We start from the raw sequence: 56,476 nt of genomic DNA on the forward strand, positions 1-56,476 counted from the left end.
GCGCTTGGCGGCCGAACGCCCGACCAGATATACTTCGCACAGCCGCTTCTCGCAGCGGCATGATCAACCAGCGGCAATCCACTTATTCACGCCGCGAGCCTGTGCAGACAAACCGAGCCACCTCTATGCATCGCGCTTGATCGTCATCAGCTATTCGAGGCTGACGTCTGATCCAGCCGGTACGATGAAGGGGCTTTACGACGCGCTGGGCGAGATGCCATTCGCCCATGATTTCGACCACATCGCCTATGCGCAGGACGAGTATGACGTCTCGCTCGGAATGCCAGGACTTCATACCATCAGGCCGACGGTTTCTGCCAAATCATACGCGCCGACCCTGCCCCCAGATCTGATCGCGCGCTATGCTGAGGCGAACTTCTGGGATCGACATCGGACGACTGGCGTCGGTCCCGTTGTTATCTGATCGAAGGGCTTCACATGACCGATATGAATGCCTTCTCACGCCGTCCCGGCTGACCGCGCGGACGGTATGAATCAGTGTTGAAGAGGGGGCAGGCGAGAGCCATAAATGTCGCGATATGGGTCAGTGCAGCTTCGTTCCGCCGATCGCGGAAACCCCATCTTGATAGGATGACCGGGCCTTGACCGAAATTGTGCCATTGTCGGCATCATAGAGGACGTCATAGGCAAAATAGGTCAGCAGACCGGATCGAATTCGCGCGCCTTTGACCCTGGGATCGCTGACGACATTGAACCTCGAGGCTTGCGCTCTGCGACCTATGTCGAAACGAACTCCCATTGCTTCGGGGGCAGCGGCGCCTCCGAACGTCAGGCGCGCAACTGCTCCCTCGCTCCAGCCACCGTCGGCGTCATGATTGACCAGTTCGATCCCCGGCGCGCCGCTGTCGATCAGCGTCGTCGCACACATGGGTTCGCCACCTTCGCGCTGCAAACATGAAAGCACTGCGTCGTTCGATCGCGTTCGATGGGTGTCGGCCAGCGGCAGCGGCGTGAAACCCAGGACTTGCCGGTCGCTCGGATTGAGGATCAGGCGTCCGTCCGACATCTCGCCTGGTCTGGGAAGTTCGATAATCCAGCGATGTGCGCCAATTTCCTGAAACGGGTTGGGCAGGTTCGCGGTCGCCAGCCCTATGCCTAGAATCGCACGAAATCCCTGACCGGCCAAGCCGTTGCCCAAAATGCCAAACTCATGGCGATCGACATGCGTAACAGGGCAGTGCGGGCGAGCGGCACTGCATCCAATCGATCGAATGGCTTGCCAGCGCGCAGAGCTGTGGAGCGTGCCGACGGACACGTCCGAGCGTACGACAGGACCTTCGAGGGTGGTGCCAACAGCATAGCCGTATCTTTGTACCGGCCCGACTTCCTGCGTGACGGCAGGGTCTGTAACGCCTGGAAGCACCCTCAGTCCGACCGACCCAGTGTCCAGGCCGGCATCGATGGTGTGTCCGTTGACGCCGATGGCTATCGCATAGCGACGTGTCCCATCGGAAAGATCGACCTCGTGGATCGGAACCTCGACGGTTGCCGGTCTGGTCTGCGCTCTGGCGGGCAAAGTGGACAGTTGTGCACACGTCGCGAGGCATGTCGCTGCTATCAAGATGGTCTGTCGAACCAACGTCAATCCTTTCTGCTTTCCGTCGGTGAGGGGGGGGCGGGTCATTCTGCGCTGGCCCTGCGATCTGGCGGCGGATCGACCGAGTGAGCGCTCGCGGGTCGCGCATGCCAATGCCCTGACATCGACCGTGCAGCCGCCGTATCCTTCAGGTCAGCAGGATGCGGCGGGCGGCAAGCGTGTCCTGAATCTCGGCGACGCCTTCGTCGATATCCGCCGCCATGGCTAGCAGCGCATCGGCATCCTGACCGGCGACCATGGCTCGCAGCGTTTCGGCGCGACCGACGAGCAACTGGTCTTTCTCGACCAGCGTCGCCAATGTCTCGCGCTCGTCCCGATAGCGCTGCGTCATCCAGTCGTTTTCCGGCACCGGCGCGTGGCGGACCTGTCCCTCCAGCGCGGCGACGGTCTGCCCCATCGCCTCCAGTCGGCGCGCATCGGTGAGGATGCGCGGATCGGGGAATGGGCAGGCGCGCGTCGGCGGCGGTATCCTTTCCCGGCGGAACGTCCCTTCCGCCGCGACAATGGACTTGTGTGCCCCAGCCAGCAGTTCGCTGACCAACGTGCGGACTTTCTGGTCGTCCGCGCGTAGCTGCGTTTCCTCGCGGTAGAACGCATAGCCTGCCCCCATGAACAGGGTGAGGCCGATCTGCCCCAGCCGCCCGACATCGTAGAAGCTGCTCATCGCGGCGTGGTGCCCGCCACGTCGCCAAGCGGCAGCACCCCGGCCGCGGGTGCGCCGATGTTGAAGGGGAGGCCTGCCGCCGCATTGGGGGCCGATATCAGGCCGCGCTCCGCCATCTTGAGGGCGAGATAATAGCGTACGGCTTCGATGGGGGAGAGGCCGATCGCCTGTAGCGAGATCAGCTCGCGCATGCGGTCGTCCTTGGGCATGATGAGGACCTTGAGGTCGTTCAGCATGATGCCGTAGACGCGCAGGAAATCGCCGAGATGCTGTTTCACCAGTTCGCGAACCTCGGCTATATGCTCGTTGATATCCTCCATCCGCGTGACCTGGATCACCTGGTTGATCGCCTGTTCGATCGCGGGACCGGCATAGGCGGCGACTTCGTTGGTATCGATCTCCGTGCCCGCAAACGGCATATGGGTGATGAGGTCGAGCGCTTCTTCCTTGGAATCGATGTGGATGTAGTAATCGACGACATAGGCCATCTCGGCCATTTCGGCTGACATGGCGACGCCTTCGTTGCGCACCAGCAGCTTCGACCGGTTGATATAGATGACCTCATACTGCCATGGTGAATTTCCGCCGAAAAAGCCTTGGGCAATCGACCCCAGGATGGGCGCGTTGGGCGTTTCCAGGGCATATTGCCCGGTATCGTAGACGTTGAGCACGGCGCCCCGCGATTTCAGAACGCAGAAATGGTTGCTTTCCACGGTGAGCAACGATCCCGACACGATATTGGCGTCGGCGACTTTCATTGCGACGGTGCGGATTCCAAGGGCATCGGTGCCGTCGGTGTTGAGCGTGCTGATGACTTGACGGGTCAGGGCCATGTGGCATTCCTCGTGCGGGCGGTGGACGTCGAACTGGTGCGTGAAGGTTGCTCCGACACCGGCGTGCAGATGCCGGGCCCGGTCATCGTGGCGAGCATGGCAGCGCAGGCGTCGTCCGGCCGTGGCGGCAAGGGATCATCGGATGGATCGGGAGACTCTGCTGTCGCGTGCCTGCGCGTGACGGGCGGTGCGGGGCGGGGAGCGGGCCCGAAGGGTTTCGGGGATCGCGGAGCCGGTCGAGACGGACGGCCAGCCGCAGCCCGGCGATATGTTTGGACGATCGACCCGGCGATAGCGGCGATCAGGATCATATGGATTATGCCGTCCATAAGGATCTCCGCCGTTTCCGCGCTTCGGACCGGATCGCCGCGCTTGATGCTAACATGATGGCTCCCATCGACGTGACAAGCGACTGAAGACGGGATGAAAGATGCTTTAAAAGCTTATGGTTTTTGATTGGTTCATATTAGATTGAATAATTTCACCTGAAATGTCAGGTGAAATTTCGAGCATAACGGGAAAATTCTGCGTGTTATGAATATTTAATCATAGTGACGTGCTCGTATCACAATATGCATCTTATCCCCTTGATCGTAGATCGTCTGGGGGCGGATTGTGAAAATTCCATCATCTCTTTTTGCGGCCGTTTCGCTATTTGCCGTGTCGGGTGCTGCGCGGGCGCAAGATGTGCCGAGCTTTTCCATCGGTGGACCAGAGGCTTGGGTGAAATCGGTCCCTCTGCCGGTCGAGCCGGTGCGCCCCGGCTATGCGCCGCATCATATGCTGCTGCGCGATAATCAGGTCGCGTTCCTGCCGGATGGTACCGTGTCCTTATTCTGGACCGATACGAACCAGGTCGTGACGCCCGACGATCTGAGCAAGCTCGGCACGATTTCGATCACCTGGAACCCGGAAACCGACATGCTGCGCATTCACCATGTGCTGATCCACCGCGGTTCCCAGGTCATCGATCTCCTGAAGGATCAACATTTCACCGTTCTCCACCGCGAAACCAATCTCGAGCGCGCGGCGATCGATGGGCGGCTGACCGCCACCTTGCCGATCATTGGCCTCGCGGTCGGCGATATCGTCGATATCAGCGGCACGCGCACGCATCACGACCCCGCGCTTGGCCGTCACCATGAGGCGCGGTTGAATCTGTTGCCCGGGACGATGCAGACCGAGATCGATGCCACATGGAATAAATCTATCCCGATCCAGTGGCGGGTACTGCCGGGTGTTCCCGCCCCGGTCACCAGCACCAGTGGGAAGATCGATACGTTATCGGTCAGCGCCACGAATCTGGCCGACCCGCACCTGCCCAAATTCGCGCCCGAGCGGTTTCGTCAGGCGGATGCGATCCTGTTTTCCGACTGGCATGATTTCGCGGAAATCAGCGCCGTGATGGCGCCGCTATACGCAAAGGCGTCGACGCTAAAACCCGACGGCGCGGTCGCGGCGGAGGCGACACGTATCGCCCATGCCACGGCCGATCCGGTCGCGCAGGCCGAGGCGGCGCTGGCGCTGGTGCAGGAACAGGTGCGCTACCTTTTCGTCGGACTGAACGACGGCGGCTACGTGCCCGCGGCTGCTGACGACACATGGACGCGTCGCTACGGTGACTGCAAGGGCAAGACCGTGCTGCTGCTCGCGCTGCTGCACCAACTGCATATCGATGCGCAGCCCGTGCTCGTGGCGGCGGGCAGCTTCGGCGACGCGATCCCGAATTTCATGCCTGCCCCCGGTCTGTTCAACCATGTCCTCGTCCGCGCCACTATCGACGGTCGGACATATTGGCTGGACGGCACGCGGATGGACGATCGGCATCTTGCCGATATCCGCACCCCGTCATTCCATTGGGGCCTGCCGATCCAGCCGGAGGGCGGAGCGCTGGTCGCGATGATGCCGCCGCCTGCCGACAAGCCGATACGCGACACGTCGCTGCGGCTCGATGCCTCGGCCGGTCTCGACAAGCCCGTCGTCGCGCATGCGGAGGTGACCTTTCGCGGCGATGCCGCGCTGACGATCCGGCGGCAGCTCGCAAGCCTGTCCACCGAGCAGCGCGACCGGACGCTGCGTCAGGTGTTCGGCAAGCGGTTCGACTATATCACCCCGACCGACGTCCTGTCTCGCTTCGACGCATCGAAGGGGGAGGAGACGCTGGTGCTTAACGGGACCGCGGCGCTGGACTGGACGGACAACGCGCTTGAGCTCACGGGCGTGCAGATGGGCGAGTCGGTCGATCTGTCGCGCGAGCCGGGCGCCCAAGCCGACGCGCCCTATGCGTTGCCCTATCCAAACGCACAACGGTTCCGCGAGACAATCATCCTGCCGGACGGCGGTCGCGGCTACACGCTGGATCCCCTCGCCTTCAATCAAACGATTGCCGCTGTCGCGACGCATCGTGAGGGGCGCATCAATAACGGGGTCGTCGAGCTTGAGACCGACACCAACACCCTTGCCCCCGAATATCCCGCGTCCGAAGCCGCCGCAGCACAACAGTTGCTCCGCCACCAGCTGCGTGAGCACGTTTATTTACATCGCCCCGGGACAGGCGGTACGTCCTGACAAGGCGGCGGATTTAGGCTGGCAGCTTGCGGTGTGGGGTGATCGTTGACCCGCTTGCTGGCCGACACGCACCGCCACTTCGGCGGCCGCACGCATCGAGGTGAGGGTGAGCAGGCCAGCCGACCCGACTGTTCTCCGTGTTTAAAGGTCCGTATTGGACATCGGTGCCGCGTCACGGCGATCGCCTCGTCAGGGTCGTCGCGCGGGCGAATGAGCGCTCGTTCGGCCGGACGGCTATTTGGCGCCGGTGTTCTGCATGGACGAACTCCAGCAGGTCCTTGATCACTACGATGGCGTTTCACCACCTCGGCATTGAAATGTCGGGAACCATGCCCGTAGGGTGCGCCCGGGTCGTTCAGCGAGGCCAGACGTCGTGATGCGCGTCGATGGCGGTAGCGATCCTGTCGGCGATCACCACATCGTCGGCGGTCGACGGATGCGCGTGGCAGCCGGTGAAGGAAAGCCCGTTGACAGGCACATAGTCGACCCGCTTGTCGCCCAACGCGCGCAGGGTCGCGGCGACCTTGGCCGCTTCCGCCTCAATCTCGCCCTTGGCCATTTCGGTTGCCCAGAGCACGATCAGCGCATGCGGGTTGCGCGCGCAGGCCCTGCACGAAATGGACATAGGTCGTCTCGAAATCAGCGTGCAGCGCGTCGCGGGTCGCCCATGTCTCGCCGGAATGGAGCGGGGTGGTGAAGTCGTTCGTGCCCAGCGCGATGACTATGACCTGCGGCCGCCAGCCGGGCTCGTCCGCCCGCATGCGCTTGTCGAACAGCGTGAAGGGGTAGGCCTGCGGCAGTGTGTCCGCCGCGAAGCCGTTATAGTTGCGCACCACGCCGCGGCCGGAGATGGCGTTCACCTGATAGTCGGCCCCGTAACGATGCGCGAGCGTGGGGCCGAACGCCCGCGACGTGTCGGTGGTTGTCCAGACTTCGTCCTGCGTGCAGTCGGTTTTGGTCGCGGTGTTGCCGTAGCCGACCGTGTGCGAGTCGCCGATGAATTCGATGGTGCGGGTGCGGGGCGTGACAGACGCAGTCCTGGTGCCGGCGTCGGCAAAGAAGCCGCCGAATGTCGTTGGCTCCGCCCGACTTTCCGAGGCGACCTCTAGCCGCAAGGCATGCCGACCGGGTGTCAGGCCTGCGACGCGCTACAGACCGGGCCCAGGCTTTACAAGGGTGTCGGCCGGGGTGCCGTCGACCAGGATATGCAGCGCGACGTCGCCCGATCCGATGCGGAACAGTGCGGACCGGCCATCGAACGCCGTCTCGAAATAGGAACCGGGCCATTGCCGTGCGAGCGCTCCGGGCTCGGCGGGAGCGGTTCGGCCCCCGACATGCTCGACCAGCGGCCGGAGCGTGCCCGGTTCGGCCGCTGGCGCGACCGTGACACCCGGCACGGCCGAGGCGAGCAGCGAAGCAATCGCGGCGAGAGAGGATGCAGTCGGCATGGGGCGGCAGTCCGCGGGATCCGGGAAAAGATGGTGTTCGGTGCCCTGGCACCGAGCGCGTGAATATGAGCCTTGTTGCGGGTTATAGTATGCGGACGCCCGCCGCGCGGAACTGGGTTTCCGCCGCATCGACCGTGGTCCCGCCGCTTATCGGCATCGCGATCGCGCGCGTGAGGTCCTTCAGGATCATGGCCTCAAAGCCCTCGCGCCGGGCATCGAGAGCCGACCAGGCGACACAAAAGTCATAGGCCAGCCCTACGAACACGCACCGTCGCACCTGCTTGTCATGCAGATAGCTGGCTAGACCGGTCTTCGTCGTCCTGTCGTTCTCGAAAAAGGCGGAATAGGAGTCGATCGCCGGATTGCTCCCCTTGCGGATGACGATTTGGGCGTGGGCGATGGAACCCTGCACGTCGGGATGAAACCCCGCGCCAGCCGTTCCCTGAATGCAGTGATCGGGCCAGAGCACCTGTTCGCCATAGGGCAACGTGATAGTAGCGAATGGCTGCCGACCGGGGTGGCTGCTCGCAAAGGACAGGTGCCCGGCGGGATGCCAGTCCTGCGTCACGACCACATGCCGGAAACGCGGGGCGAGCGCGTCGATCCCGGCCATGATCCCGTCTCCTCCCGCCACAGCCAAGCGGCCGCCGGGGCAGAAGTCGATCTGCGGGTCGATGATGACCAGCGCATCCGAATGGGTGATGGACTCGTCCCCGGTGAACGGCTTGATATTCATGAATGCCCTTTGCCAAGCTGTCGGGCCGCGTTCATATCCGCTTGCCCGGTCATTGTCGCACCGGACGGTAACCCACCAGACCGGCATCCGCATCGTACAGATAGTCGAGCCGGTTCAGGATATGCGCCCCTGTATTGACGAAGGTCGGCCGACGACCGATCCCCGCCAGCGTGATGCGGGAGGGCGCGGCCGGATCGGCTGACGCGCCCGTGACAAACGCGAATTTGAGAGGGGCTGCCGAATTCCCCGGTGTCAGATCGATGCTGACCGGCGCGCCGGACGGGATCGTCGGTGTGCCATCGATGCCGGCCAGGCGATCGGGCGGCATCGTCAGGAACATGCCGGTGATCCCCGTATCGACAAGAACGGTGCCGCAGGCGGGCTGGCCCTCGCCCAGCGAGATGCAGGCGGGCGGCGCGCTCCAGTCGGTTCCGCTGGCATCGCGCACCAGCTTTACCATGATGAAGTCTGTGTCGGCGGTCCCCAAGCGAATGCCGTATCGGGTGACGACATAGCGATGCGGTAACCCCTTCGGCTGAGCGACGTTGAGCAGGGGATTGCGGTCGGACGTCGCGCCGGGCTGATGATCGTGTTGCCGCCCAAAGCCGATGCCGAGCATCGCGACATGATGGGGATGTCGTTCGGGCGTGCATCGGCGTGCGGCGGGCATGCACGCGATCTCATCCACCGCCAGAACCGGCATGGGGGCCGTCACGATGCGCCCCCGCTGGCCCGCAATCGTCAGCGAGGTAACAACCCATCGTCCGCGCATGATGCGCCCCGAACTGGAATAGGTCAGGTTGCCAGCACCGAGTGTGGGCAACCGGTCGACACCGGCAATGGCGGAGGCGGACAGCAAGACCCCGGTCGAGCCAGTATCGACGACAGCCGCGCGGAAATCGCCCCCATCGGTTTTGACGGACAGCCGCGGCACGTCGATCAGGGCGCCTCCACCAGTGGTATTCAGGAAGTCCAACTGGACGGCGGACTGTCCGGCGGCGTCCGTCGGTCCGCCAACGAAAGCAATCACGCCTGCGATCAGCAAGGGTAGGATTTTGCGCAAAGCGGTTCGCCTCCTGCCATGGGACCGACCTCAATTCCTGTCTGGGGTGATCGTATAACGGTCAACCGGATGGACCATCAATCGGTCGCCGGATTTCGTCATAGGCAAAGGCGTTCACCATGCCACTGGAAGCCTCACGCAGCCGCCTTTGGGGGGCTCTCCAAGGAAGAGCTTGGGTTGTACGACATTCTAACGAATCCAGAACCGAAGCTGACGGTCCAATCAGCGCCAGCCTCAGCATTACCAGAAGGGAGGAAATTTAGGCGCAACAACGCAAATCGGCGGCCGGGCCGCCAATTTGCCGGTGTGCGCGCTCGTTCAGGAGCGACCGAGCGCGGTGTCCTCCAGCCGCACGCGGCTTCCGGAAGGCGGGTGGGGGGTACTTGTCGGCACCGTGCCGATGCCGGACACTATGAGGCATGACCGGTCCTGGCCTGCCCGACGAACAGCCCGTCTTCGCGCATCATGTGCGCGCGCTCCTGGCGCGTCAAGCGCAGGCCGACCGGGATCTGGTGGGAGCGTCGTACCGGCGTGGAGGCAATCACCAGCCCGAGGCGGAGCCGGGACAATCGCCAGCCCGTCGCAACGCGGATGCGCTCGCCGCAGCGGTCGGCATCGACTTCCACCGACCCAGCCCGATCCGGCGGGGTAGCCGCCAGACCGGTGGCGGCCGGGTGCCGCACTTCGACATGAAGCCGATGGGCATGGCTCACGTGCCGACAAGCGGAGACGGAAAGGTTCACCACCGTTTCAAGGCCAAGGTCACGGAGGGCGAGCATTTCGACTATCTGCGGGACGGCGCGAAGGTCACGATCATCAGCCATCTCGACTATATCCGGCGCGATCAGGCGGTCGCCAATCTGGCGGAGGACCTCGTCATCGACATGATCGACGAGCAGGTGATCCGGGGCGGGATGAACGCCCGGGCCATCGTATCCAACATCGCCGGCAGCCCTGAGCGTCAGCGGTCGTTGTTCGTTGCCGCCGAGCAGAGCGAAAGCCAGCCCAGGGGCCACCAGCTCACCGCCTCGACCGCCGATGTCAAAACATATCATCGGGTGGCGGGATTCGCGACAAGTCCGCCCTGGCTGCGTGACATGAGCCGCAGACTGAAGGCTGCGCGCCGGGAAGCCGAAGCCGAGGCGGCGGCCAAGGGACGCCCCTTCAAGGACCGGCAGGTCGTCGTCGCGGATGTCACGCCCGAGCAGGCGTTCGACCGGCTGACCTGGTTCGATAAGCATCCCGGCTTCCCCGCGCCGCGATGGCGGCAGGGGCGCACGGGGCGCAGTCACTATCGCTTCGTGCAGGAACTGCCCGCCGACGCCAAGCCAGAGCAGCAAGGTCAGATCCTCCGCAACATCGTCGCCATGCTGGCGGCGGATGGCTGGATGGCGGTGGGGGTGATCCACCAGCCCGATCAGCACGGCGACAAGCGCAACTTTCACATCCATGTCGACGCCTATGACCGCCCGGCGAAGTGGATGGACAAGGAGGGCAAATGGGATTTCGAGGTGGTCAAGCGCAAGAACGGCAAGAACACCCGGCCCTACCGTCAGAACAAGGTCAGCTACCGCGCGGAGCCGGACGCCAACGGAAAGCGCGCCAAGGTCGATACCGCCGAGCTCATGCGCGGGCGTGTCATCGACATCGTCAACGCGGTGATGGGCGAAGAGCGCTACCTCCATGGCACCTATGAGGAAAACGGCATTGCCCTGACCCCGCTCGAGCACATGGGCAATCGCGCGACCGGCCACGAGCGGCGTGGGGTCGCGACGGAGGTCGGCACCCGCAACGCGCGGCGGATCGTGCACGATGAGCTTTCCGCTTGCGATAGGAAGGCGGCCGCTGCGACGGACGTGCTGGCAAGGGACATGGCGCTGATCCTGCCGTCGATCGGTGACCAGCCCGACGCGGTTGCCGCCGCCCGGCGGTATGAGCGATTGTCCCGCCGACTGATCCAGCGCCGCCATGACATGGACGTCGCCGATGTCGTGGTGGCGGCATCGCGATCGCGGGCGGAGGCGGTGATCGCAACGCTGGAGCCGGGGCCCGGCCGCCGGACCAAGCCGCGCGCTGGCGACGGTGCGCTGTTGGAGGCGGCGCATGCGCATCTCGACTGGGTGGCGCAGCATTCGCCCTCCGACAAAGAGCGTGCGGCGGAACGGCAGCGGCTCGCCCGGATCGAAGCGCAGGTTGGTGCCGCATGGGACGAGGTCGCGGCGGCGATTGCGACAAAGGGCCAACGCACTCCTGCGATCACCTATGTTTCCTCACGGACGGCGCCCGCCGCGACGAGGCATCATCCGGATTATGAAGAGCAGGTGCGTGGACGCTTTCGTAAATGGCTGACGCGGCATGGACGAGATGAGGGGCGGCTGGTCTTCGTTGGCGACACGGTGAGCTTGGCACCGGATCAGCCGAAGGCGATCGACCGGCTGATGCGGCTGTTCGCTGGCGAGGAGGAATTTCAAAATTGGCTTATCGGCGAACGGGAGCGGCGGGCCGATCAAGCCGCGGCTGATGCCAAGCGGCAGCGCGACAAGCAGGCAGCGCTGCAACGCGCCGAGGCGGCCCGTCGCAAGCAACAGGCCGCGAAGGCGGAAGCGGGCAAGGTTGTCAGAACGATAGCGCCGCCGGAGAACCGTGCGCGGCCAGCACCTGTCGTTGCCGACATGCCCGCTGCCCAGCCTCGGGGCAGGCCGCCCGTGCCGGAAAGGAAATCGCCGCCCAAACCTGTTTTCTCCGCTTCTGTCGATTACCCCGCTACCCAGCCCGTCAATCGACAACCGCCTGATCCGCCCGTTGTGACCAAGGCCGATCCACAGCAAGAGGAGGAACGCAAGCGGCAGGTGCCGCCCAGGCCCGCCCTGCGGGACAGGCCGAACGGCCCACCGCCAGGTATCCGGAGCAAGGGGCCGGACGACGTAGCGCCGCCCCAGCGCCCGATGGATCGCGGCTCAGAAAGATAATGACGGATTTCGGGCCGCCCCGATCGATGCGATCGGCCAGAAGGAAGGAGGGGGATAGCCTGGCGGCTGCACCATGATGGTGAAATGGACCTGAAGGCGACGCGAGCAGCCCCGCGCCGCCGGACTGGAAATGATATGAAGACCAAGACGAACGTGGTGCCCGGCTGGCTGAGCCCGAGCGCCGTGATGGACATGCTTTTCGATGTGCGCGAGCCCGGGTGCGAGGAGCTGGGCTATGCCCTGCTCCGCCCCCGCGCCAAGCAGAAGGCGAACAGCGCGGCCGCGCTGCTCCGCGCCAAGATGGCACCGGTCGAGCCGACCAGCGCCTCGCGCGCGACCGCCTGCGGCATCCCGGTGACCGCCCGCCAGCATCGGCTCGTGCTTGCCCGGGGTGTCGGGGACATGGCGTTGGCGCCGCTGCTCGACGATTATGATCGCGCCGTCCGCCCGCACCAGCGGCTGCTCGCCGGCGTGCTGACGATGCGCGGTGCCGTGACCCAGCCGATCCACGACCTGTTCGACATGGCGACCAGCTACGCCGCGATCCATCTCGCCTGCGGCCGCTCGCTGACCAGCGTGGTCGTGGCCCATGCCCCCGGCGATGAACTCAGCCGCGCGCTGCCGCACGTTCATATCTGCATGCTGGCGCGCCAGCACACGCCGAGCGGCTGGGCCGCGGAGCACCCCGATCTCGCCGACACGACGCACCGCATGTGGGCGGAAGAATGGGGCACTTTCCGTGCCGGATGGGAGCAAATGGTCGCCGCTTGAGCAGGTGGACGGGGCGGCGACGGCCGCCCCGTTTGATCGTCAGAACGCGGCCCGGTCGGTCTTGGGCGCCCGCGCCAGCACGGCGGCATCGAGCGCCTGCTTGAGGCGGCGATCGGCATCGGTGCCCGCTTCCAGGATGATGGAATTGGTGCCCATACCGATGCTCCCCCGTAGCGTCGGCCACGCCGTATCGAGCTCGCCGCCAGTATAGGTCATGCCGCAGATCTTCACCGCCTGCGGTGCGCACCAATGCCAGGTGAGCCCCTGGTCCTTGACCGCATCAGGCTTGCCGTATCGGGTGATCAGCTGTGCCTTCATCGCCGCTTCGCCCATCGCGGTACCTGGGATGGTGACCTCAACGCGCGATACGCTGTCGCCGCCGGCGATTTGGGCGAACTGGATGTCGGCGCGCTCCTGGTGTGGTCCCATGGCAATGATTTCGGCGATCCCGGCATAGGTTGGACTGGGTGCCGCCGCACCCTTGCGGTTCGCCACTTCCACCGCGACGCGCTGCGCGAAGGACGCAGTTTTGCGCGTTTCGGTCACCCTGTATCCGGCCTGTTGCAGGGCCGCCTTCACCTGCTGCGGCGTGTCGTCGAGCCGAATGCCGGCCACGTCCATGGTTGCCGGATCGGCGGCATAGGCGGGTGCGGCGAAGGTGAGCAGTCCGGCTGCAACCGCTGCGAATATTATTCGGTCAACCGGGGGCTGATCCTGCCGCAGGCTCATGTCCGCGGGCATTTCCGGCTCGCTCCGCGGGAGATCGTGCATATCGACGGCAAACCCGCAGACGATCTGAGTGAGGGCATCGAACGCGCCAGTACGTGGCTGACTCGGCAGGTCATGCGGCCGGGCGTCCAGTATGACGACGCGCAGTGCACGCTCTGGGCAAAGGCCGCCTGACGGACCCGCGTCGAGGTCTATCACCCTATACGGACGAGCCAGCCAATTCGGACACTTGCCAGTAAAATTGTTACCTTCGTGTCCGAATATCTCGCCTCGTCCGTATAGGGTATGTGGATGTGGCTATCACCATCGCGCCTGAAGGCGCCATTCCAGTGTATTAGCCGACACCGGCGGTCGCCCTTGGAACTTTGCTGCCGGTCGCCGCCCTCAGCGGGAGCGTCTGGTTACGCCGCTTACCGCCATTTGAGGTTGTTCAGGTGGCAGCATTTCATTCGAACCGCTTGACCCAGTCTATTTGGGCGCTCGCTTGAACCAGCGCTGCCCAGTCGAGGAACGACCAATCGACTTTATGAAGTTCGCGGTTCAGGATCGTCAGTCGAACACCCTGACCGTATTTGCCGCCGACCGTGGTCGCGGCATGGCCACAAATCTGGTCGACGATCCGCTCCAATACGTTGGCTTCCAGAGCAAGATCCTTGAAGCCGTGCCGGAAGCTGTGAAAGACCAACCGGGCATCGGTCGAAACGTAACGGTCGATGAGGCGGTTGGCGATGCGTGAGGCCTCCTTCGTCCGCTTGCCGAAACCGTTGGGAATCAGATCGGGGAATAACCGGGTGTGTCCGGCTTTCTTCACCGCGTCGACATAGTCGCGAAAGCCCAGCTCGATCAGTTTGGCATGGACCGGTACGAGTCGGCGTGAGGTGGCCGTCTTGATCGACTTGGCGTCATCGCTGGGGCCGGCGGCATAATCGTCGATGTCGATGTAGGTGATGGCACCGTCGGTCTTCACATCGGCGACCATGGCCTGGCCGACTTCTTCCAGCCGCGCGCCGGTCGTGAGGCCGAGGAGGAACAGCCAGTACAGCGTCATGTCGCTGACCAGCCGATCATGTTTCCATGTCGCGGGGGCGGTGAACAGCGGGCTGGCGAACAGCCGTTGCAGTTCCTGTTCCTGGAAGGTCTGGCGAGGAGCGGTGCCAGTCTTGGAATAGCCAAGGATGGGCACGTCGCGCCCCTCGTTGCGGCTGATCCACTTCTGGCCCTTGGCGAAGCTCAGCAATGCCTGGATCGCGCCGACGCGCTTCTTGAGCGTCGCCGGACTGATTCGAGGCGCATTGGAATGCCGATGGCGGCCAAGGCGCTCGGTGAAGGTCAGTTCGCGATCTGCGCGTGGCATGGAGGCGGGCAGATGGGCTGCCTCATCACGGTAATCGAGCAAATCGTTGTTGACGATTTCCTCGACGGTGATGTCCCCCAGAAAGTCGATGAAATCGCGGGTTGCGCCTTCATATTCATGCGCGCTCTGCAGTGACGGCTGCATCACGGCCTGCCAGTCGGCGAACAAATCCATCAGGCGAAGGTCGGGCCGCAGACGACCCGACGTCGGTCGACGCTTGCGGGCCTTCGGGGCTTCAACAGGGACCGCGTCGAGATAGGCATTGATCGCCGCATCGATGCCTCTGGGCAGCTCGGCGACACTCACATCATTGTGGCGGGCAATCTGGTCGACGACCCGACCGATCTGTTCGGCTCTGGCTTCGGGGCGGAAGTTTTCGTTGCCCCAGCGCCAGATCGTGCCAGGCGGGTGGCCTTGAACCGGTTTGCGTCCGGGATGATCGCGGAAAAGCGCGGCGTTGTTCGCCAGCGCCCACCATTGCTGATCGCTCAGAGGGCTGGGGGAGCTGCATCCGGTCGGCGTTGCGTTCCACAACCCACGATCCAGCTCCAGCCGGGCAAGCAGCAGACGTTCGATGCCATCGAGACCGCCGGCCTTCAACTCGGGGCCTTGAAAGTACGCCGCGACCAGTTCGTCGGCATGATCGCGTGCGGACGGGCAGGGGCTGCCCGTTGCCTTCAGCCGGGCTCGCGTCTCTTCGAACCGCTGTTCAAGTGCGGCGTTGGCCTGGAGGAAGAGCACCGTGGCCTCGCTGCCATTCTTGGTGCCCAGCGATACCTTCCACAACGCCTTGCCGTCGAATGCGGGGCGCAGCTTCTCGGGGATCTGTCGGCGCAGGTAATAAACGCCGGTCGAAGGATGTTTCCAGGGTGTCGCCATGAGGGCCATTTCAGTGCTCGCTGTACCTATGCGCTGTACCAGCGAGCGGCAAAGAATGGCTTAATCGCGCAATTCTGCGCTCTTGAGCGCAGATGGTGACCCCTACGGGAATCGAACCCGTGTTTTCGCCGTGAGAGGGCGACGTCCTAGACCGCTAGACGAAGGGGCCGTGTGCGATGGAGGGGCGCTGTTAGCGGGGGTGGAGGAGGGCGTCAAGCGCTCGGATGATGGAAAACGGCATAAATATGAAAAGGGCGGGGCGACATGGCGTCGCCCCGCCCCGATCGGTGCCGGTCAGGCCGCGGCCTTGCGGCGTTCGGCCATTTCCTCGTTGAGCATTTCCGCCAGCAAAAACGCCAGTTCCAGGCTCTGGCCCGCATTCAGGCGAGGGTCGCAATGCGTGTGGTAACGATCGGCCAGCGATTGTTCGGTCACGTCGATCGCGCCGCCGGTGCATTCTGTCACGTTCTGGCCGGTCATTTCGGCATGGATGCCGCCCGCATGGGTGCCCTCGGCGCGGTGGACGGCGAAGAAGCCGCGAACCTCGGCCAGGATACGGTCGAAGGGGCGCGTCTTGTAACCGGTCGCCGCCTTGATCGTGTTGCCGTGCATCGGGTCGCACGACCAGACGACCGGATGGCCCTCGCGCGTCACCGCACGGACCAGCTTGGGCAGATGCGCCTCGATCTTGTCATGGCCATAGCGGGTGATCAGCGTCATCCGTCCCGGCACCCGGCCCGGATTAAGCGTGTCGAGCATCCGCAGCAGCGCATCCGGCTCCAGGCTCGGCCCGCACTTCACGCCGATCGGGTTGCCGATGCCGCGCAGGAACTCGACATGCGCCGACCCTTCGAACCGCGTCCGGTCGCCGATCCACAGGAAATGCGCCGATGTGTCGTACCAGTCGCCGGTCAGCGAATCCTGGCGGGTCAGCGCCTGCTCATAGGGAAGCAGCAGCGCCTCATGGCTGGTGTAGAAGCTGGTCTGCGCCAGCTGCGGCACCGAGGCGGGGTCGATGCCGCACGCCGCCATGAAGTCCAGTGCCTCGCCGATGCGATCGGCGGTCTCGGCATATTTCTGCGCCCAGGGGCTGCGGCCCATGAAGTCGTGGGTCCAGCGATGCACCTGGTGAAGATTGGCATAGCCGCCCTGCGCAAAGGCGCGCAGCAGGTTCAGCGTCGCCGCCGACTGCGCGTAGGAGCGCAGCATCCGCTGGGGATCGGGCACGCGCGCTTCGGCGGTGAAGGCGATGTCGTTGACATTGTCGCCACGATAGCTGGGCAGCTCGACGCCACCGATCACCTCGGTATCGGCCGAGCGGGGCTTGGCGAACTGCCCCGCCATGCGGCCCAGCTTCACCACCGGCAGTTTCGAGGCGAAGGTGAGGACGACCGCCATCTGGAGGATGACGCGGAAGGTGTCGCGGATATTGTTGGCGCTATGCTCGGCAAAGCTCTCGGCGCAGTCGCCGCCCTGAAGCAGGAAACCGCGTCCCGCCGCCACCTCCGCCAGCTCCGCGGTCAGGTTGCGCGCCTCGCCTGCAAAGACCAGCGGGGGATAGGTCGCCAGCGTCTTGGTCGCGGCGTCCAGTGCATGGGGGTCGGGATAGTTGGGAAGCTGGCGGGCTTCGGCGCTTGTCCAGCTGTCGGGGGCCCATTTCGCGGCCATGATCGTCCTGCTCTTTCGTCTTCTTTATCGATTCGCTCGCCATGCGCCGAATCCGGGGGAGACGCAATGAAGTTGGCGTTTTACCCTGCCAAGTCGTACCTATTGTTGCGCATGATACGGTTTTGCGCCGAGCCGCTGCGGGTTGCGACAGGCGGTTAGGGCTGGGGGCTTTGCGGAGATCGACTCCAGCGGCTAGCAAGGCCGGGATGTCGCGTTTCTTCGTCCTGCCCCCGGCGCTGCTCGCCCTGTCCGCCCTCATGCTCGCGGTACCCGCCCCGCTTGCGGCGACGGAGCCCGCTCCCGTCACGGCGGGGGCCGATGACACGGCGTTGTTCGGTGCCATGCGCGAGGCCGACCAACGGCTGGCGACGATCGCCTGGCGGCTGGCGACCGCGAATGTCTCGCTCTGCCGCGACCGGGCGCCGACGCCGGGCATCGTCATCCATGCGATCGACCAATATGACCCGGCTTTGCGCTCGGAACTGCCCGCGACGTTCGGGTTCGAGGGGCCGGTGGCGGTGGAAGCCATCGTGCCGGGCAGCGCCGCGGCGAAGGCGGGAATTGCCGCCAATGACAGTATCACGGCGATCGACGGGCAACCTCTGGTCGTGTCGCTCGCTGCGCAGGCGAACACCGCCACCCGCGACGCCGTGCAGCGCCGAATCGCCGAGGAACCCGCCGACCAGCCACTGCGCCTGACCATCCTGCGTCATGGCCAGCGGCATGAGGTGACGGTTCCCGCGCAGCCCGGATGCCGGTCGCGGTTCGAGATGATGATCGGCCCGGACCTGACCGCCTCGGCCGATGGCGATATCGTTCAGGTCGGCTCGCGCTTTTTCGAGCGGTTCGACGACCGGATGATCGCGGTCGTGGTCGCGCATGAATTCTCGCACAACATCCTGCATCACCGCGAAAGGCTGGACACGGCGGGGGTGAAGCGGGGGTTGCTCTCCGAGTTCGGGCGCAATGGTCGGCTGTTCCGCCGGACCGAGACCGAGGCGGATCTGCTGGGGGCGGTCCTGATGCGCAATGCGGGCTATGATCCGCAGGATGCGGTGCGTTTCTGGCGCGAGCATGGCGGCGAGGTGGATGGGGGGCTGTTCCGCAGCCGGACGCATCCTTCCTCTTCCGCGCGCGCCGATGCGGTGGCGGCCGAGATCGCGGCCATTCCGGCGGACGCGCCGTTCCCCTATCGCCCGGCGTTGATCGACCAGGCGGGGGCCGCGCTGCAATAGGTCCGCGGCAAGGCGTCGGGCTGTCGTTTTCGGGACGGGCGCAACGGGCGGCCCCCTTGTATCTGCGGCCGGCCCAAGGCAAGCGGCCGCCATGGATATTCCCGCACGCTATGCCGATTTCATTCAATGGGTTGGTGATGGAACCGGCATGGCCGACAGCCTGCTGCACGTGCATGCCGGCATGGCGGTGCTGTTCCTTGCGCGCATCCTGACGCGCAAGTCGCTGGCGACCCCCATTCCGCTGGCCTGCGTCGCCCTGGCCGAGGCGGCGAACGAAATCCTCGACCGGATGCATTATGGCTCGTGGCGTTGGGCGGACACGCTGGGCGATGTCGCCAACACCATGTTCTGGCCGACGATCCTGTTCATCGGTCTGCGCATGCGGTCGCCGCGCGGCAGACGCTGATCCCGGGACGGAAAGGAGCGGGGGAGGGGTGTTTACCCCTCCGGCAGCACCGGCTTCCAGTCCCAGCCCAGCGGATCGCCGTCCATCACCTCGACCCCGGCGGCAAGCAGCGTGTCGCGAATCGCATCCGAGCGGGCGAAGTCCTTGTCCGCGCGCGCGGCGCGGCGCTCCGCCAGTTGCGCCTCGATCGCACCAGCGTCGAGCGTGGCGGCCTTGGGGCGGGTGCGCAGGTCGGCGCGGGTCAGCGTCGCCAGTTGCAGCCCCAGCGTCGCGTCGAAATCGGCGAGCGCGGCCAGACGGATGCCCGACGACAGCTTCTTGTCGCCCAGCATCTCGTCGAGCACGGGCAAGGCGCGGGGCGTCGCCAGATCGTCCGACAGTGCCGCGTCCAGCCGCTCGCGATAGGGCGCGGCATCGCCCTTGCTGGGGGCATCGGTGCGGGCGCGCAGCCCCTCGACCGTCTGGACCAGCCGCTTCAGCCGCACCTGCGCCGCAGCGAGGCCGTCCCAGCCAAACTCCATTTCCGACCGATAATGCGCCTGAAGGCACATCAGCCGGTAGGCGAGCGGATGGAAGCCGCGATCGATCAGCGCCTGTAGCGTCAGGAACTCGCCCGACGACTTGGACATCTTGCCGGTCCGATCGACCAGGAAATTGTTGTGCATCCAGATATTGGCGCCGGTTTCCGCCGAGCAGCCATGGGCCTGGTTCTGTGCGATCTCGTTGGGGTGATGAATCTCGCGGTGGTCGATGCCGCCGGTATGGATGTCGAACTGCGCGCCGAGATACTGCTTGCTCATCACCGAGCATTCCAGGTGCCAGCCGGGCGCACCGCGCCCCCATGGGCTGTCCCATTCCATCTGGCGATTCTCGCCAGGTGCCGAGGTGCGCCAGATGGCGAAGTCGGCCGGGTGGCGCTTGCCTGCGACCGGATCGATCCGGCTTTCGCCCTCATCGTCGTGATGGCGGGCGAGGCGACCATAATCGGGCACGGTCGTCACGTCGAAATACAGGCCGTCGGGCAGGCGATAGCAATGCTTGGCCTCGATCGCCTGCGCAAAGGCGATCATCTGTGGCACGTGATCGGTCGCCAGCGGAAAGCGGGTCGGCTCCGCGATGCCCAGATCCTTCAGATTCTGCTTGAAAACCGTCGTATAGTGCGCGGCGATCGCCCAGATGTCCTGGCCGCTCTTTTTGGCGGCGGCTTCCATCTTGTCGTCGCCCGCATCGGCGTCGGACGTGAGGTGGCCGACATCGGTGATGTTGATGATATGGGTCAGCGGCCATCCCTTCCACCGCAGCGCCCGCGAGAGCGTGTCGGTGAAGACATAGGCGCGCAGATTGCCGATATGCGCGTAGTGATAGACCGTCGGCCCGCAGGAATAGACGCGGACATTGGCCGGATCGATCGGCCGGAACGGCTCGGTCGTGCGGGTCAGGCTGTTATACAGGATCAGCGGGATGGTCGGCGAGGAATGGGACGCGGTCATGCCGCCTGCCTTAGCCATGTCGGATGCCCCCCGAAAGGGGGCCCCGGTCCGGTGGGAGCTCGGACCGGGGCCGGTGCGATGACAGGGGAGGCATCGCACCGTCTCGGCGGCGCATCGGGCATCGATGCGCGAACCGCTGTATTTCGGTGCTCCGGCCGACGGGGGGCGACCGGAGGAGTTCCCATTAAACCGCCGCATCTCTCCGCAAGCTGGCTGCGACATGACAATATGTTTCATCGGCGACGATCGTGGCCCGGACGGGCGCGAAAACGCGCGGCGCGAATTGCGATGCGACGGGTTGTGTTAACCGGATGGCCCTGCTAGGAGCGCCCGACGATGCGGCCACAGTTGTTCTGCGGCCGCTTTATCCTGTTTGCCGGAGCAATTCGTTTTTATGCAGATCATCGTTCGCGACAACAATGTGGATCAGGCCCTCCGCGCGCTCAAGAAGAAGCTGCAGCGTGAAGGCGTGTATCGCGAGATGAAGCTCCGTCGCCACTACGAGAAGCCGTCGGAAAAGCGCGCTCGTGAGCGTGCGGCGGCGGTTCGTCGCGCCCGCAAGCTGGAACGCAAGCGCGCCGAGCGCGACGGCGCACGGTAAGCGTCTTGGGATCGCCCGTTTCCGCCCGATCGTCTGACGAATCGGGTCGGATGGGCGATCCTCCGGCGGCCGTGTCCATGACGGATCGGCCCGCGCGTTGAGCGCTATACCCCCGAACGCCCCCGTACTGAGCGAGAAACAGGCATGTCCGTAACCGCTGTTCCCCTTCGTCCCGTCCGGCGTTCCTATCTGGTCTGGATATGGGTGGCGGTGGTGGCCGCGATCGTGGTTGCGGCCGTGCTCGCACGCCAGGGCGATGCGGCGCTGGTCCGCGAGGCGCGCGGCGTCGGGGTGACGACGACGGCTTCCGGCCTCCAGTATAAGGTGATCGAGCCTGGTCAGGGCGGTGCGCATCCGACCGCCAGCGACGTGGCGCTGATCAACTATACCGGTCGCCTGATCGACGGCACCGTCTTTGAAAAGTCGCAGCAGCCGACGCCGATGCCGCTGTCGACCGTGCTGCCCGGCTTTGCCGAGGCGCTCAAGCTGATGCCCAAGGGCGCGAAGTATCGCTTCTGGCTGCCCGCCAAGATCGCCTATGGTGATCATGCCAGCGACAAGATTCCGGCCAACTCGACGCTGGTGTTCGATGTCGAACTGCTGGACTTCATCCCCGAATCGGTCCTGCGGCAGATGCAGGCGCAGCAGTCGATGATGGGCGGCCTGCCGGGCGGTGCTGCTCCGGGCGGTGCCCCTTCACCGCGCTGATGACCGTGCCCGGAACGCCGGGCTGACGCTGATGAGATGACGATCGCCGGAGCCCCCTGGGCCCCGGCAATTTTCATTTGCGGCGGTTTTAACGTTTTTACCGGCACCGTGAGCAGATTGGCGAGGGCCCAGGTCGCTGCGTCACGTGCGCTCTGGAAGGTGCGTCGCGCTCCTATGGTCCGAAACCAAGTTGAGCGAGCGCGGTCACGATATCGTCGGGAAGCGCGGTCTCAAGCGCGGAGACCCTATACCATGGCCCAGTCATGGCTATATGCTAACGTGCTACTATAGTGACTCGGGGGAACAATGCGGCGCATTTCGACAGGCTCTCCATGGGAAGCCAGAATCGGTTATTCGCGTGCGGTGGTATCGGGCGGGCTGGTTTTCATTTCCGCTACGGCCGCCACGGATTCGACGGGGGCGGTCGTCGGCAAGGGCGACATGTACCTTCAGACGCGGACGATCCTCGACAAGCTGGCTGGCGTCCTTGCCGATGCCGGCTCTGCTCCCGACCGCGTGGTGCAGACCCGCATCTACATCACCGACATATCCCGTTGGGAGGAGGTCGGCCGCGCGCATGGCGAGGCCTTTGCAGGGCATGGACCGGCGCTGACCCTCGTCCATGTGCAGCCATTCGTCGATCCAGACATGCTGGTGGAAATCGAGATGGTGGCCGCCATCGGCGAATGAACGGCATGGCGGGCAGGGGTATCTCCGGCGCGTTCGTGAACCGCCTGGGATGCTCATGGCGCGTGGAAGGGGATGGGCGGGCTGCGCTCTGTCGCCCCGCCTGCGGCCAGCCACGGTGCGATTCTTGCCCGCCTTTGTCCTGGATCGTCAGCCCGACGCTCGGCGTGGCTTCGTTCTATACGGGAGTGGCTATCAAGCGGCGCTCAAGCGTCTTGCATTGGATTTAAAGGACGAATCCAAGTGTCCGGCAACGGGGGCGCGGTGACCGATGCTGATCTGCTGGTCATCCAGTGAGTATTGCCGTCCTCGCCATGGTCCTCATGAACGCAGGGCAAAAAAATAGCGGCCCGCAGGCCGCTATTCCTTTCAGCCGTAAGGCTGAGGCAACTTAGTTGCTGTCGGCCGAATCGTCCGAGTCAGCGACGACCACGATGCCGGCAACGACGGCAGCAGCCGCCAGAACCGCAACGAGGATGCCACCGCCGGCCAGGCCGTTCTTCTTGGCGGCCGGAGCCGAAGCGCGAACCGACTTCGAAACCGAAAGGCTAGCAGCCGGATTCGCAGCCATCGCCGGGGCGACGGTCATCGAAACGGCGGCAGCGGCGACGAGATACTTCCCAAGACGCATGTCGAACTCCCTTAATATGCTAGTGAGGCATGACACGACGAACGTGGCATGGCAACCCACCAACGAGTATGAGGCAGTTATGCTCCCATACTGATGCGGCGATGCAACATTGCTTCGCCACTTCGCGGCTATACTGTGCTTCGCCGTCGAACGGAATGCCCGACAAACGTTTCGCCTCGGTAAAGACACATCAGGTAGAAAATATCTCGCGCGCGTGGCCCTCCAGCATCAGCGCGGTCAGGCGGTCGCTGTGATAGGCGCCGGTGTCGATCCCGATGCGATGTGGCAATATCTCTGCCTCTTCCGCGACGGTATGGCCGTGCACGACCATCTTTTCGAGCGGCGCCCGGTGGTCCAGAAAAGGATCGCGGATCCAGCGGGTTTCAGCAAGTTTCTGATCGGCCAGCGGAATGCCGGGGCGTATGCCCGCATGAACGAAGACATAATCGCCCATCACCAGGATTTCCTTGAGTGTCGACAGGAACGTCCGATGCGCTTCGGGCACCCGCGTCACAAGGCGCTCCACGACCTCGTCATAGTCCAGCCGTTCATACTCCTCGGCGGAGACGCCATAGCTCAGCATCGTCTCGCGCCCGCCGATCCGGCAGAACAGGCGTAGCGCCTTGTCGTCGCCATCGATCGCGCGCAGCAGGATCTCTTCGTGATTTCCCATCAGGCAATGCACGCGGGGATCGTCGGCGCAGAGCAATCGGACGCGTTCGATCACGCCGGCCGAATCGGGGCCCCGATCAACGAGATCGCCCAGAAAGACGAGGTGACGCTCGGCCGGTTCCCGTGCGGTGTCATCTGCTTCGATCCGTTGCAGGATCTTGTCGAGCAGATCCAGCCGTCCATGGATGTCACCAATCGCGTAAAGTCGGACACCCGGTTCCATGGCTGGCACGAACTCGGGCGCGCGTCGGCGCAGATTCAATAACTTGGCAAGCATGATTGGTGTGTCGTCCGCAACAGGCGCTCGTCCATAAGCCTCTGCTCGCCGCCGTGCAAATGCGCTCGAGGGGATCAGGCCTGATCGGGCCAGAGACCCCGCGTATCCAGCACCGTCTTACCCCGACGCTCTTCCAGCGGAACCGAGCGGAAGATATCGTGATCGACCAGAACGACCATCGCCTCACAAGTTTCCAGCGCGACGTCGATGTCGATCAGCGAGGCGCCCGTTGCGGCGAGTGCTGCGGGCAGGGCAGCGGCATAGGGCTCGACGATGCGGATGCGCGGGCCGAACCGCTCCGCCAGCGCCTGCGCGATCTTGAGCGCGGGGCTTTCGCGGAAGTCGTCGATATTCGCCTTGAATGCCAGACCAAGGCAGGCAACCGGCTGGTCCGGCGCCTGGGCTTCGACCATCGCGGTGGCGCGGGCGATGATGTGGTTGGTCTTGCCGTCATTCACCTCGCGCGCGGTGCGGATCAACGGGGTGTTGTCGGGATCGGCGGCGACCAGGAACCAGGGATCGACCGCGATGCAATGCCCGCCGACACCGGGGCCGGGCGACAGGATGTTGACGCGCGGATGCCGGTTGGCGAGCCGGATCACCTCCCACACATCGACGCCCAGCGTATCGGCGACGAGGCTGAGTTCGTTGGCGAAGGCGATGTTGACGTCGCGGAACGCATTCTCGGTCAGCTTCGTCATCTCCGCCGCGCGCGCGGTGGTGGTGACGCAGGCGCCGCGCACGAAGCGCCGGTAAAAGGCCAGCGCCTTGCGCGCGCAGCGGGGCGTGATGCCGCCGATCACCCGGTCATTGTCGATCAGTTCCACCAGGATGCGGCCCGGCAGCACCCGTTCGGGGCAATAGGCGATGGCGATATCGGCCTGCTCGCCCGGTCGGGTCGCCCCGGGCATCTTCAGGTCGGGGCGCGCCTGGGCGAACAGGTCGCGCACCTGCTCGGTGGTGCCGACCGGCGAGGTGGATTCGAGGATCACGGTATCGCCCGGCTTCAGGACCGGCGCGATCGCCCGTGCGGCGTCGAGGACATAGGTGATGTCGGGCTGGCGCGCCTCGGTAAAGGGCGTGGGCACGGCGATGACGAAGACCTCGGCGGGCGCGACCTCCAGCGAGGCGACCAGGGCCCCGCGCGCGACCACGCCGGAGACGAGGCCGTCGAGATCGACCTCCTCGATATGCACCCGGCCCGAATTGATCGTCTCGACCACCGAGGGCGTGACATCGACGCCGGTGACCTTCGCGCCGGTGCGCGCGATCACCGCGGCGGTGGGCAGGCCGATATAGCCCAGGCCCATCACCGTGACCGCCAGTTCAGTGTCCAAGGGCATCGTTCATGATCCTGCTGATCCGATCGGCGGTGTCGCCGTCGCCAAAGGGGTTGTGCGCGCGTGCCATCGCCGCATAGCGTGCGGGATCGTCAAGCAAAGCAAAGACTTCGGCGGCGATCCGGTCTTCGTCGGTGCCGACCAGCCGGGCGGTTCCCGCCGCGACGCCCTCGGGGCGCTCGGTCGTCTCGCGCATGACGAGCACGGGCTTGCCCAGGGCCGGCGCCTCCTCCTGCACGCCGCCCGAATCGGTCAGCACGATATGCGCCGCATCCAGCGCCCGGACGAAATGGGGATAGTCGAGCGGATCGATCCGCAGGATGCCGGAGGTGTCGCCCAGCACCTCGTCCATCACCCGCAGGACATTGGGGTTGGGGTGGACCGGAAACAGGATGCCGACATCCTCGCGATCCGCGATTCGCCGCAATGCCCGGGCGATCGCGGCCATGCCATCGCCGAAATTCTCCCGGCGGTGTGTGGTGACGAGGACGATCCGCTTGCCCGCCAGGTCCGCCAGAACCGGATCGAGCCCGGCGGCGAGCGCCGGATCCCGGGCGATCCGCCCCCTTGTCCAGTGGAGCGCGTCGATCACGCTGTTGCCGGTGACGTGCACCCGCTCGGCTGCGATCCCCTCGGCCAGCAGCGCATCCGCCGCCGTGCGGGTCGGCGCGAAGTGCAGGGCGGCGATCGGTGCGATCATCCGCCGGTTCACCTCTTCGGGCCAGGGATGATAGATATCGCCCGAGCGCAGCCCCGCCTCGACATGCGCCACCGGAATCTTGCGGTAATAGGCGGCCAGCGCGCCCGCCATCGCGGTGGCGGTATCGCCCTGGACCACCACCATCGCCGGGCGTTCCGCGTCCATCACCTCGCCCAGCCCGGTCAGCAGCCGCGCGGTCAGCCGGTCGAGCGACTGGCCCGGCTCCATCAGGTCGAGATCATGATCGGGCGTCAGGCCGGCGATGCCCAGCACCTGGTCGAGCATCCCGCGATGCTGCGCGGTGACGCAGGTCCGTACCGGCGCGCCGCCGGATTCGGCCAAGGCCCGGATCACCGGGAACAATTTTATCGCCTCCGGTCTTGTGCCGAAGATGATCAGGATGGTGGATCGCGTCATTGGACGTGGTGTAGCCTGTCGCTTTTAAAGACATCCTAACCGCATCACGCCGCGCATCGCACTATGTTGCGCTGCGGGGACGCGTTAAGGACGTTTCGTCTCTGGGAGGTTTCATGACGATCAAGAAGGTGCGCAAGGCTGTTTTTCCGGTGGCCGGTCTGGGCACGCGGTTTCTGCCTGCGACGAAGTCGATGCCCAAGGAAATGCTGACCGTGGTCGACAAGCCGCTGATCCAATATGCGGTCGAAGAGGCGCTGGAAGCCGGGATCGAGCAGATCATCTTCGTCACCGGTCGCGGCAAGGGCGCGCTGGAGGACCATTTCGACATCTCCTACGAACTCGAAGCGACGATGAAGGCGCGGGGCAAGAGCCTGGCTGTGGTCGAGGGCATCCGCCAGAAGCCGGGCAGCCCGGTCTATGTCCGCCAGCAAGAGCCGCTGGGCCTGGGCCATGCCGTGTGGTGCGCGCGCGAGATCGTCGGTGACGAACCCTTTGCGGTGCTGCTGCCCGACGAACTGATGGTCGGCGGTTTCATGAAGCAGATGGTCGAGGCCTATGACCAAGTCGGCGGCAACGTCATCGGCGCGCTGGAAGTGCCCGACAGCGAGACCGACAAATATGGCATCATCTCGCCCGGCAAGCAGGACGGCCGCCTGACCGAGGTGACCGCCCTTGTCGAAAAGCCCAAGGGCAAGGCCCCGTCGAACCTGATGATTCCCGGCCGCTATATCCTCCAGCCCGAGGTCATGCAGATCCTCGACGCGCAGGAGCCGGGCGCGGGTGGCGAAATCCAGTTGACCGACGCCATGGCCAAGTTGATCGGTCGCCAGCCCTTCCACGGCTTCACCTTCGACGGGCAGCGTTACGATTGCGGCGACAAGGCGGGCTGGCTGACCGCCAACCTCGCTCTCGGGCTGGCGCGCGACGATATCGGTCCGGTCGTGCGGGAATTCGCGAAGACGCTGCTCGGCTGACCGACGGCGTAAGGCTATGCAAGGGGGCGGGGTCGTAAGGTCGCCGCCCTTTTTTGCTGCTCGGTGGGAATGCCTCCGCGCAAAGGCGCCGCCGCGTTACCGGCCCCGTCTGTCCCCACGCCATGCCAGCCAGCGGAAGGTCAGCAGGATCACGGTCGGCCACAGCATCGTCGCCCACATGTCCGACCAGCTTGCGGCCAGATTGCCTTCGTCGGTGGGGTAGAAGGGCTGGAGCAGGTCATAGGCCTCGTTGATCGTCTCGATCACCAGCACGGTCAGCCAGCAGCGCCAGTCCCAGGGCGCGCGGCGCATGATGAACGCCGCCAGCACCAGGATGGCCATGCCCGCATGGGCGTGCAGCGTGCTGTCGGGCAGGCCGGTGATCTGCCCGATCCAGGACTTGTCGCCGGTCCAGTCGAGCCAGCCGGATGGGGGAGCGGGGGGCGTGGTCACGACACGGGACTCATGCTCGGGCACAGCGGCAGCCGGGGTCCTTGGGTAGGGCCAGCGTGCGGAAGCGCAGGGACAGCAGGTCGGCGATCAGCAACGATCCGGCGCTGTCCCGGCCGAAAGGGGCGATCGCGCGCAGCGTTTCCAGCGCGGCCAGGCTGCCCATGATCCCCGTGACGGGGCCAAGGACACCATCATCGGCGCAGGTCATGCCCGCCTGATCGACCGCATCGCCCACGAAGCAGCGATAGCAGGGCTTGTCCGCCTCCCAACCGCGATAGACGGCCAACTGCCCCTCAAACTGCCCTACCGCCGCCGAGACGAGAGGAATGCGGCGCGCAAGGGCGGCATCCGCCACCGCCAGCCGCGTCGCGAAATTGTCGCACCCGTCGAGCACGACATCGGCGCCCTCCAGCAGGGGGCCGATGGTGTCGGTCGTCACCCGGGTCCGGTGAATGGTCAGCGCGACATGCGGGTTCAGGCGGGCGACGAAGGCCGCCGCGGCCTCCACCTTGGGCGCGCCCTGATCGTCCGTTCGGAAGATCGTCTGGCGTTGCAGATTGGACGGCTCGACATGGTCGTCGTCGATCAGGGTGAGCGCGCCGACCCCGGCGGCGGCGAGATACTGGATGGCGGGCGATCCGATGCCGCCCGCGCCGATCACCGCGACCCGCGCCGCCTTCAGCCGAAGCTGGCCACCGCCGCCGAACTCGCGCAGCACGATATGGCGGGCATAGCGGGCAAGTTCGTCATCGGACAGGATCATCCCGGCCATGTATAGGTGATGGCGGTCCGATACCAGCGATCCCCGGCCAGCATGGCACGGTGCGGCAGGTGACGCATCATGCGCTCGGCCGCGCCCGCGCTATATTGCTCGACCGTCGGGCAGTCGATCGCCAGCGGCACGACCGTCTGGACAAGGCCATCGGGGGAGATGCGCAGCGCCAGCGGCACCGCCAGCACCATCTGCCCGCTGCCGTCGCGGCTGGCACGGGTGCAGCGTCCCGCGTGCACCTCCTCGCGCACGAAGCGGATCATGTCGGGGCCGGCCGAACCCAGGGTGATGACGGGCAGGCCGGTCCAGTCGTGTGGCGGTTCGGCGGGGGCAGGGGCAGGGGCAGGGGCAGGGGCCGCCGGGGGCGGTGTCTGAGCGGCGACGGGCGGCGGTGGCGCGGCGACCGGCGCCTGCATCAGGGCCAAGGCCAGGGCGGGGATCATCGGCCGGTCGATCCGAAGCCACCCGTACCCCGCTCGGTTGAATCCAGTTCGGTCACCTCGGTCAGGGTCGCGCGCTGGACGGGGGCGGGGACCAGCTGGGCGATGCGCTCGCCGCGCACCACCTCGAAAGGCTGATCGCCCAGATTGGCGAGGATCACCTTCACCTCGCCGCGATAATCCTCATCGATGGTGCCCGGCGTGTTGAGGCAGGTGATGCCGTTCTTGAGCGCCAGGCCGGATCGCGGGCGAACCTGAACCTCGTAACCGGGCGGGATGGCGATCGCGAAGCCGGTCGCCACCGCGGCGCGACGGCCCGGTTCCAGCGTCAGCGTCTCGGCCGCGACCACGTCCATCCCGGCCGCGCCCGGCGTGGCATAAACGGGAAGCGGAAGCCCTTCACCATGGGGCAAGCGTTTGAGGGCAATCGAAATCGGTGCGAGTGTCATGGCCGCGCTTGTAGCGCATCGGCAATGCGTTGCGCGAGCCCCCCGGCCACGTCTTCCTTGCTCATCCGCGGCCAGCTTTCGACGCCATCGGCGGTGATCAGGTGGATGCTGTTCGCCTCGCCCCCGAATGTGTCCGAGGATACGTCGTTGGCGACGATCCAGTCGGCGCGCTTGCGGACTCGCTTGGCTACAGCGTGTTCGATGACCTGTTCCGTCTCCGCCGCGAAACCGACGACCAGGGCGGGGCGGTTCGGCGAGGCGGCGAGCGTTGCCAATATGTCCGGGTTTTCGACAAGCGTCAGGGCCGGTGGCGCGCCGCCGTCCTTCTTGACCTTCTGCCCCGCCGCCTCGACCCGCCAGTCGGCGACCGCCGCGACCATGACGGCGGCATCGGCGGGCAGCGCGCCATCGACCGCCTCGGCCATTTGCCGCGCGCTCTCGACATCGATCCGGTCCACGCCAGCCGGGGTGGGAAGCGTCACCGGACCCGCGATCAACGTCACCCGCGCGCCGAGCCTGGCGAGCGCCCCCGCCACCGCGAAACCCTGTCGTCCCGAGGAGCGATTGGCGATGTAGCGGACGGGATCGATCGGCTCATGCGTCGGCCCGGCGGTGACGAGAATATGCCGCCCCGCCAACACCTGTTTCGCCAATACCTGTTTCGCCAATACCTGTTTCGTCGGCACCTGCTCCGCCTGCGCCAGTGCCGCCTCGATCGCCGCCAGGATCGCGGGCGGCTCGGGCAGGCGGCCCGGGCCGAACTCGCCGCACGCCATCGCGCCCTCGTCGGGGGGCATCACCGTCACGCCGTCCGCACGCAGTCGGGCGATGTTGCGCTGGGTCGCGGGGTGGAGCCACATCCGCACGTTCATCGCGGGCGCGACCAGCACCGGCGTATCGGTGGCGAGCAGCAGCGTGGTCGCCAGATCGTCGGCCAGCCCGTTCGCCATCCGCGCCAAAAGGTCGGCGGTGCCCGGCGACACGACGATCAGGTCGGCCTCCCGGCTGAGCTGGATATGCCCCATCTCCGCTTCGTCCTTCAGGTCCCACAGAGTGGTGAAGACCTGATTCTCGGACAGCGCGGCCAGCGTCATCGGGGTCACGAAATGGCTGCCCCCCTCGGTCAGGACACAGCGGACGCTATGCCCCTTCTTGCGCAGAAGGCGGATCAGTTCGCAGCTTTTATAGGCGGCGATGCCGCCGCCGACGATCAACAGGATATGGCTCATCGCACGACTCGCGTCACGGTGATGCGTCGCCGCTCGCGCGCGGCGGCGATCAGCTCGCGCACCGCGTCGGGGGCCAGGACGACGCCAAGGAAGAAGAGCGGAGAAAGCCCCGCCACGAAGGCGGCCGAGCCGGTCACCAGCGTCGCCAGGGCAAAGGCCGCCATGGTGGCACCCGCCCGCCGCGCCGCCGCCTGTCGCCAATGCGCCCAGCCCAGCGCCGCCAGCACCGACAGCGGCACGACCACACCCATGGGCAGATATCCCACGACACTGGCCGAAGCGATGGTCGCGATCAGCGTTCCGGGGCTCAGAAGATCGATCGGCGCGTCGATTGCCGGGTCGAGCCGTGTGACCAGCGGATTGAGCGCATGGGCATGTGCGGCGAGGGCGAGCAGAGCGATCGCGATCGCGATCATCCAGGCGGTCACCTCCCGCCGAACGCCCGCCTGCCACGCCAGCGCCAGCATGACGAGGGCATAGAGCAGCGCCGTCTGGCTGATGAGCATTGCGGCCAGCCCCAGGGCGACGGCGGTCGGCATTGCCTCGGGCCGCCGCTGCGCCAGCGACAGCGCGATGAACATGCCGGCCCAGGCCTCGGGCACGGCGATCATCGTCGAGTTGATCAACGGATAGAGCCCCGCCACTAGCAGGATCACGGCCAGGGCGCGGGGACCCTGCCGGTCGAAGATCGGGATCACCCGTCGCAGCCAGCTCGCCGCCACGGCGACGGCCAGGATCGTCATCAGGCCATATCCGACCAGCGGGGGCAGCGCGGCCAGCGTGATCGACAATGCGGGCAACGGTACGGCGAACAGCACCGGGCGCAACGGCCGGTCATTCTCCCGCAGGGCATCGAGGGCGGCCGGGTAGAAGGACTGGCCGTGCCGGACATGGTCGAGGATCGCGGTGGTTGCCGGCGACAGTCGCTCGCGCACTGGTTCGACCGGGGCGTGCGTCAACAGCGCCACCGCGACGATCAGGATCAGCAGGGCCGACAGTCCCGCCGCCGCCAGGGGCGAAAGGTTCGACAGCCGCCCCGGCTGGCCAAACCAGAACGGCCGCGCTGTGCGGCGTGCCGGGGCGGGGGGCGTGCTGCCCGGCATCCCTACCGCAGCACGGCCAGGGTTGCCGCGACGCCCGCCGCCGCCGACAGCATCGAGAGGAGCGCATAGCGCCAGCCGCCGCCGATCCGCACCACCTCGATCTGCTTGAGCGGCGGGGCGGGGGGCTCTCCGCCGGGCGCGGGGTAGCGCGCCTCGATCCGGCGGACGAGATCGGGCAGGCGGGCGATGGTGCGCACATCCTCGATCAGCCGGTCGGCGATCTTGGCCTCGGGGCCCAGCTCGGTGCGAATCCATTCGCGCACGAAGGGCGCGGCCGAGTCCCACAGGTTGATGTCGGGATCGAGGCTGGTCGCCACGCCCTCGACCATCACCATCGTCTTCTGGAGCAGCAGCAGATGCGGCTGCGTCACCATGTCGAAATCGCGGGTGATCGAGAAAAGCCCGTCGAGCATCATGCCGATCGACATGTCCTTGACCGGCAGTCCGCGCATCGGCTCGCCCACCGCGCGTAGCGCGGTCGCGAACTCGGCGACATTGTGGTGCGGCGGAACATAGCCCGCCTCGAAATGAATCTCCGCGACGCGCTTATAGTTGCCGGTGATCAGGCCATAGAGGATCTCGGCCAGCCAGACCCGTGCGCGCCGGTCGATCCGGCCCATGATGCCGAAGTCGATCGCGGCGATCTTGTTGCCGGGCAGGGCGAACAGATTGCCCTGGTGCATGTCGGCGTGGAAAAAGCCCTCGGCAATGGCCTGGCGCAGGAAAGCCCGCACCAGTGTCTGGGCGAGGTGCGGCAGGTCATAGCCGGCATCGACCAGCGCCTGGCGGTTGGACAGCTTGATGCCGTCGATCCACTCGACCGTCAGAACCTTGGCGGTCGAACGCTGCCAGTCGATCTGCGGCACCATGAAATCGGGCTCGGCGGTCATCGCCTCGGCAAGTTCGGAGGCGCTGGCCGCCTCGCGCCGGAAATTCAGCTCGCGCAATGTCCAGCGGCGGAAATTCTCGACCGTCAGGCGTGGGCGCAGGCGGGCGGCCTCGGGACTCATCCCCTCGACCTGCGCGGCCGCCCATTGATAGGTGTCGATGGCGCGGGTGAAATCGTCCTCGACGCCGGGACGCAGCACCTTGACCGCGACCGTCCGGCCGTCGGTGGTCACCGCCCGGTGCACCTGCGCGATCGAGGCCGCGCCGACCGGCGTCTCCTCGATCGAGGCGAAGAAATGCGACGGCGGACGCCCCATGCTCGCCTCCATCGCGGCGCAGATCGTCGCGAAGGGGACGGGCGGCAACTGGTCCTGAAGGCGCAGCAGGTCGCGCGCGGCGTCCTCGCCGACCAGATCGGGGCGGGTCGCGAGCGTCTGGCCGAGCTTGATGGCCGCCGGGCCGATCGCCTGGAACGCATCGGCATAGGCGGGCTGGGCGGGCACGCGCGCGCCGAACCGGGCGACCCGTGCGAGCCGGCGTACCGGCGCGGGCGTGTTGGGATCGCGCTCGATCCCGCGCAACGCGCCATGCCGCGCGAGCGTCCGCCCCCATTTGAGCAGACGCCAGAGATGCACCACCGGCTGCGTCACAGGGCGCGCGCGCTCATGCCGCGCGAAGCTGCCCGCATCAAATCTTCCAGCCCGAATGGATCGCGACCAGGCCGCCCATGATCGGCTCGACCTTGGTTTCGATGAAGCCCGCCTCGCGGATCATCCGCTCGAAGGACGGCATGTCGGGGAAGCGACGGATCGACTCGATCAGATAGCGATAGCTGTCCGCATCGCCTGCCAGCATCTGGCCCAGCTTGGGCACCAGCCTGTGCGAATAGGCGTCGTATACCTCCGAGAAGCCCGGCCAGACGGTGGTCGAGAATTCCAGGCAGAAGAACCGCCCGCCACGCCGCAGCACGCGGTGCGCTTCCTTGAGCGCGGCCGGAATGTCGGTGACGTTACGGATGCCGAAGGCGATGGTATAGGCGTCGAAGAACTTGTCGGGGAAGGTCAGGGTCTCGGCATTCGCCTCGGTCCAGACCAGGCCGTCGAGCCCACGCTCCTGCGCGCGCTTCATGCCCACGTCCAGCATCGCCGGGTTGATGTCGGCGACCGTGATGCTCGCGCCCGACTCGGCCAGGCGGAAGGCGATGTCGCCGGTACCGCCCGCCATGTCGAGAATCTGGTCGCTGGCGCGGGGCTTCACCCGGCGGACGAAGCGATCCTTCCACAGCCGGTGCATGCCGCCCGACATGGCATCGTTCATCAGGTCATATTTGGAAGCGACGTTGGTGAAGACCCCGCCGACTCGGGCGGTCTTCTCATCGCGGGGCACATCTTCATAGCCGAAGGAGACGGTATCGCTCATGAGAGATGCCCTAGCCCGGCCTTGCTGGCGGGGCAAACGCTACCTAGCTGTTTGCGTGACGAAAGCCATTCCGAGGAACGATGCCCGAACTTCCCGAGGTCGAAACCACCGTGCGCGGCCTGACGCCGGTGCTGGCGGGCCAGCGCCTGGATCTGGTCGAGCCGCGTCGGGCCGATCTGCGCCGCCCGTTCCCCGCGGATCTGCGCCAGCGGATGACGGGGGCGACCGTGACCGCGCTGGGGCGACGGGCCAAATACGGCCTGATCGATACCGATCGCGGCGACACCATGGTCTTCCACCTCGGCATGTCGGGGCGCTGGCGGATCGATCCCGGCGAACCGCTGGCGCATGACCATCTGCTCCTGGAGACGGGGGCGGGGCGGCGACTGGCGCTGAACGATCCCCGGCGATTCGGTTTTGTCGATCTTTGGCCGACGGTGGATCTTGCCTCCTATCCTCCCTTCCTCGCCATGGGGCCCGAGCCGCTGGGGGCGGACTTCACCGCCGATTATCTGGCGGCCGCGCTGGAGGGGCGGACCGCGCCGATCAAGGCGATGCTGCTCGACCAGCGGGTCGTGGCGGGCCTCGGCAATATCTATGTGTGCGAGGCGCTGCACATGGCGAAGATCACGCCGGGCCGTGCCGGCGGACAGATTTCCAAGACGCGACTCGTCCGGTTGGTGGCGGCGATCCGGGCGGTGCTGGAGGCCGCGATCCTGGCGGGAGGATCGTCCCTGCGCGATTATGTGCGGCCCGACGGCGAACTGGGCTATTTCTCCAAGGAATGGCGGGTCTATGGTCGCGAGGGCGAGGCGTGCGAATGTGGTGCGATCGTCCGGCGGCGGAGCGATTCGGGACGTTCCACTTTCTGGTGCGCGAACTGCCAGCGCAGTTGACGTCCGGCGCGCCACCCGTTAAGGGGCGCGGCTTCAAAGCTGGTGCGTCGCGCCGCTATCCCTTTTGATCGAGATTTAGAGGTTTTCATGGCGAACACGCCGCAGGCCAAAAAGCGTATCCGTCGCAACGAGCGTCGCGCCGTCATCAACGGCAACCGCGTCAGCCGCATCCGTACTTTCGTGAAGAAGGTCGAAGCCGCTCTGGCAGCGGGCGACAAGGAAAGCGCGACGGTCGCTCTGGCCGCGGCGCAGCCGGAAATGGCCCGCGGCGTCGCCAAGGGCGTGCTGCACAAGAACACGGTCGCGCGCAAGTTCTCGCGCCTGACCAAGCGCATCGCCGCACTGGCCTAAGCCTCTCGGTTTGCGACGAAGTAACCCGCCGGGGGCGGCCCCGGCGGGTTTTTTCGTGCCTGTGTGGCGGATGTTGATCACTTTTTAGGAGTAGTTCCTGGGGGAACCAAGTCGCGTTTCGCGCAACCTCAGGACTTTCCGCGATTCGAGTGATTCGGCTTTCTGCCATGATTGTGGCATCTCAAGTAATATCGTTATTTTTCAGTGGGTTATGAGATAATTTGACGGGATTCCGCGGCCTTTGGCCTGTCAATCCGGTTTATTTCAGATTTATGGCCGGAGACGGTCTTGATCGCACCCCACCATGGATCATAATCGGTATCCCAGCAGCGGTGCTTCGTGCCCGCGTCATGGAAATAGCGAAGTGGCATGACCGGGCCGAATCCGTTTGATTCGCCCATGGGAATCTTGTCGCCGAGTGAAACAGAGGTTCGTCCGCTTGAACGGCGGTCGGCATGATTGGAGTGCGCGTGTGACGAATTGGCAGGCAACGCGACCGACGACCGACCAGGCCCGTGCCTGGGCGCGCGTCCGCGCGAACCTGCGCGAGTCGGCTGGCGCACGCCTGTTCGACCAGTGGCTGAAGCCAATGGAGCTGATCGAGGGCGACGAGCCCGACACGGTTCGTCTCGCGCTCCCCTCCGCCTTCGCGACCAACTGGGTGCGCAGCCATTATGCCGATCGGCTGCATCTGGAGTTCCGGGCAGTGCTGCCCGAGGTTCGTTCGGTCGTGATCGAGACCCGCGCGCCCGCCAAGGTCGCGCGGATGACCTCTGTGGAGACGTTCGGCGCGGCTCCGACCCGGGAGCCGGTTCCGTCGGCGCGGTCCGCCGAGGCACCATCCGCGCCGGTCGGGGATGACGAACAGCCGTCGCTCTTCGCCGAGGTCGTTGCTCCCAGGTCGCTGCGTGCCGCGCCTGCGCCCGTCTCTCCCGCTCCCGCGACTCCCCGGCCCGTGGTGAAGGCCGCGCCGACCGTTGCCGCCGCGCCTGCGCCGCGTGTGCACAGCGATCGCCCGCCGCTCGATCCGCGTCTGACCTTCGATCGGTTCGTGGTCGACTCGTCGAACCGCGTCGCGTTCAACGCCGCATTGTCGCTGGCCGAGCCGGGCCCGCCGCGTTTCAGTCCGCTCTTCCTCCATGGCGGCACCGGGCAGGGCAAGACCCACCTGATGCACGCCATCGCCCATGCCTTTCTCGAGTCGCATCCCGATGCGGTCGTGCTGTGCATGTCGGCCGAGCGGTTCATGTTCGATTTCGTCGCCGCGATGCGCGCGCGCGATACCTTCAGCTTCAAGTCGCGGCTGCGGTCGGCCGACTTGCTGCTGATCGACGATCTTCAGTTCATCGCGGGCAAGGACTCGACCCAGGAAGAATTCTTCCACACCGTCAATGAGCTGGTCGGTGCGGGCAAGCGGCTGGTCATCTCGGCCGATCGTTCGCCCCAGTCGCTCGATGGGGTGGAGCCGCGGATCATCGGTCGGCTTGGCGCCGGTCTGGTCGCCGATATCAAGGCGCCCGACCTGACCCTGCGTCGTACCATCCTCAACCGCAAGGTCGCCGATCTCCCCGAGATCGAGGTGCCGACCGACGTGCTCGATCTGCTCGCCTCGCGGATTCGCGGCAATATCCGCGAGCTGGAAGGCGCGCTGAACCGGGTCGTCGCCTATGCGCAGCTGACCGGAGACAAGATCGACCTGGAATTCGCGGTCGCGACCCTGGGCGAGGTGCTGCGTGGTGCCCAGCGGCGAATCACGATCGATGAAATCCAGAAGCTGGTGAGCCGCCATTTCGAGCTGAAGCCGCTCGACCTGGTTTCGGCACGCCGAGCCCGTGCGATTGCCCGCCCGCGCCAGATCGCCATGTATCTCGCCAAGCGCCTGACCACCCGCTCGCTGCCCGAGATCGGGCGCAAGTTTGGTGGTCGCGATCATTCGACCGTCATCTATGCGGTGCGCAAGATCGAGGAACTGCGCGATACCGATCGGGATATCGACAATGCCGTGCGGGTGTTGATGAAGGAACTGGAAGGGTAAGGCGCGCCCTGTCAGGGGAAAGGGCTCAGCCCAGATCGGCCAGCACCCGATCCAGTCCCGGTGCCTGCCCATAGCGGATGACCCGCCCGCCAGCCGCCTCCAATAGCTGTAGAATGTCCGGTCGCACCGCGCGTCGCCAGTTCCAGCAAAAGGCGAGAAAGCCGAAATCCAGCCGCTCCGGGCATTGGGGTGCGCTATCGGGGCGGCTCTGCCCGTAATGGCGGGCGATGCGCCGAAGGATGCGCGGGATCGTCACGCGTCGGGGCAGATCGAGAAGGATGATCCGATCCGCACGGGCCAGCCGGTCGCGGATCGCCGTGCCGTATTTTTCGTTCGAATAATTGCCGTCGATCACCCATTCGGGCCGCGCGGCAATCGCGGTCAGGTCGGCGATGAAGTCCTCTCTTGCCCGTATGGTCCAGCCGGGGGCGTGGAACAGGGCATCCACATGCCAGACGCGCAAGCCCAGATGTTCGCCCAGCGCCCGGGCCAGCGTCGACTTGCCGCTGCCGGGCGGCCCCATCACCATGATCCGACGAGGAACCGGGGTGACGGGGCCGGGGGCCATCAGATTTGCAGGCCCATGGTCCGCTGCACATCGAGCAGCAGGGGGGCGGCCAGATCGCGGGCCTTTTCCGCGCCGCGCTCCAGAATGCGGCCGACCTCGCCGCGATCGTCGAGCAACCGGGTCAGCCGCTCGCGGATCGGCCCCAGCGTGGCGACCGCCAGATCCGCGAGTTCCGGCTTGAACGCGCCGAAGCCCTTGCCCGCGAACTGGGCCAGCACGTCGGCGGGTTCGCGGTCCGACATGGCGGCATAGATGGTGATCAGGTTGCGCGCCTCGGGGCGTCCTTCCAGCCCGTCCATCGTCTCGGGCAGGACGTCGGGGTCGGTCTTGGCCTTGCGGAACTTCTCGGCGATCATGTCGTCGCTGTCGATCAGCTTGACCAGCGACATCTCCGAGGGGTTGGACTTGGACATTTTGGATGCACCGTCGCGCAGGCTCATGATGCGCGGTGCGGCCTTGCTGATCAGCGGCTCGGGCAGGGTGAAGAGTTCGCGGCCATAATCGTTGTTGAACTTGGTCGCGATGTCGCGGGCCAGTTCCAGATGCTGCTTCTGGTCCTCGCCGACGGGCACGTGCGTCGCATTGTAGAGCAGCACGTCGGCAGCCATCAGCACCGGATAGTCGTACAGCCCGACACTGGCGCCCTCGCGGTTCTTGCCCGCCTTGTCCTTGAACTGGGTCATGCGGTTCAGCCAGCCGACCCGCGCGACATTGTTCAGCAGCCAGCCCAGCTCGCTATGCGCGGGCACGCGCGTCTGGTTGAACAGGATCGAGCGTTCGGGATCGATCCCCGCCGCGATCAGCGTCGCGGTCATCTCGATCGTGTTGGCGGCCATCGCCTCCGGTGCGATCCATTCGGTCAGGCCGTGGAGGTCGGCGATGAAGTACATCGTCTCGCCGCCCTGGGCCTGGATGTCGTCCTGCATCGCCACCCACTGCTTCACGGCGCCCAGATAGTTGCCGAGGTGAAGATTGCCCGTGGGCTTGATGCCGGAAACGACGCGCATGATGGTCCTCAAGATTTGCGGCGAACGAGCCGCTTGATGTCCGCGACGCGGAATGCCCCGGTCGCGAAGGTGGCGATCGCATAGACGAGCATGCCGGTCGCGACCAGTATGATGAGCGCGCCCCAGCGCTCCAGGTTCGAGCCGGTGACATAGGGCTGGAACCGCGCATTGAGCAGCGCCATCGCCCCGCCCATCAGCAGGGCGGCGAGCCCCATCCGCCAGCTCCGGCGGCGAAGCTGCGCATCGGCGACGAAATGCCCGCGCCGCGACAGGGCACGATAGAGCAGTACGACATTGACGGTCGAGGCGATCGCGGTGGCGAGCGGCGGTCCCATATGCCGGAGCGGCCAGATCAGGATCAGGTTCAGCACCAGATTGACCACCATCGACCAGGTGGCGAACCGCACCGGCGTCCGCGTATCGGCCCGGGCATAGAAGCCGGGCGTCAGCACCTTGACCAGGATATAGCTGGGCAGGCCGATCGAGAAGGCGGCCAGCGCCTGTGCGGTATAGAAGCTGTTGGTCGCGGTGAACTTGCCATGCTGGAACAGCGCGGCGGCGATCGGCTGGCCGCAGACGATCAGGGCGACGGTGGCGGGCAGGGTGAGCAGCAGCGCCAGTTCCATGCCCCGGTTCTGCGTCTCCATCGCCTCCGCCTCGCGTCCCGCGCCCAGCAGGCGGGAGATGGTGGGAAGCAGAACGGTGCCCAGGCCGATGCCGATCAGCCCCAGCGGCAACTGGTTCAGCCGGTCGGCGGCATAGATGTACGAGACCGATCCCGCGGGCAGGAAACGCGCGGCCAAGGCGGTCGAGACGACGAGATTGACCTGCACTGCGCCCGCACCCGCGGCGGCCGGGAGGATCAGCTTCAACAGCCGCCGCACATCGTCGTTGATCGTCGGGCGTTTCAGCCGCAGCCTTACGCCTGCGCGCCGACAGGCCCACCATAGCCAGACCAGTTGCAACGCCCCCGCTACCGACACCGCAATCGCCTGATTGCGGGCGGTGGGCAGGGGATTATGGTCGTGGAACAGCAGCAGGGCCGCAATCAGCGTCAGGTTGAGCAGGATCGGCGCGGCGGCGTTCACCCAGAAACGTTGCAGCGAATTGAGAATGCCGCCGAGTAGCGAAACCAGGCTGATGAACAGCAGATAGGGGAAGGTCAGCCGGTTGAGCAGGACGATGTAATCGAACTGCGCCGTCGTGCCGTCGCCATAGCCGAAGGTCTGGATCCAGGTGACGGGCCAGGCGGCCAGTTCGACCAGGATCGTCATCACGATCAGGACGGGCAACAGGACCGACAGGGCGTTTTCGGCAAAGGCCAGGCCATGGGCCAGGCCCGACCCTTCCGCCGCCTGGTCGCCCTCGGCCACCTTGCGGTTGAACATCGGGATGAAGGCGGCGGAAAAGGCGCCCTCGGCGAAGAGGGCGCGGAACAGATTGGGCAGGCGAAACGCGATCTGGAATGCATCGGAGGCGAAGTTCGCGCCCACGAAGCGGAAGAACAGCGAGTCGCGAACCAGACCAAGCACGCGGCTGGCCAGTGTCAGCCCGCCGACCGAGCCCAGCGCCTTGGTCAGGTTCATCGATCAGACCGGATCAGGCGTGGCCGGTTTCCGGGGTATTGGGCTGCGCGCCAGCCTGCGCATCCGCCTGCTGCAGATAGAGCTGCGCGAAGTCGATCGGCTCCAGCATCAGCGGCGGGAAGCCGCCGTCGCGCACCGCATCCGCCAGCACGCGGCGGGCGAAGGGGAAGAGCAGGCGCGGCGCTTCGCCCAGCATGAAGGGCTGGATCTGATCGACCGGCACGTTGCGGAAGCCGAAGAGCCCGGCATAGCTGAGGTCCACGATGAACGCGGTCTTGCCCTCGGATTCGGCACGAACCTCGATCTTCAACGTCAGTTCGTGGACTTCCTCACCGACCTGGGTGGCGGAGATGTTGAACTGCACGTCGATGCCGGGTGCGGTCTGCGCCTGATAGATGGCGGGCGCGTTCGGATTCTCGAACGACAGGTCCTTTACATATTGCGAGATCAGACCGGCTGCGGGGCCCGCATCCTCGCCCTCGGCGGTCGGCGCTTCGAAGCCCTGCGGCAAACCCTGTTCGTCCATCGTCGATACCTTCTTGCGTGAGATCAAGGGGAATAGGGAACCGAAAGGGCGGGTTCGCGCGTTCGGCCCAATGGCCGTTGCGCGTAGCAGCGGGCAGGCACGGATTCAACCTTGCCCTCTTCTGTCGGGAGCGCGGGTTTTCATTGTCGCCCCATGCGCCTATATCGGCCCTGATAGTGAAAGGCGCCTGTGTTGTTATTCTACGTCGTTCTCCTCGCGATGGTCGCGCTCTTCCTGGCGCTCCGGCTCTACAGCGTGCTGGGGAAGCGGACGGGACACGAGCAGCCATTGCCGCGCAGCGCGGACGATCGGCCGCTGCCGATCACGCTGCCGCGTGCGCCCGAACCCGCACAGGCGGCCGCCCCGGTGATGAACCGCAATATCGATCCGCGCGCCGAACAGGGGCTGCGGGCGGTGATTTCGGGCGAGCCGGGTTTCGACGTGAACCAGTTTCTGGGCGGTGCGCAGGCGGCCTATCGCATGACCCTCGAAGCCTTTTGGAAGGGGGACGAGGACGCACTTGCCGATCTGGTCGAACGGGACGTGCTGGCCGCCTTCGCTGAGGCGATCGCGCAACGGCGTGAGGCGGGGCAGACGCTCGACAACCGGTTGATCCGGGTCGACAGTGCGCGGATCGTCGATGCCCAGGTGGAGGGCCGACAGGCGCGGATCACCGTCCGCTTTGATGCCGATATCGCGGCCGTGACCCGCGACGCCGAGGGGCAGGTGATCGCCGGTTCGTTGAGCGATGCGGTCGAGACGCATGACGTCTGGACCTTCGCCCGGACGCTCAAGAGCGGCGATCCGAACTGGAAGCTCGTCGACACCGACGAAGCCTGACGGACAGTCCCGCGATGAGGGGGTATCGCGCCGCGACGCTGGTCGCGCTTTCGCTCGCCGTATCGGCTTGCGCCGGACATATCGTGCCGCCCGGTGGCGGGTCGGTGGAAACGCCGTCACGCAGGCCGCATGAGCCCGTCCGCCACGAACCGCGTCCGCGCCCCGGTGCGGTGGTGGTGCAACCTGGCGGCAGACCCGGCCTTTCGCGCGTGCCCGAGGGCCCGGTGCGGATCGTCGGGGCGACGCCGATGCCCGCGACCCCGGTCGTTCCCGTGGCCGGTGCGGCCACCGCCGCGCAGGCCGGGGTGCTGGCCGGGCCGCCTGTCGCCTCGCTGCCGATCACCGAACCGCAGGCGGAGGCCGCGCGGGTGGCGTTCCTGTTGTCCTGCCCCGGATTGATGCGGCGCACGGACGGCAGCGGGTTGACGCAAGGGGCGGACTGGCAACCTGCCTGCCAGGCGGCCCCCAGCATTCCGCGCGGCGGCGCCCGCGACTTCTTCGCCCGTTATTTCGAGGCGGTGCAGGTCGGCGATGGCCGTTCGCTTGCCACCGGCTATTACGAGCCGGAGATCGCCGGGTCGCGCGAGCATCGTTCGGGCTATGACGTGCCGATCTATGCCCGTCCGCGCGACCTCATCGATGTCGATCTGGGGGCCTTCTCCACCGATCTGAAGGGCAAGAAGGTGCGCGGCAAGGTACAGGGCAGCAACCTTGTCCCCTATGACGACCGCACCGCGATCGAGCAGGGTTCGCTGGAGGGGCGTGCGCCGGTCCTCGCCTGGGGTGCCGACCCGGTCGAGGTGTTCTTTCTGCAAATCCAGGGCTCGGGGCGGCTGCGCCAGCCTGACGGCACGATCATGCGGATCGGCTATGACAGCCAGAATGGCCGGGATTATACGGGCATCGGTGCGCTGATGAAGGCGCGCGGGCTGCTGGGACCGGGCCAGACCTCGATGCAGGGGATCGTGCAATGGCTGCACGACCATCCCGAAGAGGGCCGGGCGATCATGCGCGAGAACAAGAGCTTCGTCTTCTTCCGCGAACTGAGCGGGGCACCGCAGGGTGCGATGGGCTATGCGGTGACGGGCCAGGTCAGCGCGGCGGCCGATCCCAAATTCGTGCCGCTCGGCGCGCCCGTCTTCCTGTCGATGGACCGGCAGGACGTGACCGGCCTGTGGGTCGTGCAGGACACCGGCGGGGCGATCAAGGGCTCCAACCGCTTCGACACCTTCTGGGGCGCAGGGGAGACCGCGCGGGCGGTGGCGGGCGGCATGTCGGCGCGGGGTACGGCCTTCCTGCTGCTGCCGGTCGGTACGCTTGCACGTGCCGGGGTCGTGGCTTCTGGCGGGGCGACCGGTGCGATCCCTCAACCCTGACGAGGCGCAACTCTGGGTGCGGGTGATGGAGACGGTGCGGCCTCTGCGCGCCGCGATCGTTCCCGCTCGCCCCGCGACGCCGCCACCGACCATGGAGGCGGTGTTCCACGAAACGCCCGGCGCGCCCAAGGTCCGGGTGAAGGGCCGGGTCCCGCCGTTGCGTCAGCCCGTTCCGCCGCCCGCCACGCCCAAGAAGGGCCCCGGCGAAACGCTGGACGGCGGGTGGGACAAGAGGCTGTCACGAGGCAGCGTGATGCCCGACAGTTCGCTCGATCTGCATGGTCACACGCTGTCGTCCGCCCATGCCTTGCTCGATCAGGGGCTGGGGCGTGCGATCGCGCGGGGCGACCGTGTGCTCCTGCTGGTGACGGGCAAGCCACCGCGCCCCGAAAGCGAGCGTCCCCATGCGCGTGGTGCGATCCGCGCGGCGATCAGCGACTGGCTGGGCGCGTCGCGCCATGCCGATGCGATCGCGGCGATTCGGAACGCCCATCCGCGCCACGGCGGGCAGGGCGCGCTCTATATCGTGTTCAGGCGTCCGCGCGAGCGATGATCCCGGCATAGATGCGGGTCAGCGTGTAAAGGTCTTCGACCGCCACGGCCTCGTCCACCTTGTGCATCGTTGCATTGAGCAGCCCGAACTCGACCGTCGGGCACAGCTTCGACAGGAACCGCGCGTCAGAGGTGCCGCCGGTGGTCGATAGCTCCGGCGCGATCCCCGTCTCGGCGTGGATGGCCTCGGCGATCAGGGTCGAGAATGCGCCCGGCTGGGTCAGGAACGCCTCTCCCGAGATGCGGCCCGTCACCTGCGCGGCGGGGGCATGGGATTGCGCGATCGCCGCAATCCGCTCGATCAGCGCCTCGCTGCTCTGTTCGTCATTGAACCGGATCGACAGACGCGCTTGGGCCGATCCCGGAATGACGTTGTGCGCCGGATTGCCGACATGCAGGTCGGTGATCTCGATATTGGACGGTTGAAACCAGGCATTGCCGGTGTCGAGCGTGATCCCCTCGATCTCCGCGAGGATCGCGATCAGCGGCGTGATCGGATTGTCGGCAAGGTGCGGATAGGCGACATGCCCCTGCCGCCCCGGGACGGTGATCCAGATATTGACCGAGCCCCGTCGCCCGATCTTCATCATGTCGCCCAGCCTCTGGGTCGAGGTCGGCTCACCGACCAGGCACAGGTCGGGCGCGACGCCGCGCTCGGCCATCCGGTCGATCAGCGCGCGGGTGCCGTAAATGGCGGGGCCTTCTTCATCGCCGGTGATGATCAGCGACAGGGGAATGGTCGGCTCGGCCGGGATCGCCGCGACGAAGGCGGCGACCGCGCCCTTCATATCGACCGCGCCGCGCCCGAAGAGCAGGCCATCGCGGACATCGCCGGAGAAGGGCGACCCCTGCCACCCTTCGCCAGCGGGCACGACATCGACATGGCCCGCAAAGGCCAGGTGGGGGCCCGTGCCGCCGCGCGTGGCGAGCAGGTTCTCGACCGGCCCGTCCGGTGCCTCACCCGCGACAAAGCGGTCGACCGTGAAGCCCAGCGGGGTCAGCGCGGCGTCCAGCACATCGAACACGCTGCCCATGGCGGGGGTCACGCTGTCGGTGCGGATCAGGGCTTGGGCGAGGGCGAGGACGTCGATCATGACGCGCGGCATAGGCGGGGTGCGGTCGATCGGCAATCGGCCGATTGAGCGCGATGACGGCCCCCAGGGCCGGCCGGCCTCGTTCGTGCCGGGCGTAGCAGGAGTGATGCGACGAACGATCCCGACCATAAGGGCCGCAAGGCAGGCGGGCGACTGCTGCTGTTCGAGGCACGCTGAGCTCAAGGCCCTCGGTCCGTTCCGTGCGACGAAGATCGCCAGGGGGAGCGGATTGGCCTACGCGACCGGCTGTTCGAACCGCTCGATCACCCATTCCTCCTCCTGCGCAGCGGCGATCCAGTCCTGCATGAAGGGATGGCGGAGCACCGCGTCCATATAGGGCACGGCAAAGCGCGCGACGGGCAGTTGATAGGTGACGATCCGGGTGACGACCGGGGCGAACATGATGTCCGCCGCGCCGAACGCGCCGAACAGGAAATCGCCCTCGCCACCGAAGCGCGCCCGTGCCTGGGCCCATAATTCCATGATCCGCTGGAGATCGACGATCACGTCCTCGTCCGGGGTCTGAGCGGGATAGACCTGGCGGATATTCATGCTGTGCTTGCGACGCAGCGCGACGAAGCTGGAATGCATCTCGGCCGCCATCGACCGCGCCATCGCACGCGCGGCATCGTCGGCGGGCCAGAAGCGGTCGCGGCCCACTTTGTCGGCGAGATAGTCGATGATCGCCAGGCTGTCCCACACGACCGCGTCGCCGTCCCACAGGATCGGCACCTTGCCGGAGGAGGGGGCGAACTCGGCCCCTTCGCGCCGTTTGTCCCAGTCGGCGTCGTAGAGCGGCACGACCACCTCCTCAAACGGAAGGCCGGATTGCCGGCAGGCAAGCCAGCCGCGCAGCGACCAGGAGGAATAGGCCTTGTTACCGATGATGAGCTTCATGGCGTCAGGGGTAACGCCCCCTGGCGAGCCTAGCAACCGCACAAAAAAGGCCCATCCGGGGAACCGGATGGGCCGTGATGTCGCGGCGGGAAGGGGGATCAGCCGATCGCTTCCAGCACGGCCGCCCGCAGTTCGGGAATGCCCATGCCGCCCTCGCTGGAGGTGGCGAGAATGTCGGGATGGGCCGCCGCCCGCTTGCGCGCTTCGGCTTGCGTCCGCTCCACCACGGTGGCGAGTTCGCTTGCCTTCACCTTGTCCGCCTTGGTCAGGACGATCCGGTAGCTGACCGCCGCGCGGTCGAGCATCTCCAGGATTTCGCGATCGACGTCCTTGATGCCGTGGCGCGAATCGATCAGCACCAGCGCGCGCTTCAGCGCCTGGCGACCGCGCAGGAAGTCGTTCACCAGGAAACGCCACTGCTTGACCATGTCCTTGGGGGCCTTGGCAAAGCCATAGCCGGGCATGTCGACCAGCCGCAACGTGGGCGGGGTGCCCACGTCGAAGAAGTTCAACTCCTGCGTCCGCCCTGGCGTATTGGAGGTGCGGGCCAGGCCGTTGCGGTTGGTCATCGCGTTGAGCAGCGACGACTTGCCGACGTTCGACCGGCCCGCCACCGCGACTTCCGGCACGATCGGGTCGGGCAGGAATTTCAGCGCGGGCGCGGACTTCAGGAAGCTGACCGGCCCGGCGAACAGCTTGCGCGCCGATTCGACCAGTTCCTCGGAAAAGCCCTGGGGCTCGTCCGAGGGGGCGGGAGGGCTGGGAAGCTCGCTCACTTGGCGACCGGCTGCTTCAGGCCCGGATGGCGGGCGTAGAGCAGGCGCTGCTGCAGGATCGAGATGCAGTTGGTCGTGATCCAGTAGACCTGCAGGCCGACCGCGAACGGTGCCATCACGAACATCAGCACCCAGGGCAGGATCGCGAAGACCTGCTTCTGCGCGTCGTCCATCGGCTGCGGGTTCATCTTGAACTGGAAGTACATCGAGATGCCCAGCAGGATCGGCACCACGCCGATCGCGATGAAGTGCGGCGGCATGAAGGGCAGCAGACCGAACAGGTTGACCGGGGTCAGCGGATCGGGCGCGGACAGGTCCTTGATCCACAGCACGAAGGGCTGATGCCGCATCTCGATCGTCAGCATCAGCACCTTGTACAGCGCATAGAAGATCGGAATCTGGATCAGCGTCGGCAGACAGCCCGCCAGCGGATTGACCTTCTCCTGCTTGTAGAGGGCCATGACCTCCTGCTGCATGCGGACCTTGTCGTCCTTGTGGCGTTCCTGCAGCGCCTTCATCTTGGGCTGCACCGCGCGCATCGCCGCCATCGAGGCGAACTGGCGCTGTGCGATCGGGAACATCAGCGCGCGGATGGTGACGGTCAGCAGGATGATCGCGACGCCGAAATTGCCGACCAGACGGAACAGCCAGTCGAGATAATAGAAGATCGGCTTTTCGAGAACGCGCAGATAGCCCCAGTCGAGCGCGTAGTCGAGCTTCGTCGCGCCTTCCTTGTCGGTATAGCGGTCGAGCAGCGCGACTTCCTTGGCGCCCGCGAAGAAGCGGGTGGTCTGGGTCAACTGCTTGCCGGGTGCCAGCGTCTGCGGCTGGAGGGTGTAATCGGCCTGATAGGTCTGGCCCGCCCCGGCGCGGAACTGGCCGTCAAAGGCCTTGGACTGATCGGGGATCAGCGTCGCCAGCCAGTATTTGTCGGTAAAGCCCAGCCAGCCGCCCGTGGTGGTGAAGCGGGTGGGGGCCTTGTCCAGATCCTTCCAATTGGGGCCGTAATGTGCGGTGCCGTCATTGACCGACATCGGGCCGACATGGATCGTCCATGTGTCCGGGTCGGCCGAGATGCCGCGATTGACATAGCCATAGGCCGCGACCGGCACGGCCGCGCTGCCACCATTGGCCACCGTCTGCTGGACGGTGAACATGTAATCCTTGTCGACCGACAGGGTGATGCGGAACTGCTGGCCCGTTGTGTTGGCGGCGCTCAGCGTGACCGGCTGGCCGGGGCGCAGCACAGGCGCGCTGGCGGTCCAGACCGCATCGGCGGCGGGCGGGTTCAGCCCGTCGGTGCGCCAGCCGAACCCGGCAAAATAGGCACCCTCGGCACCCGCCGGCGACAACAGGCGGATCGGGGTCGAGTCCTTCGCCACCGTTTCCTTGTAATCGAGCAGGACGAGGTCATCGATCCGCGCGCCCTTCAGGTTGATCGAGCCCTTCAGGCGCGGCGTGTCGATCGCCACGCGCGGGGTCTCGGCCAGCACGATGCGGCGATCGCGAATCGCCGACGGCGTCGTCGCGGTCGGGTTGGCGGTGGAATTGACCACCGGCACCTGCTTGCCATCGACGATCTTCGTCGCGGGCGGGTTGCTCGGGAAGAACTTGTTCTGGATGAGCGGCCATCCGAACAGGATCAGCGCCGCGATCACCGCGAACACGACGAAATTCTTGCGGTCTTCGTTCACGTCGAAACCCCAGTTGTGTCAGGGTACCGGGTCGGGTCCGTGCCCGCCCCAGGGATGGCACCGCGCAATGCGCTTGAGCGCCAACCAGCCCCCTTTGACCGCGCCATAGCGGCCAATGGCCTCAATTGCATAGGCCGAACAGGATGGTTGATAGCGACAACTGGGCGGCAGGATGAGCGAGGGGCCGAGTTGCCAGCCCCGCGCGATGAGGATCAGGGCCCGCGCGAACATCGTCACGCGGGCTCCTGCGAAGGGGAGGCTGGCTGGCGATGCGCGCCGCCACGGGGGCCACGCCCCTTGCCACGACCGTGATGCACGCGGGGTTCGCGCGGTTTCTGGTCGCTGGCGGTCTCGGGCGAGGCAGCGCGGGTCAGCGCCTTGGCCAGTTCGGCGGTGAGCGCGCCATAGTCGCGCTCGATCCCGCCTTGCCGTCCGATCAGGACATGGTCCGCGCCGGATATGCCCTTGACCGGAAAAAGATCGCGCGCGAGCGCCCGCAACCGGCGTTTCATCCGGTTGCGAACGACCGCGTTGCCGATCTTCTTGGTGACGGTGAAGCCGACGCGAATCGAGGCGTCACCGTCGTCACGCGGGCGAACCTGCAGCACGAAGCCGGGCATCGCCACGCGTCGCCCGCCATTGGCCGCGAGGAAATCGCGGCGGCGGGTCAGCGTCGTGATTACGCCGACAGCTTCTTGCGGCCGCGCGCGCGACGCGCCCGGATCACCGCACGGCCGCCGGGCGTCGCCATCCGCGCACGGAAGCCGTGACGGCGAGCGCGCACCAGGTTGCTGGGCTGAAAGGTCCGCTTCATCGTTCATTCCTTGGATACGTCTGAATAAAAACGGCCGCCACGAGGACGGCCTTGGTGGCAAGCCGCTTACGCAAAGCAGGGTTCCAAGTCAATCCGCCGTGCACGATCCGCACAGGCCCATCGCCCCTTGCGGTCGGGGGGCATCCTTTGCAGGAAGCATGAGCGGGCAGGGGGATAGCCCGTACAGGGGGATTCGCATGGCGACGATCGTGTCCACGGTGGCCTATCTGGGGCTGGAGGCGCGTGCCGTCGAGGTGCAGGTCCAGTTGATCGCCGGACTGCCGGCCTTCAATCTGGTCGGGCTGGCCGACAAGGCGGTGGGGGAGAGCCGCGAGCGGGTTCGCGCCGCGATCGCCGCCATGGGTCTGGCGCTGCCGCCCAAGCGCATCGCGGTGAACCTGTCGCCCGCCGACCTGCCCAAGGAGGGATCGCATTTCGACCTGCCGATCGCGCTGGCCCTGCTGGGGGCGATGGGCGTGATCGATGCGGAACTGCTCGCCGATCATGTGGTGGTGGGCGAACTGGCGCTGGATGGGCGGATCGGTCCGTCCCCAGGCGTGTTGCTGGCCGCGATCCATGCGGGGGCGGTCGACAAGGGGCTGATCTGCCCCGCCGCGCAAGGGGCGGAGGCGGGCTGGGCCGGGGGCGGATCGGTGATCGCCGCGCCCGATCTGTTGTCGCTGATCAACCACCTGAAGGGCCATTCGGTCCTGCCTTTGCCGGACGCCGGGCTGGTCGAGGAAAGCTTTGCCGGTCCTGACCTGTCACAGGTGAAAGGACAGGAGAATGCGCGGCGCGCGTTGGAGATCGCGGCGGCGGGTGGCCATAACCTGCTGATGAGCGGTCCGCCGGGGTCGGGCAAGTCGCTGATGGCGGCCTGTCTGCCGGGAATCCTTCCTCCGCTCGACGCTGCCGAAGCGCTGGAGGTTTCAATGGTCCAGTCCGTCGCCGGAACCCTGGCGGGAGGGCGGCTGACCCGTACACGCCCCTTCCGCGCGCCGCATCACTCGGCCTCGATGGCGGCGTTGACCGGTGGCGGCCTGCGGGCGCGGCCGGGCGAGGTCAGCCTGGCGCATCTCGGCGTCCTGTTCCTCGACGAACTCCCCGAGTTCCAGCGCGCCGTACTCGATTCGCTGCGCCAGCCGCTGGAGACGGGTACGGTGAGCATCGCGCGCGCCAATGCGCACGTCACCTTCCCGGCGCGTGTCCAACTCGTGGCGGCGATGAACCCATGCCGTTGCGGACATCTGGGCGATGCGGCACTGGCCTGCGCCCGCGCGCCGCGCTGTGCCGCCGATTACCAAGCCAAGATTTCCGGGCCGCTGCTCGACCGCATCGACCTTAGCGTGGAGGTGCAGCCCGTCCGGGCCATCGACCTGTTCGCGCCCTCCGCCGCCGAATCATCGGCCATGGTCGCCGCGCGGGTGGCGGCGGCGCGGGCGCGGCAGACCGAACGCTATCGCGATGCGCCGGTGGCGGTTCGCACCAATGCCGAGGCGGACGGCGGCCTGCTCGAACGCTGGGCAATGCCGGATGAGGCGGGGCGGGCGCTCTTGGCCGAAGCGGCGGAGCGCATGCGGCTGACCGCGCGCGGTTATACCCGGGTCTTGCGCGTGGCGCGCACCATCGGCGATCTGGCGGGGGCGGAGCGCGTCGGCCGCATCCATATCGCCGAAGCGCTCAGCTATCGCCAGCGTCCGCCGACGAACTGAACGATGGCGCCTAAGCCACCGCCCGCCTTTCCTGGTGTCGTAATCCATGATTGTCGCCGATCGCGACAATCCCCGCTTGCGCCCGCCATCACCCTCGTCTAGCAGCGCGTCTTCGCTGCCCCTGTGGCGAAATTGGTAGACGCATTCGACTCAAAATCGAACGCCGCAAGGCATGCTGGTTCGAGTCCGGCCAGGGGCACCACTTCCGGTCAAAGATGGGCCCCGCGCCCTCTTTGACCGGGAAGTCTAGCGGCAAGGCCGTTCTCCAGCACTGACAGTAGACCAGAGATGATGATCTCGGGCGCCTTGACATGGGTTTTGCCAGTCAACATCCTCCGATAAGCTGAACGCAGGCTGCTATCTGTGTCCGGTCTCTTCTCACGCAGCATATCGCCGATGCCGTCGAGCGTGCGTTCGTCGCCATGTCGTCGAGAATTGTCTGGCGCAGCGGGGTGTTGCGTATCCCGGTCCCTGACGTCGGCCGCCTCCGCTGCGGCAGGATCAAGCCTCAGGGTAAGCGACTGACATCGTTGCGAATATCGACACCGCACAGCGGCTTCGCGCCAGGAAAAACGATCGGCGGGGCGCGCGCTTGCTGTGATCGAGATTCCCTATGAGACAGATTTTGTTAACTGATTAGTTTAGCGTCGAATTTAACTTATGATCATAGGGCAGATGGGTTAGGAGGGTTGATGCGCTTTCTTACCTGTCTGGCCCAAGAGCATGATCTTCGCTTGGTCGTGCTTGCCGCCGCATTCTGCCTGACCGGCTCCGCGATCACGATCAGGCTGCTCCAGAGGCTGCGGTCGGCCGATCGCGGCGCCCGATTGGCCTGGATCTTCATGGGAGGCCTGTCGACCGGCGCGACCATCTGGTGCACGCATTTCATCGCGATGATCGCCTATCAGCCGGGTGTCACGGTCGCCTATGATCCGATGATCACGGGGCTATCGCTGGTGATCGCCGTCATGGGCAGCGCGATCGCGCTGGCTGTCGCGGTCCGTCGCTGGTCGTTTGCCCCGGTCCTGGGTGGCGCGCTCTTCGGCTTGGCGGTTACCGCCATGCACTATACCGGCATGATGGCTTTCGCGGCCAGGGGGTTGGTGGCGTGGTCGACCCCCTATGTGGTGGTGTCGGTGTTCTTCTCCGTCGTCTTCGGCGCAATGGCGTTCACCCGTGCCTTGTCGACACGCAAGCGGGACAATCCATGGCCCGCGACCATGCTCATGGTGACGAGCATCGTCCTTCTTCATTTCACCGGCATGGCGGCGTTGGCGATCGCGCCCGTCGCGCCGGGACTGGATCAGCCGGACAGCCATGGCGCGACGATGGTCATGGCGTTCGCCGTCGCCGCGGTGGGACTGCTGGTGCTCGGCACGGGCTTTGCCACCTATGTCCTGGACATGTCGTCCCGGGTCGCTTCGCAGCGTCGTCTGGAACGCGTGATGGAGGGTAGCGTCGATGCGATGATCGTCGAGAGCGAGGGGCGGATCATCGCTGCGAACGGCGCATTCGCGGAGCTTTCGGGCGTGGGCGACGACGATGTCCTGGGACAGTCGCTTGGCCGCTGGGTTGCGGACATCCGATCGATCGAGCCCGGTGCCCTGGTCCAGCGCAATCTCGGGGCCGCTGATGGCTCCGTCATTCCCGTCGAGATCGCCCTGCGAGTCGACCAGGACCAAAGCCAATCATACATGATCTATGCGCTTCGCGACGTGCGTCAGCGATTGGCGCAGGAGCGCCGCATCGCGCATCTGGCCCGCAACGACAGCCTGACCGGACTGCCCAACCGCGCGTCGTTTCTGGAGTGGTCCCATCACCAGACTACGGCAGATGGGCCCGGCCGCCGCCTGGCGCTGCTCTCGATCGATCTCGACGGCTTCAAGGACGTCAATGACACGCACGGTCATGCCGCAGGGGATCATCTGCTTGCCACCATCGGGAAACGGATGAAGGCGCTGACTCGGCACGGTGAGTTCCTGGCCCGGTTGGGTGGGGATGAGTTCGTGGCGTTGATCGCCATCGAGGATCACGAAGATGCGATCGACCTCATCGATCGGCTGCGTGCCGCGATCACCGAGCCCGTCGACTATGACCGGTCGTCGCTGAGCTGCGGCATGAGCGTGGGTGTCGCGCTCTGGCCGCAGGACGCCGGTGAGCTGTCGGCGCTGATCAACAATGCCGATCTGGCGATGTATCGCGCCAAGTCGAGTATCGCGACCGACTATTGCTTCTATGAAGAGGAAATGGACCAAGCGGTCCGGGCGCGTCGCCGCATCGCCTCCGAACTGCGCGACGCGCTGGAGCACGAGCAGTTTGCGATCCACTGGCAGGTGCAGGCATCGGTCGAGACCGGCGAGATTACCGGGTATGAGGCGTTGCTCCGCTGGACCAAGCCCGACGGCACCAAGGTCTCGCCGTTCGAGTTCATCGGGATCGCCGAGCAGACCGGCCTTATCCTTCCGATCGGCGAGTGGGCCCTGCGGCGCGCCTGCCAGGAGGCGGTGGCCTGGACGATTCCGTGGAAGATCGCGGTGAACCTGTCGCCGGTACAGCTCGGCCATGTCGACCTGCCCCGGCTGGTCGATCAGATTCTGGTCGAAACCGGCCTGGCACCCGCTCGGCTGGAGCTGGAGATCACCGAGTCCGCGATGATCGCGGATCCCGAGCGCACGACGCATGTGTTGCGCCAGTTGAAGGCGCTCGGCGTGTCGATCGCGATGGACGATTTCGGCACGGGCTATTCATCGCTGTCGACGCTGCGTTCCTTCCCCTTCGACAAGATCAAGCTCGACCGCTCGTTCATGACCGAACTGGACGTGGCGCCGCAATCGGCCGCCATCATCCGGGCGGTCCTGGCGCTGGGCGACAGCCTGTCGATTCCCGTTCTGGCGGAGGGGGTGGAGACCGCGTCGCAGCTCGATTTCCTGCGGACCGAAGGCTGTAACGAGGCGCAGGGTTATCTGCTGGGCCGTCCGGGCTTGATGGGGCGCGATGGAAACCCGGAGTCAGAAAAATTCGCCGCTTAGCGTGATAGCCCCTTGATCGGACGTGAAAGGGGGGCGGGGCTGGCTTCCCGCCGTCGGGCGATCACGATTCCCGGCCAAGTCGTCCGGCGGATGTGGCCGCGGTGGAAGGGTGGTTACTGCTGTCACAATTTGTTAACGGCAGTGTCGCGTTCGTGTCTTTCACCGGACCTACCGGACATCCCAACCGTCGCCATGGCGGCAACAGGGGTGAACGCCATCATGAAGACCTTTACGCTGCTCGCCGGCGCCTCGGCCCTTGGCCTTTTGGTGGCGGGCAGCGCCAGCGCGCAGGCCGGCCCGACGGTGGCCGGTGCCGGTGCCGGTGATGGCGGAACGCCCGCCGATATCGTCGTCGTCGGCACGGCTCAGGGCGAGAGGAAGGCGATCGAGGCCAAGCGGCAGGCGGACAATGTCGTCGAGGCGCTATACGCCAACGATGTCGGCAAGCTGCCGGACCAGAATGTCGCCGAGGCGGTTCGCCGCCTGCCCGGCGTGTCGGTGGCCAACGACCAGGGCGAGGGGCGCTATGTCATCATTCGGGGCGTCAATCCGAACCTGGTCAATGTCGTCCTGAACGGCCTGACCATGCCCGCGCCGGAGCCCGACGGGCGGCAGGTGAAGCTGGACGATCTCCCCTCGGCGCTCATCAATTCGGTGATCGTCACCAAGTCGCTGACCCCGGATCAGGACGCCAACGCCATTGGCGGCGAGGTCAATATCCGCACGCTGACCGCGTTCGACCGCAAGGCGTCGTCCTTCGCCGATGCACGGCTTCAGTACGGGGCCTATCATCTGAACGGCAAGCATCCCTATGAGGCTGACGTCCAGGTCGGTGGACGCTTCGGCCCCGAGCAGCAGTTCGGCGCGGTCCTGTCGGTCAACTATTCGCAGCGGCCGATCGAATCCGAGAATTTTCAGGGCTCGACCAACTGGCGCAGTGTCACGGCGGCCGGGCGGACCGTCACGCTGCCCGACCAGGCGGGGCTGCGCGACTATAATCTGGTCCGTACCCGCGAAGGCGTGGTGCTGAACCTCGACTGGCACCCGTCAGAGGCGGCACAACTGTTCCTGCGGGGCACGCTGTCACGGTTCGACGACAATGAGACGCGCGACCAGTTCATCATCGACAACCAGTCGGCGATCACGCCGACCGGCGATGTCGCCGGAACCTTCCGAGGCCGTGGCAGTGTTCGCGTGCGTCGGCGTGAAGAGGCAGACAATACCGGGTCGGTGCAGGGTGGCGGCCATTTCCGGTTCGGCGGTGCCATTCTCGACCTGGCGGGGGCCTGGACCCGCGCGCAGAAGCGCGACCCGCTGCGCTCGGAATATAATTTCCGCACCGGCGGCAGTGCACTGACCGTCAATTACGACGTGTCGGATACACCGTACAACTTCATCCCGACGATCCAGCCCAATGCCAACCAGATCGGCTATTCGCTCAACAGCGTCAATTACGACTATCGCAACGCGGTCGAGACCTTGTGGCAGGGGCGGGCCGATCTGACGCTCCCCGTGGCCCTGGGGCAGGACAGCACGATCAAGGTCGGCGTCAAGTATCTCGACCGCAGCAAGACCAATGCCCGCGACTATCTGACCTATGGCCTGACCAGCGGACGCAGCTTCACGCTCGCCAATGTCTCCTATCTGGGCGACAGCGGCTTCTATGACGGTCGCTATGTCTTCCCGGTCCGGGTGGACTATGGCCGGGCCCAGGCGTTCCTCGCGGCCAATCCCGGAACCATCACCGCCAATATCGCGTCCAGCCGCGCCAACAGCCTGGCGAACGACTATGATGTCGCCGAACAGATCACGGCGGGGTATGCGATGGCGACGCTGCGCCTGGGCGCGCTGACCCTGACGCCGGGGGTGCGGGTCGAGCATACCCAGGACCGGACCAGGGCGAAGCTGATTACCGCCACGTCGGCCCTGAACGAGGATTACAACAGCTTCGGCGCGAAATCCTACACCAACTGGTTTCCCGGCGTGAACGCGAAATGGGAAATCCGCGATGGCCTGATCGTGCGCGCGGCGGCGACGACAGCGATCGGCCGCCCCAACTATCCCGACCTTGCGCCCTATGTGCAGGTCGACCAGACGGCCTCGCCGACCACCGTCACGCTCGGCAATCCGGGGTTGAAGCCTTACAAGGCGGTCAATCTCGACGCCGCGCTGGAATATTATCTGCCGGGGCAGGGGATCGTCTCGCTCGGCTATTTCTACAAGCATATCGACAACCCGATCTATACCGGCACGACGGTCAACGCGTCGGGCACGTTCGGCGGGCAGGCGCTGACCGGGATCAACCTCGTCCAGCCGATCAATGTCGACCAGGCGATGCTTCAGGGGATCGAGGCCAATCTCCAGGTCCGCTTCACCTTCCTGCCCGGCGTGCTCGACGGGTTCGGCGTGTCGGCCAATTACGCGCATATCACCGGCCATGGTCAGGGCACGATCCCCGGGGGGCGTAGCGGCGACTTCCCCCTGTTCCTGCAATCGCGCGACGTCGGTACGGCGCAGCTCTTCTATGAGAAA

General features: G+C 65.9%; 53 protein-coding genes, 2 tRNA genes and 1 pseudogene (1 of these 56 cut by a window edge). 20 read left to right on the top strand and 36 right to left on the bottom strand.

Annotated features, from left to right (window positions below; all coding sequences use genetic code 11):
* Positions 1–424: pseudogene (locus ABDV78_RS12345) on the top strand (hypothetical protein); the annotation flags it as partial.
* A gap of 120 nt (positions 425–544) precedes the next feature.
* On the opposite strand, the gene ABDV78_RS12350 reads toward ABDV78_RS12345, so the two are convergent.
* The 3 genes from ABDV78_RS12350 to ABDV78_RS12360 all read right to left on the bottom strand — a co-directional run bounded on the left by ABDV78_RS12350 (position 545) and on the right by ABDV78_RS12360 (position 3,115).
* The gene (locus ABDV78_RS12350) at positions 545–1,645 is read right to left on the bottom strand and encodes a hypothetical protein (protein WP_343527681.1); all 1,101 of its coding nucleotides are present in this window, start codon (positions 1,643–1,645) and stop codon (positions 545–547) included.
* A gap of 100 nt (positions 1,646–1,745) precedes the next feature.
* Positions 1,746–2,282, bottom strand: coding sequence for a hypothetical protein (locus tag ABDV78_RS12355; RefSeq protein ID WP_343527682.1), 537 nt, complete (start codon positions 2,280–2,282; stop codon positions 1,746–1,748).
* The gene (locus tag ABDV78_RS12360) at positions 2,279–3,115 is read right to left on the bottom strand and encodes an SPFH domain-containing protein (RefSeq protein WP_058716267.1); all 837 of its coding nucleotides are present in this window, start codon (positions 3,113–3,115) and stop codon (positions 2,279–2,281) included. The genes ABDV78_RS12355 and ABDV78_RS12360 overlap by 4 nt, the downstream gene beginning before the upstream one ends.
* Before the next feature lie 780 nt (positions 3,116–3,895).
* Here ABDV78_RS12360 and ABDV78_RS12365 point away from each other — a divergent pair.
* Positions 3,896–5,683, top strand: a complete 1,788-nt coding sequence (locus ABDV78_RS12365; RefSeq protein WP_343527734.1) for a DUF3857 domain-containing protein — start codon at positions 3,896–3,898, stop codon at positions 5,681–5,683.
* A gap of 355 nt (positions 5,684–6,038) precedes the next feature.
* Here the strand turns inward: ABDV78_RS12365 and ABDV78_RS12370 are convergent, their stop codons facing one another.
* The 5 genes from ABDV78_RS12370 to ABDV78_RS12390 all read right to left on the bottom strand — a co-directional run bounded on the left by ABDV78_RS12370 (position 6,039) and on the right by ABDV78_RS12390 (position 8,897).
* Positions 6,039–6,242 carry a hypothetical protein gene (locus ABDV78_RS12370; RefSeq protein ID WP_343527683.1) on the bottom strand — a complete coding sequence of 68 codons (204 nt, stop codon included), beginning with the start codon at positions 6,240–6,242 and terminating at the stop codon, positions 6,039–6,041.
* On the bottom strand, positions 6,223–6,798 hold the full coding sequence (locus ABDV78_RS12375; RefSeq protein WP_343527684.1) for a GDSL-type esterase/lipase family protein: 576 nt from the start codon (positions 6,796–6,798) through the stop codon (positions 6,223–6,225). The genes ABDV78_RS12370 and ABDV78_RS12375 overlap by 20 nt, the downstream gene beginning before the upstream one ends.
* A gap of 33 nt (positions 6,799–6,831) precedes the next feature.
* Positions 6,832–7,131, bottom strand: a complete 300-nt coding sequence (locus tag ABDV78_RS12380; RefSeq protein ID WP_343527685.1) for a hypothetical protein — start codon at positions 7,129–7,131, stop codon at positions 6,832–6,834.
* A gap of 82 nt (positions 7,132–7,213) precedes the next feature.
* Positions 7,214–7,867, bottom strand: coding sequence for a nicotinamidase (locus tag ABDV78_RS12385; RefSeq protein ID WP_343527686.1), 654 nt, complete (start codon positions 7,865–7,867; stop codon positions 7,214–7,216).
* Between the two features lie 49 nt (positions 7,868–7,916).
* The gene (locus ABDV78_RS12390) at positions 7,917–8,897 is read right to left on the bottom strand and encodes a hypothetical protein (protein ID WP_343527687.1); all 981 of its coding nucleotides are present in this window, start codon (positions 8,895–8,897) and stop codon (positions 7,917–7,919) included.
* A 500-nt stretch (positions 8,898–9,397) separates the two neighbouring features.
* On the opposite strand from ABDV78_RS12390, the gene ABDV78_RS12395 reads away from it, so the two are divergent.
* Positions 9,398–11,899 (top strand): MobA/MobL family protein, encoded by a 2,502-nt coding sequence (locus ABDV78_RS12395; protein ID WP_343527688.1) that lies wholly within the window; start codon positions 9,398–9,400, stop codon positions 11,897–11,899.
* 135 nt (positions 11,900–12,034) lie between these two features.
* Positions 12,035–12,670 (top strand): hypothetical protein, encoded by a 636-nt coding sequence (locus ABDV78_RS12400; protein ID WP_343527689.1) that lies wholly within the window; start codon positions 12,035–12,037, stop codon positions 12,668–12,670.
* A gap of 39 nt (positions 12,671–12,709) precedes the next feature.
* Here the strand turns inward: ABDV78_RS12400 and ABDV78_RS12405 are convergent, their stop codons facing one another.
* The 4 genes from ABDV78_RS12405 to ABDV78_RS12420 form a co-directional block, all read right to left on the bottom strand.
* Positions 12,710–13,441 carry a hypothetical protein gene (locus ABDV78_RS12405; protein WP_343527690.1) on the bottom strand — a complete coding sequence of 244 codons (732 nt, stop codon included), beginning with the start codon at positions 13,439–13,441 and terminating at the stop codon, positions 12,710–12,712.
* A gap of 403 nt (positions 13,442–13,844) precedes the next feature.
* The gene (locus ABDV78_RS12410) at positions 13,845–15,641 is read right to left on the bottom strand and encodes a site-specific integrase (RefSeq protein WP_343527691.1); all 1,797 of its coding nucleotides are present in this window, start codon (positions 15,639–15,641) and stop codon (positions 13,845–13,847) included.
* 84 nt (positions 15,642–15,725) lie between these two features.
* Positions 15,726–15,801, bottom strand: a tRNA-Glu gene (locus tag ABDV78_RS12415).
* A 125-nt stretch (positions 15,802–15,926) separates the two neighbouring features.
* Positions 15,927–17,300 carry a 3-deoxy-7-phosphoheptulonate synthase class II gene (locus ABDV78_RS12420; protein WP_343527692.1) on the bottom strand — a complete coding sequence of 458 codons (1,374 nt, stop codon included), beginning with the start codon at positions 17,298–17,300 and terminating at the stop codon, positions 15,927–15,929.
* A gap of 206 nt (positions 17,301–17,506) precedes the next feature.
* Here ABDV78_RS12420 and ABDV78_RS12425 point away from each other — a divergent pair, with 206 nt between their 5' ends.
* Positions 17,507–18,535, top strand: coding sequence for a M48 family metallopeptidase (locus tag ABDV78_RS12425; RefSeq protein ID WP_343527693.1), 1,029 nt, complete (start codon positions 17,507–17,509; stop codon positions 18,533–18,535).
* A gap of 91 nt (positions 18,536–18,626) precedes the next feature.
* The gene (locus ABDV78_RS12430) at positions 18,627–18,941 is read left to right on the top strand and encodes a hypothetical protein (protein WP_343527694.1); all 315 of its coding nucleotides are present in this window, start codon (positions 18,627–18,629) and stop codon (positions 18,939–18,941) included.
* Positions 18,942–18,973: 32 nt separating this feature from the next.
* On the opposite strand, the gene cysS is transcribed toward ABDV78_RS12430, so the two are convergent.
* A complete protein-coding gene (cysS, locus tag ABDV78_RS12435) occupies positions 18,974–20,431 on the bottom strand; it encodes a cysteine--tRNA ligase (RefSeq protein ID WP_343527695.1) in 1,458 nt (485 codons plus the stop codon).
* 394 nt (positions 20,432–20,825) lie between these two features.
* Here cysS and rpsU point away from each other — a divergent pair, with 394 nt between their 5' ends.
* The 3 genes from rpsU (at position 20,826) to ABDV78_RS12450 (ending at position 22,430) form a co-directional block, all read left to right on the top strand.
* Positions 20,826–21,032 carry a 30S ribosomal protein S21 gene (gene rpsU, locus ABDV78_RS12440; protein WP_007404630.1) on the top strand — a complete coding sequence of 69 codons (207 nt, stop codon included), beginning with the start codon at positions 20,826–20,828 and terminating at the stop codon, positions 21,030–21,032.
* A 144-nt stretch (positions 21,033–21,176) separates the two neighbouring features.
* On the top strand, positions 21,177–21,740 hold the full coding sequence (locus tag ABDV78_RS12445) for an FKBP-type peptidyl-prolyl cis-trans isomerase (RefSeq protein ID WP_343527696.1): 564 nt from the start codon (positions 21,177–21,179) through the stop codon (positions 21,738–21,740).
* Positions 21,741–22,046: 306 nt separating this feature from the next.
* A complete protein-coding gene (locus tag ABDV78_RS12450) occupies positions 22,047–22,430 on the top strand; it encodes a RidA family protein (protein WP_343527697.1) in 384 nt (127 codons plus the stop codon).
* A 388-nt stretch (positions 22,431–22,818) separates the two neighbouring features.
* On the opposite strand, the gene ABDV78_RS12455 is transcribed toward ABDV78_RS12450, so the two are convergent.
* From ABDV78_RS12455 to wecB, 4 genes are all read right to left on the bottom strand, one after another.
* Complete coding sequence (locus ABDV78_RS12455; protein ID WP_007404509.1) at positions 22,819–23,058, bottom strand: hypothetical protein; 240 nt, start codon at positions 23,056–23,058, stop codon at positions 22,819–22,821.
* A gap of 190 nt (positions 23,059–23,248) precedes the next feature.
* Positions 23,249–24,007: a metallophosphoesterase family protein gene (locus tag ABDV78_RS12460; RefSeq protein ID WP_343527698.1), complete on the bottom strand. Its 759-nt coding sequence runs from the start codon at positions 24,005–24,007 to the stop codon at positions 23,249–23,251.
* A 74-nt stretch (positions 24,008–24,081) separates the two neighbouring features.
* On the bottom strand, positions 24,082–25,350 hold the full coding sequence (gene wecC, locus ABDV78_RS12465) for a UDP-N-acetyl-D-mannosamine dehydrogenase (protein ID WP_343527699.1): 1,269 nt from the start codon (positions 25,348–25,350) through the stop codon (positions 24,082–24,084).
* Entirely contained in the window at positions 25,334–26,464 is a 1,131-nt protein-coding gene (wecB, locus tag ABDV78_RS12470; protein WP_343527700.1) for a UDP-N-acetylglucosamine 2-epimerase (non-hydrolyzing), read from the bottom strand. The genes wecC and wecB overlap by 17 nt, the downstream gene beginning before the upstream one ends.
* A gap of 113 nt (positions 26,465–26,577) precedes the next feature.
* Between wecB and galU the strand changes: the two genes are divergently transcribed.
* Positions 26,578–27,438 (top strand): UTP--glucose-1-phosphate uridylyltransferase GalU, encoded by an 861-nt coding sequence (galU, locus tag ABDV78_RS12475; protein ID WP_343527701.1) that lies wholly within the window; start codon positions 26,578–26,580, stop codon positions 27,436–27,438.
* A 96-nt stretch (positions 27,439–27,534) separates the two neighbouring features.
* Here galU and ABDV78_RS12480 read toward each other — a convergent pair whose 3' ends face one another.
* The 8 genes from ABDV78_RS12480 to ABDV78_RS12515 are packed head-to-tail and all read right to left on the bottom strand — an operon-like array spanning position 27,535 to position 34,191.
* Positions 27,535–27,891, bottom strand: a complete 357-nt coding sequence (locus ABDV78_RS12480) for a hypothetical protein (protein ID WP_343527703.1) — start codon at positions 27,889–27,891, stop codon at positions 27,535–27,537.
* Positions 27,892–27,901: 10 nt separating this feature from the next.
* Positions 27,902–28,654: a molybdopterin-synthase adenylyltransferase MoeB gene (gene moeB, locus ABDV78_RS12485; RefSeq protein ID WP_343527735.1), complete on the bottom strand. Its 753-nt coding sequence runs from the start codon at positions 28,652–28,654 to the stop codon at positions 27,902–27,904.
* Entirely contained in the window at positions 28,651–29,106 is a 456-nt protein-coding gene (locus ABDV78_RS12490; RefSeq protein ID WP_343527704.1) for a hypothetical protein, read from the bottom strand. The genes moeB and ABDV78_RS12490 overlap by 4 nt, the downstream gene beginning before the upstream one ends.
* Positions 29,103–29,552, bottom strand: coding sequence for a dUTP diphosphatase (dut, locus tag ABDV78_RS12495; protein ID WP_343527705.1), 450 nt, complete (start codon positions 29,550–29,552; stop codon positions 29,103–29,105). Before dut ends, ABDV78_RS12490 begins: the two co-directional genes overlap by 4 nt.
* Complete coding sequence (coaBC, locus tag ABDV78_RS12500; RefSeq protein WP_343527707.1) at positions 29,549–30,781, bottom strand: bifunctional phosphopantothenoylcysteine decarboxylase/phosphopantothenate--cysteine ligase CoaBC; 1,233 nt, start codon at positions 30,779–30,781, stop codon at positions 29,549–29,551. The genes dut and coaBC overlap by 4 nt, the downstream gene beginning before the upstream one ends.
* Positions 30,778–31,884, bottom strand: a complete 1,107-nt coding sequence (locus tag ABDV78_RS12505; protein ID WP_343527708.1) for a hypothetical protein — start codon at positions 31,882–31,884, stop codon at positions 30,778–30,780. Before ABDV78_RS12505 ends, coaBC begins: the two co-directional genes overlap by 4 nt.
* Before the next feature lie 2 nt (positions 31,885–31,886).
* Complete coding sequence (gene ubiB, locus ABDV78_RS12510; protein WP_343527709.1) at positions 31,887–33,422, bottom strand: 2-polyprenylphenol 6-hydroxylase; 1,536 nt, start codon at positions 33,420–33,422, stop codon at positions 31,887–31,889.
* Between the two features lie 37 nt (positions 33,423–33,459).
* On the bottom strand, positions 33,460–34,191 hold the full coding sequence (locus ABDV78_RS12515; RefSeq protein WP_343527710.1) for a class I SAM-dependent methyltransferase: 732 nt from the start codon (positions 34,189–34,191) through the stop codon (positions 33,460–33,462).
* 80 nt (positions 34,192–34,271) lie between these two features.
* Between ABDV78_RS12515 and mutM the strand changes: the two genes are divergently transcribed.
* The 3 genes from mutM (at position 34,272) to dnaA (ending at position 37,473) form a co-directional block, all read left to right on the top strand.
* Complete coding sequence (mutM, locus tag ABDV78_RS12520; RefSeq protein WP_343527711.1) at positions 34,272–35,087, top strand: bifunctional DNA-formamidopyrimidine glycosylase/DNA-(apurinic or apyrimidinic site) lyase; 816 nt, start codon at positions 34,272–34,274, stop codon at positions 35,085–35,087.
* Between the two features lie 87 nt (positions 35,088–35,174).
* Positions 35,175–35,438, top strand: coding sequence for a 30S ribosomal protein S20 (rpsT, locus tag ABDV78_RS12525; protein ID WP_219019355.1), 264 nt, complete (start codon positions 35,175–35,177; stop codon positions 35,436–35,438).
* Between the two features lie 472 nt (positions 35,439–35,910).
* Positions 35,911–37,473 (top strand): chromosomal replication initiator protein DnaA, encoded by a 1,563-nt coding sequence (gene dnaA / locus ABDV78_RS12530; RefSeq protein WP_343527712.1) that lies wholly within the window; start codon positions 35,911–35,913, stop codon positions 37,471–37,473.
* Positions 37,474–37,498: 25 nt separating this feature from the next.
* Here dnaA and ABDV78_RS12535 read toward each other — a convergent pair whose 3' ends face one another.
* From ABDV78_RS12535 to secB, 4 genes are read right to left on the bottom strand one after another with little or no spacing between them, the layout of a single operon-like run.
* The gene (locus ABDV78_RS12535) at positions 37,499–38,041 is read right to left on the bottom strand and encodes an AAA family ATPase (RefSeq protein ID WP_343527713.1); all 543 of its coding nucleotides are present in this window, start codon (positions 38,039–38,041) and stop codon (positions 37,499–37,501) included.
* Positions 38,041–39,048, bottom strand: coding sequence for a tryptophan--tRNA ligase (trpS, locus tag ABDV78_RS12540; RefSeq protein WP_343527714.1), 1,008 nt, complete (start codon positions 39,046–39,048; stop codon positions 38,041–38,043). The genes ABDV78_RS12535 and trpS overlap by 1 nt, the downstream gene beginning before the upstream one ends.
* An 8-nt stretch (positions 39,049–39,056) precedes the next feature.
* Entirely contained in the window at positions 39,057–40,634 is a 1,578-nt protein-coding gene (murJ, locus tag ABDV78_RS12545; RefSeq protein ID WP_343527716.1) for a murein biosynthesis integral membrane protein MurJ, read from the bottom strand.
* A 13-nt stretch (positions 40,635–40,647) separates the two neighbouring features.
* A complete protein-coding gene (gene secB / locus ABDV78_RS12550; RefSeq protein WP_343527736.1) occupies positions 40,648–41,160 on the bottom strand; it encodes a protein-export chaperone SecB in 513 nt (170 codons plus the stop codon).
* Between the two features lie 192 nt (positions 41,161–41,352).
* On the opposite strand from secB, the gene ABDV78_RS12555 reads away from it, so the two are divergent.
* The 3 genes from ABDV78_RS12555 to ABDV78_RS12565 all read left to right on the top strand — a co-directional run bounded on the left by ABDV78_RS12555 (position 41,353) and on the right by ABDV78_RS12565 (position 43,929).
* Positions 41,353–42,000, top strand: a complete 648-nt coding sequence (locus ABDV78_RS12555; RefSeq protein ID WP_343527717.1) for a Tim44/TimA family putative adaptor protein — start codon at positions 41,353–41,355, stop codon at positions 41,998–42,000.
* Positions 42,001–42,248: 248 nt separating this feature from the next.
* Complete coding sequence (locus ABDV78_RS12560; RefSeq protein WP_343527737.1) at positions 42,249–43,376, top strand: murein transglycosylase A; 1,128 nt, start codon at positions 42,249–42,251, stop codon at positions 43,374–43,376.
* 25 nt (positions 43,377–43,401) lie between these two features.
* Positions 43,402–43,929 (top strand): Smr/MutS family protein, encoded by a 528-nt coding sequence (locus ABDV78_RS12565; protein ID WP_343527738.1) that lies wholly within the window; start codon positions 43,402–43,404, stop codon positions 43,927–43,929.
* Here the strand turns inward: ABDV78_RS12565 and dapE are convergent.
* The 7 genes from dapE to rpmH all read right to left on the bottom strand — a co-directional run bounded on the left by dapE (position 43,907) and on the right by rpmH (position 49,203).
* The gene (dapE, locus tag ABDV78_RS12570) at positions 43,907–45,022 is read right to left on the bottom strand and encodes a succinyl-diaminopimelate desuccinylase (RefSeq protein WP_343527718.1); all 1,116 of its coding nucleotides are present in this window, start codon (positions 45,020–45,022) and stop codon (positions 43,907–43,909) included. The two genes, ABDV78_RS12565 and dapE, sit on opposite strands and share 23 nt — an antisense overlap.
* 234 nt (positions 45,023–45,256) lie before the next feature.
* The gene (locus tag ABDV78_RS12575) at positions 45,257–45,919 is read right to left on the bottom strand and encodes a glutathione S-transferase family protein (RefSeq protein ID WP_343527719.1); all 663 of its coding nucleotides are present in this window, start codon (positions 45,917–45,919) and stop codon (positions 45,257–45,259) included.
* Between the two features lie 98 nt (positions 45,920–46,017).
* Positions 46,018–46,635: a ribosome biogenesis GTP-binding protein YihA/YsxC gene (gene yihA / locus ABDV78_RS12580; RefSeq protein WP_343527739.1), complete on the bottom strand. Its 618-nt coding sequence runs from the start codon at positions 46,633–46,635 to the stop codon at positions 46,018–46,020.
* 56 nt (positions 46,636–46,691) lie between these two features.
* Positions 46,692–48,389, bottom strand: coding sequence for a membrane protein insertase YidC (gene yidC, locus ABDV78_RS12585; protein ID WP_343527720.1), 1,698 nt, complete (start codon positions 48,387–48,389; stop codon positions 46,692–46,694).
* 18 nt (positions 48,390–48,407) lie between these two features.
* Entirely contained in the window at positions 48,408–48,620 is a 213-nt protein-coding gene (yidD, locus tag ABDV78_RS12590; protein WP_267434169.1) for a membrane protein insertion efficiency factor YidD, read from the bottom strand.
* Between the two features lie 2 nt (positions 48,621–48,622).
* The gene (rnpA, locus tag ABDV78_RS12595) at positions 48,623–49,069 is read right to left on the bottom strand and encodes a ribonuclease P protein component (protein WP_343527741.1); all 447 of its coding nucleotides are present in this window, start codon (positions 49,067–49,069) and stop codon (positions 48,623–48,625) included.
* Positions 49,069–49,203 carry a 50S ribosomal protein L34 gene (rpmH, locus tag ABDV78_RS12600; protein WP_007404632.1) on the bottom strand — a complete coding sequence of 45 codons (135 nt, stop codon included), beginning with the start codon at positions 49,201–49,203 and terminating at the stop codon, positions 49,069–49,071. Before rpmH ends, rnpA begins: the two co-directional genes overlap by 1 nt.
* 197 nt (positions 49,204–49,400) lie before the next feature.
* Between rpmH and ABDV78_RS12605 the strand changes: the two genes are divergently transcribed.
* From ABDV78_RS12605 to ABDV78_RS12620, 4 genes are all read left to right on the top strand, one after another.
* Entirely contained in the window at positions 49,401–50,915 is a 1,515-nt protein-coding gene (locus ABDV78_RS12605) for a YifB family Mg chelatase-like AAA ATPase (protein WP_343527721.1), read from the top strand.
* A gap of 117 nt (positions 50,916–51,032) precedes the next feature.
* A tRNA-Leu gene (locus tag ABDV78_RS12610) sits at positions 51,033–51,117 on the top strand.
* Positions 51,118–51,607: 490 nt separating this feature from the next.
* On the top strand, positions 51,608–53,944 hold the full coding sequence (locus ABDV78_RS12615; RefSeq protein ID WP_343527722.1) for an EAL domain-containing protein: 2,337 nt from the start codon (positions 51,608–51,610) through the stop codon (positions 53,942–53,944).
* Positions 53,945–54,163: 219 nt separating this feature from the next.
* A protein-coding gene (locus ABDV78_RS12620; RefSeq protein ID WP_343527723.1) for a TonB-dependent receptor crosses the window boundary here: on the top strand, positions 54,164–56,476 show its 5' portion. 270 nt of this gene lie beyond the right edge of the window; 2,313 of the gene's 2,583 nt are visible here — the first part of the coding sequence; the start codon lies at positions 54,164–54,166; the stop codon falls past the right edge of the window.

The sequence above is a fragment of the Sphingomonas sp. genome (assembly GCF_039594485.1).
Taxonomy (GTDB): domain Bacteria; phylum Pseudomonadota; class Alphaproteobacteria; order Sphingomonadales; family Sphingomonadaceae; genus Sphingomonas.

Bases quoted from the DNA above. Each gene is read 5' to 3' on its own strand.
- ABDV78_RS12350 (WP_343527681.1), bottom strand. From the start codon at position 1,645: ATGACCCGCCCCCCCCTCACCGACGGAAAGCAGAAAGGATTGACGTTG.
- ABDV78_RS12355 (WP_343527682.1), bottom strand. From the start codon at position 2,282: ATGAGCAGCTTCTACGATGTCGGGCGGCTGGGGCAGATCGGCCTCACC.
- ABDV78_RS12360 (WP_058716267.1), bottom strand. From the start codon at position 3,115: ATGGCCCTGACCCGTCAAGTCATCAGCACGCTCAACACCGACGGCACC.
- ABDV78_RS12365 (WP_343527734.1), top strand. From the start codon at position 3,896: ATGCTGCTGCGCGATAATCAGGTCGCGTTCCTGCCGGATGGTACCGTG.
- ABDV78_RS12370 (WP_343527683.1), bottom strand. From the start codon at position 6,242: ATGGCCAAGGGCGAGATTGAGGCGGAAGCGGCCAAGGTCGCCGCGACC.
- ABDV78_RS12380 (WP_343527685.1), bottom strand. From the start codon at position 7,131: ATGCCGACTGCATCCTCTCTCGCCGCGATTGCTTCGCTGCTCGCCTCG.
- ABDV78_RS12385 (WP_343527686.1), bottom strand. From the start codon at position 7,867: ATGAATATCAAGCCGTTCACCGGGGACGAGTCCATCACCCATTCGGAT.
- ABDV78_RS12400 (WP_343527689.1), top strand. From the start codon at position 12,035: ATGAAGACCAAGACGAACGTGGTGCCCGGCTGGCTGAGCCCGAGCGCC.
- ABDV78_RS12405 (WP_343527690.1), bottom strand. From the start codon at position 13,441: ATGCACGATCTCCCGCGGAGCGAGCCGGAAATGCCCGCGGACATGAGC.
- ABDV78_RS12410 (WP_343527691.1), bottom strand. From the start codon at position 15,641: ATGGCCCTCATGGCGACACCCTGGAAACATCCTTCGACCGGCGTTTAT.
- ABDV78_RS12420 (WP_343527692.1), bottom strand. From the start codon at position 17,300: ATGGCCGCGAAATGGGCCCCCGACAGCTGGACAAGCGCCGAAGCCCGC.
- ABDV78_RS12425 (WP_343527693.1), top strand. From the start codon at position 17,507: ATGTCGCGTTTCTTCGTCCTGCCCCCGGCGCTGCTCGCCCTGTCCGCC.
- ABDV78_RS12430 (WP_343527694.1), top strand. From the start codon at position 18,627: ATGGATATTCCCGCACGCTATGCCGATTTCATTCAATGGGTTGGTGAT.
- cysS (WP_343527695.1), bottom strand. From the start codon at position 20,431: ATGACCGCGTCCCATTCCTCGCCGACCATCCCGCTGATCCTGTATAAC.
- rpsU (WP_007404630.1), top strand. From the start codon at position 20,826: ATGCAGATCATCGTTCGCGACAACAATGTGGATCAGGCCCTCCGCGCG.
- ABDV78_RS12445 (WP_343527696.1), top strand. From the start codon at position 21,177: ATGTCCGTAACCGCTGTTCCCCTTCGTCCCGTCCGGCGTTCCTATCTG.
- ABDV78_RS12450 (WP_343527697.1), top strand. From the start codon at position 22,047: ATGCGGCGCATTTCGACAGGCTCTCCATGGGAAGCCAGAATCGGTTAT.
- ABDV78_RS12455 (WP_007404509.1), bottom strand. From the start codon at position 23,058: ATGCGTCTTGGGAAGTATCTCGTCGCCGCTGCCGCCGTTTCGATGACC.
- ABDV78_RS12460 (WP_343527698.1), bottom strand. From the start codon at position 24,007: ATGCTTGCCAAGTTATTGAATCTGCGCCGACGCGCGCCCGAGTTCGTG.
- wecC (WP_343527699.1), bottom strand. From the start codon at position 25,350: ATGCCCTTGGACACTGAACTGGCGGTCACGGTGATGGGCCTGGGCTAT.
- wecB (WP_343527700.1), bottom strand. From the start codon at position 26,464: ATGACGCGATCCACCATCCTGATCATCTTCGGCACAAGACCGGAGGCG.
- galU (WP_343527701.1), top strand. From the start codon at position 26,578: ATGACGATCAAGAAGGTGCGCAAGGCTGTTTTTCCGGTGGCCGGTCTG.
- moeB (WP_343527735.1), bottom strand. From the start codon at position 28,654: ATGATCCTGTCCGATGACGAACTTGCCCGCTATGCCCGCCATATCGTG.
- ABDV78_RS12490 (WP_343527704.1), bottom strand. From the start codon at position 29,106: ATGATCCCCGCCCTGGCCTTGGCCCTGATGCAGGCGCCGGTCGCCGCG.
- dut (WP_343527705.1), bottom strand. From the start codon at position 29,552: ATGACACTCGCACCGATTTCGATTGCCCTCAAACGCTTGCCCCATGGT.
- coaBC (WP_343527707.1), bottom strand. From the start codon at position 30,781: ATGAGCCATATCCTGTTGATCGTCGGCGGCGGCATCGCCGCCTATAAA.
- ABDV78_RS12505 (WP_343527708.1), bottom strand. From the start codon at position 31,884: ATGCCGGGCAGCACGCCCCCCGCCCCGGCACGCCGCACAGCGCGGCCG.
- ABDV78_RS12515 (WP_343527710.1), bottom strand. From the start codon at position 34,191: ATGAGCGATACCGTCTCCTTCGGCTATGAAGATGTGCCCCGCGATGAG.
- mutM (WP_343527711.1), top strand. From the start codon at position 34,272: ATGCCCGAACTTCCCGAGGTCGAAACCACCGTGCGCGGCCTGACGCCG.
- rpsT (WP_219019355.1), top strand. From the start codon at position 35,175: ATGGCGAACACGCCGCAGGCCAAAAAGCGTATCCGTCGCAACGAGCGT.
- ABDV78_RS12535 (WP_343527713.1), bottom strand. From the start codon at position 38,041: ATGGCCCCCGGCCCCGTCACCCCGGTTCCTCGTCGGATCATGGTGATG.
- trpS (WP_343527714.1), bottom strand. From the start codon at position 39,048: ATGCGCGTCGTTTCCGGCATCAAGCCCACGGGCAATCTTCACCTCGGC.
- murJ (WP_343527716.1), bottom strand. From the start codon at position 40,634: ATGAACCTGACCAAGGCGCTGGGCTCGGTCGGCGGGCTGACACTGGCC.
- secB (WP_343527736.1), bottom strand. From the start codon at position 41,160: ATGGACGAACAGGGTTTGCCGCAGGGCTTCGAAGCGCCGACCGCCGAG.
- ABDV78_RS12560 (WP_343527737.1), top strand. From the start codon at position 42,249: ATGCCCGCGACCCCGGTCGTTCCCGTGGCCGGTGCGGCCACCGCCGCG.
- ABDV78_RS12565 (WP_343527738.1), top strand. From the start codon at position 43,402: ATGGAGACGGTGCGGCCTCTGCGCGCCGCGATCGTTCCCGCTCGCCCC.
- dapE (WP_343527718.1), bottom strand. From the start codon at position 45,022: ATGATCGACGTCCTCGCCCTCGCCCAAGCCCTGATCCGCACCGACAGC.
- ABDV78_RS12575 (WP_343527719.1), bottom strand. From the start codon at position 45,919: ATGAAGCTCATCATCGGTAACAAGGCCTATTCCTCCTGGTCGCTGCGC.
- yidD (WP_267434169.1), bottom strand. From the start codon at position 48,620: ATGTTCGCGCGGGCCCTGATCCTCATCGCGCGGGGCTGGCAACTCGGC.
- rpmH (WP_007404632.1), bottom strand. From the start codon at position 49,203: ATGAAGCGGACCTTTCAGCCCAGCAACCTGGTGCGCGCTCGCCGTCAC.
- ABDV78_RS12605 (WP_343527721.1), top strand. From the start codon at position 49,401: ATGGCGACGATCGTGTCCACGGTGGCCTATCTGGGGCTGGAGGCGCGT.
- ABDV78_RS12615 (WP_343527722.1), top strand. From the start codon at position 51,608: ATGCGCTTTCTTACCTGTCTGGCCCAAGAGCATGATCTTCGCTTGGTC.